The 57,368-nt window shown below is 39.8% G+C and carries 57 protein-coding genes and 2 pseudogenes (1 of these 59 only partly in view); 41 read left to right on the forward strand and 18 right to left on the reverse strand.

Annotation, left to right across the window (positions count from 1 at the left end):
* Positions 1-199 precede the first annotated feature (199 nt).
* From ACLIJJ_RS05790 to ACLIJJ_RS05805, 4 genes are all read left to right on the forward strand, one after another.
* Positions 200-940: an ABC transporter ATP-binding protein gene (locus tag ACLIJJ_RS05790; protein ID WP_237942239.1), complete on the forward strand. Its 741-nt coding sequence runs from the start codon at positions 200-202 to the stop codon at positions 938-940.
* Complete coding sequence (locus ACLIJJ_RS05795; RefSeq protein WP_237940780.1) at positions 933-2,150, forward strand: ABC transporter permease; 1,218 nt, start codon at positions 933-935, stop codon at positions 2,148-2,150. The genes ACLIJJ_RS05790 and ACLIJJ_RS05795 overlap by 8 nt, the downstream gene beginning before the upstream one ends.
* 107 nt (positions 2,151-2,257) lie before the next feature.
* On the forward strand, positions 2,258-2,977 hold the full coding sequence (locus ACLIJJ_RS05800; protein WP_233317298.1) for an EcsC family protein: 720 nt from the start codon (positions 2,258-2,260) through the stop codon (positions 2,975-2,977).
* 108 nt (positions 2,978-3,085) lie between these two features.
* Positions 3,086-3,742: a phosphatase PAP2 family protein gene (locus ACLIJJ_RS05805; protein ID WP_237940782.1), complete on the forward strand. Its 657-nt coding sequence runs from the start codon at positions 3,086-3,088 to the stop codon at positions 3,740-3,742.
* A 58-nt stretch (positions 3,743-3,800) separates the two neighbouring features.
* On the opposite strand, the pseudogene ACLIJJ_RS05810 reads toward ACLIJJ_RS05805, so the two are convergent.
* The 3 genes and pseudogenes from ACLIJJ_RS05810 to ACLIJJ_RS05820 form a co-directional block, all read right to left on the reverse strand.
* Positions 3,801-4,775: pseudogene (locus ACLIJJ_RS05810) on the reverse strand (hypothetical protein); the annotation flags it as partial.
* A gap of 9 nt (positions 4,776-4,784) precedes the next feature.
* The gene (locus ACLIJJ_RS05815; RefSeq protein ID WP_237940887.1) at positions 4,785-6,221 is read right to left on the reverse strand and encodes a recombinase family protein; all 1,437 of its coding nucleotides are present in this window, start codon (positions 6,219-6,221) and stop codon (positions 4,785-4,787) included.
* 157 nt (positions 6,222-6,378) lie between these two features.
* Positions 6,379-6,801 carry a helix-turn-helix domain-containing protein gene (locus ACLIJJ_RS05820; protein ID WP_411229479.1) on the reverse strand — a complete coding sequence of 141 codons (423 nt, stop codon included), beginning with the start codon at positions 6,799-6,801 and terminating at the stop codon, positions 6,379-6,381.
* A 442-nt stretch (positions 6,802-7,243) separates the two neighbouring features.
* On the opposite strand from ACLIJJ_RS05820, the gene ACLIJJ_RS05825 reads away from it, so the two are divergent.
* The 3 genes from ACLIJJ_RS05825 (at position 7,244) to ACLIJJ_RS05835 (ending at position 8,743) form a co-directional block, all read left to right on the forward strand.
* The gene (locus ACLIJJ_RS05825; protein ID WP_267913438.1) at positions 7,244-7,366 is read left to right on the forward strand and encodes a hypothetical protein; all 123 of its coding nucleotides are present in this window, start codon (positions 7,244-7,246) and stop codon (positions 7,364-7,366) included.
* A gap of 15 nt (positions 7,367-7,381) precedes the next feature.
* On the forward strand, positions 7,382-7,531 hold the full coding sequence (locus tag ACLIJJ_RS05830) for a hypothetical protein (protein ID WP_233316634.1): 150 nt from the start codon (positions 7,382-7,384) through the stop codon (positions 7,529-7,531).
* Between the two features lie 351 nt (positions 7,532-7,882).
* Entirely contained in the window at positions 7,883-8,743 is an 861-nt protein-coding gene (locus ACLIJJ_RS05835) for an STAS domain-containing protein (protein ID WP_411229481.1), read from the forward strand.
* 110 nt (positions 8,744-8,853) lie between these two features.
* On the opposite strand, the pseudogene ACLIJJ_RS05840 reads toward ACLIJJ_RS05835, so the two are convergent.
* Positions 8,854-9,306, reverse strand: a pseudogene (locus tag ACLIJJ_RS05840) (hypothetical protein); the annotation flags it as partial.
* Between the two features lie 282 nt (positions 9,307-9,588).
* Between ACLIJJ_RS05840 and liaF the strand changes: the two are divergent.
* Genes liaF through ACLIJJ_RS05855 form a run of 3 tightly spaced genes read left to right on the forward strand, consistent with a single transcriptional unit; the run spans position 9,589 to position 12,081 of the window.
* Complete coding sequence (gene liaF, locus ACLIJJ_RS05845) at positions 9,589-10,386, forward strand: cell wall-active antibiotics response protein LiaF (RefSeq protein ID WP_411229483.1); 798 nt, start codon at positions 9,589-9,591, stop codon at positions 10,384-10,386.
* A 13-nt stretch (positions 10,387-10,399) separates the two neighbouring features.
* Positions 10,400-11,446 carry a sensor histidine kinase gene (locus ACLIJJ_RS05850; protein WP_341075209.1) on the forward strand — a complete coding sequence of 349 codons (1,047 nt, stop codon included), beginning with the start codon at positions 10,400-10,402 and terminating at the stop codon, positions 11,444-11,446.
* Positions 11,443-12,081 (forward strand): response regulator, encoded by a 639-nt coding sequence (locus ACLIJJ_RS05855; RefSeq protein WP_411410655.1) that lies wholly within the window; start codon positions 11,443-11,445, stop codon positions 12,079-12,081. Before ACLIJJ_RS05850 ends, ACLIJJ_RS05855 begins: the two co-directional genes overlap by 4 nt.
* On the opposite strand, the gene ACLIJJ_RS05860 is transcribed toward ACLIJJ_RS05855, so the two are convergent.
* Complete coding sequence (locus ACLIJJ_RS05860; RefSeq protein WP_233316639.1) at positions 12,078-12,596, reverse strand: antibiotic biosynthesis monooxygenase family protein; 519 nt, start codon at positions 12,594-12,596, stop codon at positions 12,078-12,080. The two genes, ACLIJJ_RS05855 and ACLIJJ_RS05860, sit on opposite strands and share 4 nt — an antisense overlap.
* A gap of 130 nt (positions 12,597-12,726) precedes the next feature.
* Positions 12,727-13,350 (reverse strand): spore coat protein, encoded by a 624-nt coding sequence (locus tag ACLIJJ_RS05865; protein ID WP_233316640.1) that lies wholly within the window; start codon positions 13,348-13,350, stop codon positions 12,727-12,729.
* A gap of 390 nt (positions 13,351-13,740) precedes the next feature.
* Here ACLIJJ_RS05865 and hemE point away from each other — a divergent pair, with 390 nt between their 5' ends.
* The 6 genes from hemE (at position 13,741) to ACLIJJ_RS05895 (ending at position 21,397) form a co-directional block, all read left to right on the forward strand.
* Positions 13,741-14,784 (forward strand): uroporphyrinogen decarboxylase, encoded by a 1,044-nt coding sequence (gene hemE, locus ACLIJJ_RS05870; RefSeq protein WP_233316641.1) that lies wholly within the window; start codon positions 13,741-13,743, stop codon positions 14,782-14,784.
* A 34-nt stretch (positions 14,785-14,818) separates the two neighbouring features.
* Positions 14,819-15,760, forward strand: coding sequence for a ferrochelatase (gene hemH / locus ACLIJJ_RS05875; RefSeq protein ID WP_411410656.1), 942 nt, complete (start codon positions 14,819-14,821; stop codon positions 15,758-15,760).
* A gap of 174 nt (positions 15,761-15,934) precedes the next feature.
* A complete protein-coding gene (locus ACLIJJ_RS05880) occupies positions 15,935-16,510 on the forward strand; it encodes a TetR/AcrR family transcriptional regulator (protein ID WP_233316643.1) in 576 nt (191 codons plus the stop codon).
* Between the two features lie 66 nt (positions 16,511-16,576).
* On the forward strand, positions 16,577-18,784 hold the full coding sequence (locus ACLIJJ_RS05885) for a YhgE/Pip family protein (protein ID WP_411410657.1): 2,208 nt from the start codon (positions 16,577-16,579) through the stop codon (positions 18,782-18,784).
* Between the two features lie 206 nt (positions 18,785-18,990).
* Positions 18,991-19,980 (forward strand): lipoate--protein ligase, encoded by a 990-nt coding sequence (gene lplA, locus ACLIJJ_RS05890; protein WP_233316645.1) that lies wholly within the window; start codon positions 18,991-18,993, stop codon positions 19,978-19,980.
* A 139-nt stretch (positions 19,981-20,119) separates the two neighbouring features.
* Complete coding sequence (locus ACLIJJ_RS05895; RefSeq protein ID WP_237940897.1) at positions 20,120-21,397, forward strand: M48 family metallopeptidase; 1,278 nt, start codon at positions 20,120-20,122, stop codon at positions 21,395-21,397.
* Between the two features lie 121 nt (positions 21,398-21,518).
* Here ACLIJJ_RS05895 and ACLIJJ_RS05900 read toward each other — a convergent pair whose 3' ends face one another.
* Positions 21,519-21,755, reverse strand: a complete 237-nt coding sequence (locus ACLIJJ_RS05900; RefSeq protein ID WP_233316647.1) for an IDEAL domain-containing protein — start codon at positions 21,753-21,755, stop codon at positions 21,519-21,521.
* Positions 21,756-21,964: 209 nt separating this feature from the next.
* Here ACLIJJ_RS05900 and ACLIJJ_RS05905 point away from each other — a divergent pair, with 209 nt between their 5' ends.
* Positions 21,965-22,462 carry a competence protein ComK gene (locus tag ACLIJJ_RS05905; protein ID WP_411410658.1) on the forward strand — a complete coding sequence of 166 codons (498 nt, stop codon included), beginning with the start codon at positions 21,965-21,967 and terminating at the stop codon, positions 22,460-22,462.
* A gap of 38 nt (positions 22,463-22,500) precedes the next feature.
* Here ACLIJJ_RS05905 and ACLIJJ_RS05910 read toward each other — a convergent pair whose 3' ends face one another.
* Entirely contained in the window at positions 22,501-22,863 is a 363-nt protein-coding gene (locus ACLIJJ_RS05910) for a YhjD family protein (protein ID WP_233316649.1), read from the reverse strand.
* A 221-nt stretch (positions 22,864-23,084) separates the two neighbouring features.
* On the opposite strand from ACLIJJ_RS05910, the gene ACLIJJ_RS05915 reads away from it, so the two are divergent.
* From ACLIJJ_RS05915 to hlpB, 7 genes are all read left to right on the forward strand, one after another.
* Positions 23,085-25,070, forward strand: coding sequence for an alpha/beta hydrolase family protein (locus tag ACLIJJ_RS05915; protein ID WP_251645265.1), 1,986 nt, complete (start codon positions 23,085-23,087; stop codon positions 25,068-25,070).
* Positions 25,071-25,435: 365 nt separating this feature from the next.
* On the forward strand, positions 25,436-26,299 hold the full coding sequence (locus tag ACLIJJ_RS05920; protein ID WP_341075229.1) for an LCP family protein: 864 nt from the start codon (positions 25,436-25,438) through the stop codon (positions 26,297-26,299).
* Between the two features lie 141 nt (positions 26,300-26,440).
* A complete protein-coding gene (locus ACLIJJ_RS05925) occupies positions 26,441-27,067 on the forward strand; it encodes a TVP38/TMEM64 family protein (protein WP_233316652.1) in 627 nt (208 codons plus the stop codon).
* Positions 27,068-27,098: 31 nt separating this feature from the next.
* A complete protein-coding gene (gene lepB, locus ACLIJJ_RS05930; protein WP_233316653.1) occupies positions 27,099-27,653 on the forward strand; it encodes a signal peptidase I in 555 nt (184 codons plus the stop codon).
* A 138-nt stretch (positions 27,654-27,791) separates the two neighbouring features.
* Positions 27,792-31,289, forward strand: a complete 3,498-nt coding sequence (gene addB / locus ACLIJJ_RS05935) for a helicase-exonuclease AddAB subunit AddB (RefSeq protein ID WP_251645267.1) — start codon at positions 27,792-27,794, stop codon at positions 31,287-31,289.
* Entirely contained in the window at positions 31,276-35,001 is a 3,726-nt protein-coding gene (addA, locus tag ACLIJJ_RS05940; protein ID WP_411410659.1) for a helicase-exonuclease AddAB subunit AddA, read from the forward strand. The genes addB and addA overlap by 14 nt, the downstream gene beginning before the upstream one ends.
* Before the next feature lie 111 nt (positions 35,002-35,112).
* Positions 35,113-35,421, forward strand: coding sequence for an HNH nuclease-like protein HlpB (gene hlpB / locus ACLIJJ_RS05945; RefSeq protein ID WP_233316656.1), 309 nt, complete (start codon positions 35,113-35,115; stop codon positions 35,419-35,421).
* A gap of 19 nt (positions 35,422-35,440) precedes the next feature.
* On the opposite strand, the gene ACLIJJ_RS05950 is transcribed toward hlpB, so the two are convergent.
* Genes ACLIJJ_RS05950 through ACLIJJ_RS05975 form a run of 6 tightly spaced genes read right to left on the reverse strand, consistent with a single transcriptional unit; the run spans position 35,441 to position 37,487 of the window.
* Positions 35,441-35,659 (reverse strand): spore germination protein, encoded by a 219-nt coding sequence (locus ACLIJJ_RS05950; protein WP_233316657.1) that lies wholly within the window; start codon positions 35,657-35,659, stop codon positions 35,441-35,443.
* 45 nt (positions 35,660-35,704) lie between these two features.
* Positions 35,705-36,154 (reverse strand): spore germination protein GerPE, encoded by a 450-nt coding sequence (locus ACLIJJ_RS05955; protein ID WP_233316658.1) that lies wholly within the window; start codon positions 36,152-36,154, stop codon positions 35,705-35,707.
* A 2-nt stretch (positions 36,155-36,156) separates the two neighbouring features.
* The gene (locus ACLIJJ_RS05960) at positions 36,157-36,336 is read right to left on the reverse strand and encodes a lipocalin/fatty acid-binding family protein (RefSeq protein ID WP_233316659.1); all 180 of its coding nucleotides are present in this window, start codon (positions 36,334-36,336) and stop codon (positions 36,157-36,159) included.
* Positions 36,333-36,965: a spore germination protein GerPC gene (gerPC, locus tag ACLIJJ_RS05965; protein ID WP_411410660.1), complete on the reverse strand. Its 633-nt coding sequence runs from the start codon at positions 36,963-36,965 to the stop codon at positions 36,333-36,335. Before gerPC ends, ACLIJJ_RS05960 begins: the two co-directional genes overlap by 4 nt.
* Before the next feature lie 24 nt (positions 36,966-36,989).
* Complete coding sequence (locus ACLIJJ_RS05970; protein WP_233316803.1) at positions 36,990-37,232, reverse strand: spore germination protein GerPB; 243 nt, start codon at positions 37,230-37,232, stop codon at positions 36,990-36,992.
* Positions 37,233-37,265: 33 nt separating this feature from the next.
* Complete coding sequence (locus ACLIJJ_RS05975; RefSeq protein ID WP_144451981.1) at positions 37,266-37,487, reverse strand: spore germination protein; 222 nt, start codon at positions 37,485-37,487, stop codon at positions 37,266-37,268.
* 230 nt (positions 37,488-37,717) lie between these two features.
* Here ACLIJJ_RS05975 and ACLIJJ_RS05980 point away from each other — a divergent pair, with 230 nt between their 5' ends.
* The 12 genes from ACLIJJ_RS05980 to ACLIJJ_RS06035 all read left to right on the forward strand — a co-directional run bounded on the left by ACLIJJ_RS05980 (position 37,718) and on the right by ACLIJJ_RS06035 (position 47,389).
* Positions 37,718-38,614, forward strand: a complete 897-nt coding sequence (locus ACLIJJ_RS05980) for a fumarylacetoacetate hydrolase family protein (RefSeq protein WP_237940907.1) — start codon at positions 37,718-37,720, stop codon at positions 38,612-38,614.
* A 66-nt stretch (positions 38,615-38,680) separates the two neighbouring features.
* Positions 38,681-39,022: a YisL family protein gene (locus ACLIJJ_RS05985; protein ID WP_233316662.1), complete on the forward strand. Its 342-nt coding sequence runs from the start codon at positions 38,681-38,683 to the stop codon at positions 39,020-39,022.
* 118 nt (positions 39,023-39,140) lie between these two features.
* The gene (locus ACLIJJ_RS05990; protein ID WP_233316663.1) at positions 39,141-40,247 is read left to right on the forward strand and encodes a sensor histidine kinase; all 1,107 of its coding nucleotides are present in this window, start codon (positions 39,141-39,143) and stop codon (positions 40,245-40,247) included.
* Entirely contained in the window at positions 40,244-40,888 is a 645-nt protein-coding gene (locus tag ACLIJJ_RS05995) for a response regulator transcription factor (protein WP_233316664.1), read from the forward strand. Before ACLIJJ_RS05990 ends, ACLIJJ_RS05995 begins: the two co-directional genes overlap by 4 nt.
* A gap of 76 nt (positions 40,889-40,964) precedes the next feature.
* Positions 40,965-41,444: a DinB family protein gene (locus ACLIJJ_RS06000; protein ID WP_233316665.1), complete on the forward strand. Its 480-nt coding sequence runs from the start codon at positions 40,965-40,967 to the stop codon at positions 41,442-41,444.
* 152 nt (positions 41,445-41,596) lie between these two features.
* Positions 41,597-42,529: an ABC transporter ATP-binding protein gene (locus ACLIJJ_RS06005; RefSeq protein ID WP_233316666.1), complete on the forward strand. Its 933-nt coding sequence runs from the start codon at positions 41,597-41,599 to the stop codon at positions 42,527-42,529.
* 11 nt (positions 42,530-42,540) lie between these two features.
* Complete coding sequence (locus ACLIJJ_RS06010) at positions 42,541-43,806, forward strand: ABC transporter permease (protein ID WP_233316667.1); 1,266 nt, start codon at positions 42,541-42,543, stop codon at positions 43,804-43,806.
* Positions 43,803-44,891: an ABC transporter permease gene (locus ACLIJJ_RS06015; RefSeq protein WP_233316668.1), complete on the forward strand. Its 1,089-nt coding sequence runs from the start codon at positions 43,803-43,805 to the stop codon at positions 44,889-44,891. Before ACLIJJ_RS06010 ends, ACLIJJ_RS06015 begins: the two co-directional genes overlap by 4 nt.
* Positions 44,892-45,008: 117 nt before the next feature.
* Positions 45,009-45,599 (forward strand): DJ-1/PfpI family protein, encoded by a 591-nt coding sequence (locus ACLIJJ_RS06020; RefSeq protein ID WP_233316669.1) that lies wholly within the window; start codon positions 45,009-45,011, stop codon positions 45,597-45,599.
* A 15-nt stretch (positions 45,600-45,614) separates the two neighbouring features.
* The gene (locus ACLIJJ_RS06025) at positions 45,615-46,085 is read left to right on the forward strand and encodes a DinB family protein (protein WP_233316670.1); all 471 of its coding nucleotides are present in this window, start codon (positions 45,615-45,617) and stop codon (positions 46,083-46,085) included.
* Between the two features lie 46 nt (positions 46,086-46,131).
* Complete coding sequence (locus tag ACLIJJ_RS06030) at positions 46,132-46,983, forward strand: pentapeptide repeat-containing protein (RefSeq protein WP_411410661.1); 852 nt, start codon at positions 46,132-46,134, stop codon at positions 46,981-46,983.
* A gap of 100 nt (positions 46,984-47,083) precedes the next feature.
* Positions 47,084-47,389, forward strand: a complete 306-nt coding sequence (locus ACLIJJ_RS06035) for a DUF3243 domain-containing protein (protein ID WP_233316672.1) — start codon at positions 47,084-47,086, stop codon at positions 47,387-47,389.
* 33 nt (positions 47,390-47,422) lie between these two features.
* On the opposite strand, the gene ACLIJJ_RS06040 is transcribed toward ACLIJJ_RS06035, so the two are convergent.
* Positions 47,423-48,325 (reverse strand): ArsR/SmtB family transcription factor, encoded by a 903-nt coding sequence (locus tag ACLIJJ_RS06040; protein ID WP_411410662.1) that lies wholly within the window; start codon positions 48,323-48,325, stop codon positions 47,423-47,425.
* Between the two features lie 250 nt (positions 48,326-48,575).
* Here ACLIJJ_RS06040 and ACLIJJ_RS06045 point away from each other — a divergent pair, with 250 nt between their 5' ends.
* Together ACLIJJ_RS06045 and ACLIJJ_RS06050 are read left to right on the forward strand one after the other, a co-directional pair.
* Positions 48,576-49,064 carry an NUDIX hydrolase gene (locus tag ACLIJJ_RS06045; protein WP_411410807.1) on the forward strand — a complete coding sequence of 163 codons (489 nt, stop codon included), beginning with the start codon at positions 48,576-48,578 and terminating at the stop codon, positions 49,062-49,064.
* A complete protein-coding gene (locus tag ACLIJJ_RS06050; protein WP_233316674.1) occupies positions 49,061-49,558 on the forward strand; it encodes a GNAT family N-acetyltransferase in 498 nt (165 codons plus the stop codon). Before ACLIJJ_RS06045 ends, ACLIJJ_RS06050 begins: the two co-directional genes overlap by 4 nt.
* 42 nt (positions 49,559-49,600) lie before the next feature.
* Here ACLIJJ_RS06050 and ACLIJJ_RS06055 read toward each other — a convergent pair whose 3' ends face one another.
* Positions 49,601-50,164: a DUF2777 domain-containing protein gene (locus ACLIJJ_RS06055; RefSeq protein WP_233316675.1), complete on the reverse strand. Its 564-nt coding sequence runs from the start codon at positions 50,162-50,164 to the stop codon at positions 49,601-49,603.
* Between the two features lie 252 nt (positions 50,165-50,416).
* Here ACLIJJ_RS06055 and asnB point away from each other — a divergent pair, with 252 nt between their 5' ends.
* Positions 50,417-52,264 (forward strand): asparagine synthase (glutamine-hydrolyzing), encoded by a 1,848-nt coding sequence (gene asnB / locus ACLIJJ_RS06060; protein ID WP_411410663.1) that lies wholly within the window; start codon positions 50,417-50,419, stop codon positions 52,262-52,264.
* A 27-nt stretch (positions 52,265-52,291) separates the two neighbouring features.
* Here the strand turns inward: asnB and ACLIJJ_RS06065 are convergent, their stop codons facing one another.
* Positions 52,292-53,248 carry an AraC family transcriptional regulator gene (locus ACLIJJ_RS06065; protein WP_233316677.1) on the reverse strand — a complete coding sequence of 319 codons (957 nt, stop codon included), beginning with the start codon at positions 53,246-53,248 and terminating at the stop codon, positions 52,292-52,294.
* Positions 53,249-53,525: 277 nt separating this feature from the next.
* On the opposite strand from ACLIJJ_RS06065, the gene ACLIJJ_RS06070 reads away from it, so the two are divergent.
* Positions 53,526-55,520, forward strand: coding sequence for a glycoside hydrolase family 127 protein (locus ACLIJJ_RS06070; protein ID WP_411410664.1), 1,995 nt, complete (start codon positions 53,526-53,528; stop codon positions 55,518-55,520).
* Positions 55,521-55,590: 70 nt separating this feature from the next.
* Positions 55,591-56,676, forward strand: a complete 1,086-nt coding sequence (locus ACLIJJ_RS06075) for a DNA alkylation repair protein (protein ID WP_233316679.1) — start codon at positions 55,591-55,593, stop codon at positions 56,674-56,676.
* A 39-nt stretch (positions 56,677-56,715) separates the two neighbouring features.
* Here ACLIJJ_RS06075 and ACLIJJ_RS06080 read toward each other — a convergent pair whose 3' ends face one another.
* Positions 56,716-57,368, reverse strand: the 3' portion of a protein-coding gene (locus ACLIJJ_RS06080) for a DMT family transporter (RefSeq protein WP_411410665.1). Its footprint extends 250 nt past the window's final position; the window shows 653 of its 903 coding nt (coding positions 251-903); the start codon falls outside the window, past its right edge; it ends in the stop codon at positions 56,716-56,718.

Raw genomic sequence — 57,368 nt, forward strand, 5'->3', positions numbered from 1 at the left:
TCTAAATAATCTTTTGCAAACACCTCATTTTTATTATTGAATTGGTTCAACAATATTTTAGTGGTGCCCCTCTTCAATAATTAGAATGTCCGTTATGGAGATATATATACACAAAAAAATAAAAAGCCAAGGAAAAATTTCAAATTAACGCTGTTTGTTGATAAACTATAGGTAATACATAAGTGGAGGTACGTTATTGATGACGCTTTTGGAAGTGAAGAATTTAACGGGGGGTTATACCCGTAACCCGGTTTTAAAAGATATTTCCTTTTCGATTGCTTCAAATGAGATTGTTGGCCTGATTGGATTAAACGGGGCGGGAAAGAGCACGACAATACGCCATATAATCGGGTTAATGGAGCCGCATAAAGGAGAAATAAAAATAAATGGCAGCAGTTTTGAAAGTGACAAGGATGCTTACCGCAAGCAGTTTACATTTGTTCCAGAAACACCGATTTTATATGATGAGCTGACATTAGAGGAGCATTTAAGAATGACGGCGATGGCATATGGTATCTCGGAAGAGCAATATAAAGCAAGAATGCCAAAGCTTCTTAAAGAATTCCGAATGGAAAAAAGATTAAAATGGTTTCCAGCTCACTTTTCCAAAGGGATGAAACAGAAGGTGATGATTATGTGTGCCTTCCTAGTTCAGCCTTCTTTATATATCGTCGATGAGCCCTTCGTTGGACTTGATCCTCTTGGAATTCAATCGCTCCTTGACATGATGAAGCGAATGAAGGAAGAAGGAGCAGGCATCCTTATGTCGACACATATCCTTGCCACAGCGGAGCGATATTGCGACAGAATCATCATTCTTCATGAAGGCAAAATTAAATGTGCCGGGACAATGGAGGAGCTAAAGCAGGAATTCCAAATGCCAAATGCAACCCTGGATGATATATATATCCGGCTGACAAAGGAAGAGAGCCATGATTGAATTCAGTGAGAAGCAGCTGTGGAGAGACAGGTTAAGCTCTACAGTGAAGGAATATGTTCGCTATTTACGCTATATTTTAAATGGGCATCTAGTTCTAGTCCTTGTATTTTTATTAGGGGCGGGTTCTTATTATTATCAAGAGTGGCTTAAAGGGATTTCTAAAGGTTTTCCGGCTGCGATAATCATGAGCCTGTTGCTCGCATTACTCGTAACAAAAAGCCCAATTTATACGTTTTTAAAGGATGCTGACAGAATCTTTCTGATTCCTGTCGAGTCAAGAATGAGGAAATACTTTATCAACTGCATGCTGGTCAGCTTTATTTTCCAAGTTTATATCCTTTTAATGGGTCTTGGCATTTTAATGCCGCTGTATGCCAGTGTGAACGATGGGCAGTTTAATCGTTTTTGGTATTTCTTCCTTATTTTAAGTATTGTAAAAGGTGTAAACTTACTAATACGCTGGCAAGTTCAGCATTTTGTTAATGCGAGTCATCATACAACAGACACACTTATCCGTTTTTGCATAAATTTAGTTATCTTGTTTTTGCTTTTCTCTAATGCCTCGCCTCTGTTTGTGCTGGCTGTCCTTGTAATCCCTGTTCTACTGCTTGTCTATTATCAGAAGGCAACAAAACATATGGGTATTAAATGGGAATATTTAATCGCACAAGATGAAAAGCGTATGGCTGGTTTTTACCAGTTGGCAAATATGTTCACAGATGTGCCTCATCTGCGTAACCGAATTAAGAGAAGGAAGCTTTTAGATGTTTTCGTATCCAAAATAAGCTATAAGCAAGAGCTTGTATTCAGCCATCTGTATTGGCGGACCTTCTTCCGTTCAGGTGATTATTTAGGTCTGTCCGTCAGGCTAACAGTTATAGGCGGAATTGCGTTGTTTTTCCTTTCCTTTGGAATGGGACAAGTGTTGCTTGCGGTCTTGTTCTTATATTTGACAGGTCTTCAGCTTATGCCATTGTGGAACGCCTATCAAGATAAGTTATGGATCAGTCTTTATCCGCTGTCCATTGATATGCGTAAATCTTCCTTTAAAAAGACAATCAGCACTGTTCTTTACTTGCAAGGGATTATATTGTCAGCTGTTGTAGCATTAAAGGGAGATTTCACGGCAGGTCTTATGACGCTTATCGCAAGTGTTGTTTTCACCTTTGTCTTTGTCTCTCTCTATATGAATAAAAAACTTCAGGCATGATGTCTGCTTTAAAAACTCCAGCTAGGAGTTTTTTTTTTGCGAAGTTTACGGCATAGGGAACAATTAAATGAATAATACGTATGTATAGGTTAAAGGGAGTGAAACAGATGAAGGACTATGAAAGCAATGTCAGACAAGAAGTAAAGGACTGGAAAAGACGTATTCTAAAAAGACCTACCATGCTTAATCGAGTATCTAAAAAGGCACAGACCAAAATGAATGGTTATATTCCTCAAAAGGTTCATCAAGTCATAACGGAAGCAATTAAGCAGATGATAACAGGCACACTTGCCGGCACAAATAAAATAACGAAGAAACCATCGTCCTCTGAAAGAACATTAAAAGCATTGGATGAAGAGATGGACAAAAAAATCACTCAGTTTCAAAAAGCAGCAGCAGTAGAAGGAGCGGGAACTGGAGCAGGTGGTATTCTTGTCGGATTGGCTGATTTTCCGCTGCTGTTAGCAATAAAGATGAAATTCTTAATGGAGTCAGCATCATTGTATGGACATGATCCAGAGGAGTATGAAGAAAGAGTGTTTTCGCTGTATGTCTTTCAACTTGCCTTTTCTAGTGAAGACAGAAAACAGGAATTAATAGAAATTATTGAAAATTGGGATGCAAAGAAGGAAGAAGTGCTAAAGCTAAATTGGCAGGAGCTTCAGCAAGAATACAGAGATTATATCGATTTCGTGAAGATGCTGCAGTTAGTTCCAGTAATTGGTGCTGCTGTTGGAGCAGTGGCTAATTATAATCTTTTGGAACAGCTTGGGGAAACGGCAAAAAACTGCTACAGAATTAGGCATTTTAACAAAAATCACGAGTGATACCCTCATATTGGGAGGAAGCAAAATTACCTGTAAACCATATTTCCACGAAAAGAAAGATTTGATAAAATAGGCAATAAAAAGCAATCTTTACTTACGGAGGAAAAAATGACCATCAGGAAATCGAAAACAGCTTTGGCTTTAGTGGCATTATCATTGTTTATTTTTATTTATTTTGTTTCTGTAATAGCAAAAGGAAAAGACCTGTTTTTTGATGGAAGCATCCAAAAGACTATAATGGATTTATTCCCTGAAGGCACTCATTCTTTCTTTGAATTTATCTCAGCATTTGGTGATAAAATAGGCATTGGTGCAATCGCGATAATTGTTCTAGTATGGCTATGGATAAGAAAAAAGGATTATTTAGGAATGGCAGCCTTTGTGCTTAGCGTTGGTCTTGGCAATGAATTCAACAAAATCGTTAAAGACGCAATCGCCCGCCCGAGACCGCATTTTCATGATATTGCCGACGCAGACAGCATGAGCTTTCCAAGCGGCCATGCAATGGTTGGCTTTGTCTTATATATGTTTATCGCCTACCTAATCGCAAGGAAATTAAAAGGAAGCACACAAAAATGGCTAGTTACCGCTGCCGCCTTTCTGTTTATCCTGCTGATAGGAGTAAGCAGAGTAGTCCTCGGCGCCCACTTTCCATCCGATGTAATCGGCGGCTACGCATTAGGGCTAATTTGGCTGTATTTGTGGATTGCTCTTTATGAAGTGCTACAGGTAAAACTTACTAAGCGAGTAAAGATAAGAACATAATTTTTTAGCTTCTTACAAGCAGAAGCTCCATCTATCCTTCACATAGATGGAGCTTTTTTTATATCAGTATTATGGCCACAATCGTCGTAACGAATAAGCCGACAGCAACGGGGATAAGATTCCGTCTTGCAAGCTCGAACGGATCGACGTTACAGATGGCAGCAGCGGGGATTAGGGCCCAGGGAACTAGGGTACCTCCGCCAACCCAAATCGCTGCAATCTGCCCAAGCGCTGTCAAAGTGCTAATACCAGTGCCAATCGCGTGGGCAAATAAGCCGGCAATGGAACCTGCAAGGGAAATGCCTGAGAAGCCGGAGCCGTCCAGACCTGTGATGACACCTACTGCTGTTAAAGTAATGGCGCCTATTTCTTTTGTAAGTGGAACGGTTGAGGCTAATGCGACACCAAGGTCATTGACGAGTCCTAGTGAGGAATCGGGAAGATGGTCGCCGACGATTGAAGTGAACCCAGAGTCGCCGAGATAGAAAAATGCGGCGATTGGAATAACAGGACCAAACACTTTAAAGCCAAACTGGAACCCTTCAATTAAGTAGCTTGTTGTTTTTTCAAGTCCTTTGTTTTTATAGCTGACAAGGGTAATAAGAACAAGGATAAAAATAGACGTTCCACCTACCAAGGCTGTAGCATCACCGCCTTGGAGATTGAGTATATACATTGCAACAACATCAAGCACAAAGAGAATGGGGATTAGAATGGAGAAAAAACGTTTTTGTGTTTTGGACAGTAAATAGCTCTCTTTTTTTGGAAGGATTGTTGTCTCAGAGCTGGTAACGCCTGTTTTATGTGTAAGCTTGCCGCTTTTTATATCTCTTTTTATTAAGAAAAATGCAGTGAGTGTTGTCACAAGCCCCATGACTATGACAAGGGGAATGCTTGCTTGCATGACAGATTCGACAGAAATGCCTGCTGCGTCTGCTGTCAGCTTTGGTGCTGCTTGAATGACATAGTCACCGGATAAGGCAATGCCATGACCGAACAGGTTCATTGCCATTGCAACTGGTATAGCCATCAAAGAGTCCTTTTAGTTAAGCTTGAAGTGTTTAATAATGATAGAGGGAGTTTTGCCGGGAGCTCTGCGGTAGTTGGCAGGCACATCTATTGTTATCGTTTGGAACAGGTCATTTATAAAGCTTTTCTTTTCAAAATCACTCGCTGTCACCCACATTTGAGGGAGGTTACTAAATAGAGATAGAACAGAGTGATAATCTAATGGAGCATATTCCTCCACCATGCTGTTAAGTTCTTCAGAAAGTAATGCTTCTTTCTTCGTATCCTCTTGAGTCATTTCTAGATACTCTTCTTGCGAAATAACGTTATTGCCTAATGCCATCAACCAGTTTTTTTTGCGAGTCCTTATGGCAGCCAGGTCTTTTTTAAATGTATCTATCATTTGTGATTGGTCGTGTGGTTGTTCAATAGGGTAATTTTTTAAATCTTCTTGTGAAAATTGTAGATAACGTTCTGAATCATCTGCTGACAGGTTGTGGAATAACTCAGTTGTTAGTACTTTTTCTGTAATCATTGGGAGATTGCAATTGCCGCCGTTCTTTTTAGTAATACATATATAATGCTTGCTACCACGGGATTTTTTTGTGTATCCAGATAAGGAACTGCCACATCTTGCACATCGTAACACTCCAGAGAAATGAAAGGGAGAAGTAGCTTTTTTTCCTTCTTTTGCTCTTTGCTGCCTGTACCGTTGAGCAAGATTGAATGTAGTCTCATCAATAATGGCTGGATGCTTAACATCATCAGAAATAATCACATCTAAATCGGAATTATTTCCCCATCTAAGCTTACCCATGTACACAGGGTTATCTATCATTTTTCCTATAGTTCGTATGTCCTTTTTAATTCCTAAGTGCTGGAGATATAAGGAGATGTTACGCATGCCATTACCACTATTATAAAGTCTGAAAATATCCTTTACGAAGCAAGCTTCTTTCTCGTTAATAACAAGCTCTCCATTTTGATAGCTATATCCAAAAGGGGCTTTCCCGCCATTACGTTCGCCTAATAAAGCTTTTTTGGTCATATTAACAACTACACGTTCTGATATTGTTTCACGTTCCCACTGTGCGATGGCAGCCACTAATGTTATTAAGAAGCGGCCAATTGCTGTGGTTGTGTCGAACGGTTCTGTTACCGACCTAATCGCAATATTATTCTCATCAAAAAGTTGAAGAAGATCATCTAAATCTCTAACAGATCGGACAAGACGGTCAAGCTTGTAAAAGACGACCACATTAAATTTATGCTCCTTTGCATCTGAAATTAATCGCTGAATTTCCGGGCGGTTTAAGTTCTTTGCACTAACACCTTCTTCTACAAAAATATCGTATAATTCCCATCTTTGTGACTTGATAAAGTTAATACCATGATCCTTCTGTGATGCAATACTGTAGCCGTCTCGAAATTGCTCGTCTTTGGATACTCGAGTGTACAATGCTGCTTTCATTGGTGATTTCCTCCTTCTTTTCAGCGCATTTTTTCACTTGAAAAGATAAAAAACATGCTTATCATTAATTTAATATATGATGGCAGCTTATTTAGTATGGCTGGTGCTGTAAATGGTTTAGGGAATATCACCGTAAAATAAAAATAGCACCTGGAAGCTAAATCGTCCCAGGTGCGTTATTACTTTCTACTTTACGCTCTTTCGCAAGTTTTACAATCATTTTAAAGTGTTCTTCCACTATTTTTACATCTTGCGGAGATAGAATTTTCCATTGTTCTATGTCAAAAAGTCTCATTTGCTCAAAGCCATATTGTTTTATTAATTTGTTTATTTCATTTAAAGAATAATTATTTTCAGCTGTAAAACTTTTTGTATTATCGGATCTGCCATGAAGATAATCGGTAGATACTTCGTAAAAGTCAGCTAATTTAGTTAGTATTTCTGAGTCAGGTTCCCGATTACCTGATTCATATCCGGACAGAGTATTATTTTTCACGCCAATTTTTTCAGCAACAAACTTTTGTGATAAACCACTCTTTTCTCTTAGCAAACGCAATCTTTTTCCCATTATCTCACCCATGGCCAACCCTCCTTTAGTATCAATATTAGACTAATTTTTTAAAAACGTAGTGAAAATTCACAAAAAGAGAAATATAATATTTATATTCGCAAAGTGAGAAAAATATAGGGTGTATTAAGTTTGCATAACGCGAAGAGGAGGTATGGAAGACTATCACAAAAGAGCTAGAATAGTAAGAATGAACAATATATAAGTTATGAAAGCAGAGAAGTTTCGAATGGAAGAACCCAATGAAATTTACCATTATGGAAAAGGGAACGAAAATTCTATAATAATTTTGTATTGTCCCTGAGTATTTCAGTGGTAAAGTTCGCGAAATGAGAAAAGTCGATAATTATTAAAGCTCTATTATTTTGTCCAATAATACGAACTTTATTACTAAGATTGCTTCCTAACATAATAGACAGCCTGTTGCTCATAAAATGTAAGCGGAGGCGATCTTATGATAAAAGTTCCGGCAGAAAAATTAGCAGCCGCAGTAAATAAACATCTGCTGCCAGGCGTCATTCGAAGTCTTTCGAAAAAACAAAGTATGAAGAAGGATGATGGCCAAAAAGGTTCGTAAAATGGAGGCACATGCATGAGTAAAGATAGATTATGTTTAAACGAAGGATGTAAAAAGAAACCTGACCTTTATGGATACTTTTGCAGCATCGAGTGTGAAATAGAGTATACAGACCAGCTCAATAAACGAAATAGTGAAGAGCCGCCAAAAAAAGAGGTTACATAACCTCTTTTTTACAGTGCTAAGATATATTAATTGTAAGCAAACATAAATATAAAAGGTTAGGCATCCTTTTAAGGGTGCTTTTTGGTGTGAATTTTAATGTTTGATGGATTATTAGGTCTTTAGAAGGGTATGTGAATTATTAGTTTGTAATGGAGCAATAGGAAATAACGAGTTAATAAGTCTATCTAAAGAAAATCTGCAATTATATGTGAGAATAATTCTTTACTTTAAAAAACTTTACTCATCATGAAAGGATGATGTACTAGCCGTGAGTTATAATAAATGATTTAATATAAATCCCGTGGTAATTAAATAACTAATAAAAATATACTAAATATTAGGGAGCAGTAAATGGATATTTTTGAATATAATAATAATTTGAAAATTTTTAAGAATTTTGATGAGGCAGCTTCTACTATTCTTAAAATGATGAGTAAATTTATAGATATTAATACACTATTTATCGCAAAAAATGATAATCAATCAAACGAAATTGTGAAAGTTTTAAACAAAGATAATATTTTATTGGAAGAAGGGGAAACCACCCCTTTTAATGAAACTTTTTGCAAGTTAAGTGTAGATTATGGTCGTAAAATTCTTGTGATTAGAGATATTACGAAAAGTGATGTAACTAAATCATTAGCGGTTACAAAAAAATTAGGAAGCGGCTGTTTTATTGGTATTCCAATTTATACAGGAGATGGAGAAAATTACGGAACAATATGTGGGTTAGATACTAAAAACTTTAAATTTGAAAATGAACATATCGAGCTGTTTGAGACAATGGCATCGTTGTTATCCTATGTACTTGATTTGGATAATGCAAACAAGCAAATACAACAATTATCTGCACCATTTGTCCCTTTAACGAAAGGTGTAGCCATACTGCCGATTATTGGCTTAATACGGGAAGAAACAGCAGAAAATATCATTTTGTTAGCTTTAACGAAAAGTCAGCAGCTTTCGTTGGAATATTTAATAATAGATTTATCAGGTATTAGTCAAATTAATAATTTGGAAAGCAGCTATTTACTAAAAATTGTGGATCTTTTAGGGCTGATTGGTGTCAACCCAATACTAACTGGTTTGAGTCCTGATATAGCTTTAAAAGCAACGAAAACAAATATCAACTTCCAAAATATACCGATTGAAGCTAATCTTGAGCGAGCATTAAAGAAAATAGGCTTCACATTAAAAAAAATGGAAGGTTAGCTATATATATAAACTTAAACACTAGACAGCCTTTAAGTTGTTAGACGTCAAATCTAATGATTTAGGGGTGTTTTTTTATATAAAATCCGCTGCTTTAAGCACCTTTTGTTGGCCATCGCAACTGCAATCGCAGGAAGACCTACTCTGACAGCAACAGGAAGAAGAACAGCCCCAATCAGTGCGACTGCAGGTGACGGCCAGAAGAAAAAGGAAATAATCATCATAAGTAAGCCGATGACCCAGTAGGCTAAACTGGGGGTTCGTATCCATTTTGCAAACGGTGAAATCATCACATCATTTATTCCGGTTTTGGTGAGGATTTTACTCATAGCGACAATGATGGAGATGACGGCTATGGTTGGTAGCAATTCTGTTATGGCATAAATGAAACTATTAAATATCGTGCTGATAGAGCCGCTTAAAGAACCTGTAGCAGTAAGTGCCAATAAAAAAATTCCAACAATGCACACGATTGTAGTGTCTCTTCTCATTATCATGAAGCCTATAATGAATAGAATAAATAAAACGTAAATCCAATGAAGTGCTGTTAATTCTATACCCATTGACGAAGACTCCCTTCTAATCCGACATGAAGCTTAGGCAAATGACTAAGACCGGATTTAATTACAGATTATGAAGGAGGATAGGATTGGGTGATTAGAGAATCATTTTCTTTTATAGGAAGGAAATGGTATCTCTAAAATCTCCTACTCTAGTTGGAGAAAAAAACGCCGCAGGATTGAACAATTAAAGAGAGATTAGTAGTACAATAATGCTATTGACTGGAAAAATTTCTTAAAAACTAGCAGTCATTTGCTAGTTTCAATATAGAAGGTAGGGTACATATGGGGAAATCTTTAGCACAAATCATGTTTTCATTCTGCTTGCTTGTTGTCGGCATAGTCCTTCTTCTTGTTAACCTTGGTGTCATTTCCTTGGAAATAAAACGGCTTTTTGTCGTATTATACCCATTTCTGCTGCTTGTTTACGGAGTTGTATTGTTAATCAGCGGTATAAGAAAAAGAGCGACTAATACTTTTCTGGCCATTTTCATCCTTGTTTTTGCCGGGTTATTATGCCTTGACCGGCTGCACTTATTTACATTTGCTTTTATGGACTTTTGGAAGCTGTGGCCGCTTATAATGATCATTGCTGCTTTAAGTATGATGTTTAAGAAGTCAAAATTTCTTGTTGTCACTAATGTAAATTGGGCGAAAGAGGATAAGGTTTTCGGAAAACCATCAATCCATATCAAGCAAAAGCCGGAAGGAAAGAAAAAAAGAGCTTTTTCTCTAGTAGGAGACGTCAAAATCAATACAGAAAATTGGCCTGCTGAGCCGATGACAATGCATAATACAATCGGTAATTACTTTATTGATTTCAGCAAGGCATATATACCAGATAAAGAAACACATATAGAAATCAGCGGATGGATAGGCGATGTTAAGATTATTATTCCTGATAATCTGCCAGTGCGGATTGAAGGGGAAGTGAAAATCGGTGACTTACAAATCTTTGAGCAAAGCAAGGATGGCTTAGGAAATAAACTAGTCTACAAGTCTCCTGATTATGATGAGGCTGTTAGAAAACTCAGCTTGCATATTTATTTAAATATCGGCGATGTAACAGTAAAGAAAGTGTAGAGGTGCTAATCTGATGTGGAGAGAAAGAAAAGGTTTTCTGTACGGGCAGTTTTACAGCTATTTTATGACTAGTGTTATTAGTTCTTTGCTGCTGTTTATTGGTATGCAGCTCTATTTATTTTTAAACCCGCAAGCTCCGTTTTCTACGACCGTTATACTGCTTATATTCGCGTGCAGTTTCACCTTTACTACTGCAGTCGGCATTTATTTCTCTATTAAAGCAAACAGCATCATTAATAAAGAGTGTGCAAATATCCTACTGTTTGTGTCAGCATTAAGCAGAGGAAAGTATACGGAAAGGATAGCGGCTGAAGAAAACGGTATGCCAGAAGATATAAGGGGTGAACTTAACCGATTGGCAGTTCATATGAGTGAACAAGCAAATTCTCTGCAACGCCTTGCTGATGAAAAAATAAACTTGGCACAGACTGCTCATAACGCTGCCGTCATGGAGGAAAGACAGCGGTTAGCAAGGGATCTTCATGATGTAGTCAGCCAGCAGTTGTTTGCACTAAACATGATGTCATCAGCTGCCTTCAAAGTTTTTGATTCTAATCCGGCGCTTGCTAAGAAACAGCTGGAGGAAATCATCGGAATTGCGGGCAAGGCACAAGGGGAGATGCGGGCATTATTGCTGCACTTACGGCCGATTGAACTTAGCAATGACAGCTTATGTGACGGTATTATAAAGCTGATACAAGAGCTGAAGGGAAAAACGAGCTTACAGTTTGCAGCAAGCATTGATGAAATAGATGATTTGTCGACTGCCGGGCAGGAGCATCTCTTTCGCATAGTGCAGGAGGCGCTGTCAAATGTGCTGCGCCATTCCCATGCAAGCAAGGTGCAAATTATCTTGGAAGACAAAAGCAACTACGCTTACTTACATATTAGTGATAATGGACATGGATTTGATCTTTCTGTAGAAAAAATCACTTCCTATGGTTTGAAAACTATGCGTGAAAGATGTGAAGAAATCGGCGGTGTCATGGAAATACGATCTAAAGTTGGGAGCGGGACATATATTGACATTCGTGTTCCTTTAAAAGGGGGGAAAGCATGATTAAGGTAGCTGTAGTAGATGATCATGATATAGTAAGAAAAGGTTTGATTTCGTATTTGCAGACAGAAAAGGATATAGAGCTTGTCTTTGAAGCGACTGGCGGACAGGAAGCAGTCAAGCTTGCAGTGATGAAAAAGCCGGATGTCGTTTTGATGGATTTATTAATGGAAAAAGGAAATGGAATTGAAGCGACAAAAGGGATACTGAAGGAATATCCTGGCTGCAAAATAATCATTATTACAAGCTATTATGATGAGGCACAAGTTATTCCAGCCATTGAAGCAGGGGCGTTCAGTTATCTTTTAAAAACAGCAAGTGCTCATGAGATTGTCCAGGCAATTCGTAAAGCAGTTGCCGGAGAAACAGTTATTGAACCGAAAGTAGCAAGTGTTATGCTGAAAAAGCTGCGGCCGAGTGAAAAGAAACAGCATGATGATTTAACAGAGCGGGAGCTTGAGGTGCTGATGTGTCTTGGAGAAGGAATGACAAACCAAGAAATCAGTGAGGAGCTTTACATTGGGGTTAAAACCGTGAAAACACATGTAAGCAATATTCTTGCAAAACTAAATGTATCCGACAGAACACAGGCAGCTGTTTATGCTAACAGGAATGGAGTTATCAAAAAAAGGAGCTAAACTGCTCCTTTTTCGGCAATCGTAAGCTCGAGCAAATAGGCCTTGCCGTTGAACATAGTATGCTGGAGGATTCCGCCGTTTGTCGGATCGCCTGTGATAGGTGAATCAGGATTCTGGTGTTTCTGCTTCCAGACGATAAAGTCACGTCTTTCTGCCCAAAGTGACAGGATGATATAGGTATCTCCTTTTACAGGGCGCAGCAACCGGTATGCACTTATTTGCTGTCCCATTTGTTCTAATGACCGCTTCATATTCTGCTCAAATAATGGCTTATGCTCATCTGTGACAGGAATATGATTCATAACGGCAAATCTTTTCCCGGAAAAATCTCCGTTGCTTCCTGCTGTCTCATATTTTCTCGGGGCAGCAAAGATAGACGATGACAAAGTTTCATGCACTAATAAAGCGCTGTCACTGCCTAGTACCTGCATCGCAATCAGAGATTGTTGATCAATTTTGGCAGCGTATTTCTTTACTAAAAAATCATACGTCCCGCTTGCTAAATAAATATTCATGGCAGCCTCCTTCGTGAGTTTCCTTTTGAAAAGTGCGTTTTCATGCTTCAAGGATACTATACTTCGCATGTTAAAGAAACAAAAAAGCAAGGGCTGTTTGCTTGTAGTTGCAAACAGCCTTGTCTTCGTATTATTGGTACAGTTGGTTGCTTTGGCCTGCAGTTGGATTTTGGTTCATCATATACCCGTTCATTTGCTGGTCTGTTTCTGGGACAAGCAAGTACATTGATCCCATTTTTTGAACAGCCATTTCATCTGCTGGTTCTAATACATAATAGCCCTTTTTAACCATATACTGCCACATGTCATAGGCATGGGAGCAGCTCATCATGAAAGCTGTCTGGCAAAAAGAGCGTATTTCTGGATTTGCCATTTCCATTGCATTCCAAGCATATTCTCTGCCGGCACGCTTTAAAGTAAGCAGGTAGGCAGTGGCCATTTCTCTGTCATTCATATTCTCTACAAGCGTTCTCGGCTGAACAGGAGGAGCTTGCGGGGCAATCATTTCTGTAAATTGATTCATCTTCGCTTCTTCCTTTAATAAAGGAAGCTCCTTCGTTGCACCTTCTCTTTTATTGAGGAATTCAACCTTCATATTATAATCGCGAATATGAAGCGGGAAATGCCTTTGCAGGATGGATTTAAACTCTGGATCTTGGACATGCTGCAGCATATATCCCATATTTGTAATGCTGTTGACACAGCTCAATGTTAATTCATTCAATGCATTTGCTTCATGTGCGGCTATTCTCATTTGTAAGCTCCCTTGGAATTTAATTGTATTGGTGTAATACTTTTTTATAATGGCTGACTAAAAAAGAAATATACGCAAAATTTACTTGGTGGCGTTTGGGTTAAAAGCGAAATGGGAATAAGATAGAAGATGTAAATTAGTCTATTTTGTGACAATTTATCAAGTTTTGTATACAACGATAGTGAAAAAGTTATATATTTAATTTATACATCCAAAAGTACTGTAGATTAAAAGGAAATAGTGAGTGTCTGTAAAAAGACATTCTTTTTTATTGCTTTTTTATTTATAAATATTATAATCTAATAATGATTACATTTAAATTATTTTTGAATTTATGATTTATATATTACAATGGAAAACATAAGCAATGGAAAGGTGGACATATTAAGAATGAGCAAGGAATTGAAAGATACATTCATTAAGGCGGCAAAAGGGGAAAAAACGGACTTCGTACCTGTCTGGTATATGCGTCAAGCTGGGCGTTCCCAACCAGAATACAGAGCGATTAAAGAAAAGTATTCTCTTTTTGAAATAACCCATCAGCCAGAACTTTGTGCATATGTTACAAAGCTGCCTGTCGATCAGTACAATGTCGATGCGGCGGTACTATACAAGGATATTATGACACCTCTTCCTGCAATCGGCGTTGATGTGGAGATTAAATCAGGTATTGGCCCTGTTATTGATAATCCTATTATATCAATGGAAGACGTAGCAAAGCTCGGTGTGTTAAACCCTGAGCAAGATATTAAATATGTGCTGGACACAATTAAATTATTGACAGAAGAGCAGCTGGATGTACCGTTAATCGGCTTTTCAGGAGCGCCATTTACACTTGCCAGCTATATGATTGAAGGCGGACCTTCAAAAAACTATCATAAAACAAAAGCTTTTATGTACTCACAGCCAGAGGCTTGGGCTTTATTGATGGAAAAGCTGGGAAGCATGGTCGTTACATATGCAAAATCCCAGATAAATGCAGGAGCAAGTGCTATTCAAATTTTTGATTCATGGGTAGGTGCACTGAATGTAGCGGATTACCGTACTTTCATTAAGCCAGTCATGGAAAAGATATTTACTGATTTAAGAAGCGAAAACACACCGCTTATTATGCACGGTGTTGGTGCTAGCCATCTTGCCCTTGAATGGAACAGCCTCCCGTTAGATGTTGTAGGGCTTGATTGGCGACTGCCTATTAAAGAAGCGCGGGACTTAGGAGTGACGAAAGCAGTTCAAGGCAATCTTGACCCAGCGGTACTACTGGCACCTTGGAATGTCATTGAAGAGAGAGTGAAGGAAATACTGGATCAAGGCATGCAGCAGGACGGATTTATCTTTAATCTCGGTCATGGTGTATTCCCGGAAGTAGACCCGGCTGTCTTGAAAAAACTGACAAGCTTTGTGCATGAGTATTCAGCTGCAAAAAAAGCCTAATAGACAATCAAACTATAGAAATGAGTGATAATAAATGAGCAGAAAAAAAATGGGGCTGTTAGTAATGGCCTACGGAACTCCATATAAAGAAGAAGATATCGAAAGATACTATACACATATTAGACATGGCAGAAGACCAACTGATGAGATGTTGGAAGACTTGAGAAGCCGCTATGAAGCAATAGGTGGAATTTCTCCGCTGGCAAAAATTACGCAGGAGCAGGCTGAACGACTCGAAGCCCATCTTAATTCCATTCAAGAAGATATTGAATTTAAGATGTACATCGGTTTGAAGCATATTGAACCATTTGTCGAAGATGCTGTTAAAAGCATGCATGCTGACGGAATCACGGAAGCGGTAAGTATTGTATTAGCACCACATTTCTCCACATTCAGCATTAAGTCATATAACGGCAGAGCGAAACAAGCAGCCGAAGAGCTTGGCGGGTTAACTATTCACAGTGTTGAAAGCTGGTATGATGAGCCGAAGTTCATCGAGTATTGGTCTAAAAAGGTTCAGGAGACTTTCAGCAAAATGTCAGAAGAAGAAAGAAGCAAAGCTGCTTTAATTGTTTCAGCGCACAGCTTGCCTGAAAAGATTCTTCAATACGGTGATCCTTATCCAGATCAATTGAAAGAAACAGCTGATTTGATTGCAAAATCTGCTGGTGTTTCTAATTATTATATCGGCTGGCAAAGTGCTGGTAACACACCAGACCCTTGGCTTGGCCCAGATGTTCAAGATTTAACAAGAGATCTTTATGAAAAACATGGATATAAAGCATTTGTTTATACGCCAGTCGGTTTTGTGGCAGACCACCTTGAAGTGCTTTATGATAATGACTATGAGTGCCTTGTTGTTACAAAAGATATCGGTGCGTCTTACTACAGACCAGAAATGCCGAATGCACAGCCTGAATTTATTGATGCGCTGGCAACGGTTGTTTTAAACAGCTTGTCTGTTCACTCTAAATAAGTAATTTTTTAGCGGCTGATATTTTTCTTAGAAAAATTCAGCCGCTTCTTGTTGCACTAGTTTTTTTGATATGTTATATTCATAACTGTACTAAATGACCAAATTTCTCATTTGGTCATTTTTAGTTTTTAATAGAAATACAGACTTATTTTTCATGACTTGAGGTGAAGCATTTTGGCTATGGATCGGAAGAAGATGATACTGGAAGCTGCTGCGAAGTCCTTTTCTATGTTTGGCTATAAAGCAACAACGATGGACCAAGTGGCGAAAATAGCAAATGTCGGCAAAGGAACTATTTATACGTTTTTCAAAAATAAGGAACAGCTTTTTGATGAGATTATCACAGGGCTTATTTTGGAAATGAAGGCAGAGGCAGACGCCTCCTTTGATCCAGGTTCTAGCTTTATGGACAATGTTCATCGGACACTAATTCGGATGCTTGAATACAGAAAAGAGCATCAGCTTACGATAAAGTTGTTTGAAGAGCAAAAGGAAATGGGAACATTAGAAGTGAAGGAAGTACTTAACCGCCTGGAAAACGCTATTCTTAGCTATATGAAGGGACATGTACAAGAAGCTATCAGCAAAGGAGAAATACAGCCTTGTGACCCTGAGCTGACTTCATTTATTATCTTTAAAATGTATATCTCCTTAATTTTTGATTGGGAAAAAAACCATCCCCCCCTTCAGTCAGAGGAGATCGCCTTAACTGTTGAAAGGTCCTTATTAAAGGGATTGTCTACTAGATAGTCCTCTTTTTTTAGAAATAAAAATGACCAAATGAACAAAACGGTCAGTAAAATGGAGTGGTTTTCAATGAAACAAAATTTATTAAAAGCAGAGCTGACCTCAATATTCAAAAATCGGATGAAGCTTATTTCCATCTTGGCCATTATATTTATTCCGATATTATATGCAGGAATTTATCTATGGGCGTTTTGGGATCCATATGGACATTTAGAGAAGCTCCCAGTTGCTGTCGTTAATGAGGACAGCGGTGCAGAAATGAATGATGAAAAACTGGAGGTCGGCAAAGATTTAGTCGACAACCTGAAGGACAGCAAGGATTTCGACTTTCAGTTTGTAGATAAAGAGGAAGGTTACAAAGGGTTAGAAAATCAGAAATATTATATGCTGATTGAAATACCAAAGGATTTCTCTGAAAATGCAACGACATTGCTTGATGATAATCCGAAAAAATTGGATTTAAAATATGTCTCTAATCCAGGTTTTAATTTTATCTCCTCCCAAATCGGCAATTCAGCTGTTGAAAAGATAAAGGAGGGTGTCGGCAAGGAAGTAACAGAGACATATGCTGAATCTGTTTTTGAAAATATAAGCAAAATGGCATCAGGGCTTGAAGATGCGAGCACTGGAGCAAAGGACCTTAGTGACGGAACAGATAAGGTCAATAAAGGTACACAGGAAGTTTATAAGAATTTGCAAACACTTGCCGAGAAATCGGTTGAATTTACAGATGGAATCAATACAGCCAATTCTGGAGCAAAGGAGCTTCTGACTGGAGCAGAAAGCCTTTCAGATGGATTAGGTCAGCTGCAAGACAGCCATAAAGAGCTCGCTGATGCAGCAGCTAAGCTGCAAGGCGGAGACCAATCGATTTTAAATGGTATCACTTCAACAAAAGAAGGAGCGGAAAAGCTACAAAGCAGCATCCCTTCGTTAATAGCAGGAACAGATGAGTTGAAAACAGGCGCAAACTCTCTTACTTCAGGACTGCAGGAGTGGAGCAGCAACTCTGAAAAGTTAGCTGACGGAGCCTTGCAAGTAAATGAAGGAGCAAAACAAGTGCAGGAAACAGTAAATTCCATCCTGCCAATGCTTGACGGGTTGCCTGAGGATAAGAAGCAAGAAGTTCAGGCAGCACTTCAAAGTCTTGTAGACGGCAGTGGCCAAATTGCGACAAACACGCAAGCTCTTCAGCAAGGAGCAGATAAATTGGCTCAAGGAGGACAAAGCTTATCTGCCGGCTTGAATCAGTTAAGTGACGGAGAACAGCAGCTTCAAGCTGGAGCTCAGCAGCTTGCAGATGGAACTGCACAGCTGGAGGATGGCTCTAAACAGCAGGTTGCAGGCCAGGAGCAGTTTATTGCAGGCATGAACCAATACTCTACAGAGTTTTCTAAAGCTGCAAGTGGTTCTAATGAACTTGTGACAGGAGTTAATTCATTGCTGACAGGTATGAATCAATTGTCTTCAGGTTCTAGTGCTTTATCTGAAGGGACTAGTAAGCTAGAATCCGGATCGAAGGATCTTGCAGATGGAACTGCTTCCTTATCAACAGGCAGCAAGGAGCTGTCAGATAAGCTGGCAGATGGTGCTGATGATGCAAGCTCTATCCACTCTGATGATAAGACGTATGATATGATGGCAGAACCAGTTACTGTGTCAGATGAAAAAGTTTCAGATGTTCCTAACTACGGAACAGGATTGGCTCCTTATTTCATCTCATTAGGATTATTTGTTGGTGCATTAATGCTTTCTATCGTGTTCTCATTCAATGAGCCGGAAGGAGTTCCTAAAAACGGACTGCGCTGGTTCTTAAGTAAAGCGGTCATTCTTGCTGGGGTGGGAATTCTGCAGGCACTTGTAGCTTCATTTGTGCTGCTTAAGGTGCTTGGAATGGAAGTGCAGAGCATCCCATTATTTATTCTGTTTACGGTTATTGCGAGTCTCGTATTCTTTTCTATCATTCAGTTCTTTGTGACAATTTTGGGGAATCCAGGACGTTTCATCGTTGTCCTTCTTTTGATTTTCCAATTGACAACAAGCGGCGGAACATTCCCTTTAGAGCTTATACCTGATTTTATGCAGCATATCCATGCATTGCTGCCAATGTCTTATTCAGTATCAGGCTTAAGGGCGGTCATTTCGACAGGAGACTTCGACTTTATGTGGCATAATGCGAGGATTTTGGCAATGTACCCAATCTTCTTTATTGCTGGTACGCTTCTATACTTCATAGTTGCTCATAAACGCCAGTTTGCAGAGACTGCAGCAGAATAAACCTGTGAGTTAAGGCCGGGCAAGGAGCCCGGCCTTTTCTTTGAGTTAGATAGTAGGTTTTAGATTCCTGACTTTACCACAAGAAAAAAGGATACAAATAAAGTGCTAATTCGACGAATTTTAGTTATAGTATAAAGGGGCTAGTTTATTCTTTTAATAGAAGATATGCTATATTTAATCAGAATAACGGAAAAGAGGGTGTACATATGCTGTTTATTGATAATAAGGGCATTACAGATCCGCGCATTAACTTGGCGATTGAAGAATATGCGCTGAAAAATCTCGATATTAATGAAACATACCTATTATTTTATATAAATGAACCATCTATCATCATCGGCAAAAACCAGAACACAATTGAAGAAATTAACACAGAATATGTCGAGTCAAACGGAATTCACGTAGTCAGAAGGCTTTCTGGCGGCGGGGCTGTTTACCATGATAAAGGTAATTTGAACTTCAGCTTTATCACAAAGGATGACGGTGACAGTTTTCATAATTTCCGCAAATTTACAGAGCCTGTTGTCAAGGCACTGCAAAGCATGGGTGTTGATGCTGAGTTAAGCGGCCGCAATGATTTGCTGGCAGAAGGCAGAAAGATTTCTGGGAATGCCCAATTCTCCACAAAAGGGAGAATGTTCAGTCATGGCACCCTGTTGTTCGATTCAGAAATGGATCATATTGTTTCTGCATTAAAAGTTAGAAAAGATAAAATCGAATCAAAAGGGATTAAATCTGTCAGAAGCCGTGTTGCTAATATTACAGAATTCCTGAGAGAGAAAATGGAAATTGAAGAATTTAAACGCCTTATCTTGGCTTACCTGTTTGAAGGGGAAGAAAATATCCAGGAATACGTTCTAACAGAAAAAGATTGGGAAAACATCCATGCTCTTTCAAAGGAACGTTACCAAAACTGGGATTGGAATTATGGAAAATCACCAAAGTTCAATTTGCAGCATTCCCATCGTTTCCCTGTTGGACAAGTTGATGTCCGCTTTGATGTCGCAAAAGGAATCATTAAAAACTGTAAAATATATGGTGATTTCTTTGGAGTCGGCGATGTTTCTGACATTGAGAACAAGCTGATTGGTTTGCGCTATGACCGCAGTGAACTAGAAAAGGCTCTTGAGGAAACATCAATCAAGCATTATTTCGGCAATATCACGAAGGAAGACTTCCTTCATTTAATATATTAATCCGCTGTACTGGGTTTATTAGCCCAGTGCTTTTTTTGTTTAGCGGTGTTGTTTAGTCCATTTAAAACTTCTTGTTCTAAATGTCGTCTTTTAGTCTTATTAATAGTAACAAGGGTTGTACAAGGCAAGGAGGGGAATAATGGCAAGAAAAATAGGTTTTTACTCAGTATTATTATTCATCATGTACGGCTTATTTTTTTATTGGTATTTGTTTTATTTCGCAGATTCAAAGCTCCCTTTTGAATACCAAGGATCCGCCGCAGATCCATCCACCTTTCTGAATAGCAGAGAGCTGGGATTAAGTGAGGAATATTCTAAACTAAAGAACTTTTTATTCTTTATTTCCACTCCCTTTGAATGGCTGATCTATCTGTTTATTCTGCTGTTTGGCTTCTCAAAAGCCTTCCGCAAATGGGGAGAGGAGTCAGGAAAATATAAAATCATCCAAAAAGCGATTTATTTGTTTTGGCTCCATTTAATGGCTTATGCAGTTTCCTTTCCTTTAAGCTATTTGGGCTATAAGCTTTCACGAGATTATCATATTTCCACACAAAGCTTTCCTTCGTGGATGAAAGACGAGCTGATAGATTTTTGGGTCAATTATGCAACTGTTTTTGTTATTTTTACCGTCCTGTATTGGCTGATGAGCAAAAGCAAAAAGCGCTGGTGGCTTTATGCGTGGCTGCTGTCTGTCCCATTCACATTGTTTATGACATTTATCCAGCCAGTCATCATTGACCCGCTGTATAACAACTTTACTGCCTTAAGTGATGAGAAGCTGGAGGAGAAAATCCTCGCATTGGCTAAAGAGTCCAACATCCCTGCAGAGCATGTGTTTGAGGTGAATATGTCAGACAAAACCAATGCCTTAAATGCCTATGTAACGGGAATTGGCAGTAATTCGAGAATCGTACTTTGGGATACTACACTTCAGGAACTAAAAGACAATGAGATTCTGTTTGTCATGGCCCATGAAATGGCACATTATGTTGAAAAGCATATTTACTTTGGAATCGGTTTGTCTCTTGTGCTGTCATTTTTCGGCCTTTATCTCATTTACAGGCTGATGAACCTAATTATTAATAGGTGCGGTCCTGCTCTAAAAGTTTCTAAGGTTGAGGATATTCAATCCTTCCCTTTAGTCCTACTGCTTATTTCGATGCTGCTGTTTATTGCAAATCCGTTTGCTAATGTTGTTTCGAGATATGAGGAGAAGAGGGCAGACAATTATGCAGTTGCTTTAACGGAAGATCCTGAAGCAGGAATAACAACCTTTCAAAAGCTTGCAAAAACCGGCCTCAGCGAAGTTAATCCGCCATTGCTTGTTAAAGTATTTCGCTACAGCCATCCAACGATGCTTGAAAGAATATCTGCCTTGGAAGAGAAGAGTATTTTAATCAAGAACAATACTGACTAGGCAAAAAAAAACGCTTATCTCTAATGAAGGGATAGCGTTTTTTTTATATGAGTAAAATCACAAAAAAAGGCATCTATCAGGAATGCTTAACAAGTCCTAAATAGATGCCCTACTGCGGAATTTAATTATCGAAGCGCTTACATAAATCCGTATATTGTTTGCTCAGCCGAATAAATTCAGCTTCATTTCGTTCGTCTATGGCGTGATCAATTTGAGTCATTAAACTGGCTTTCTCTAAATTCCATTGAATTTCAGTAAGAAGCATGTCGATGTAAAGTTCTTTCACATAAGTCTCTTTCGCTTTGTGTCTATTCATAGCACTTAACTTAGTTAACTCTGTGTACGACTTTTCATTCATTGGACTCACCCCTGATGCCTTTTTAATATTATATGGCAAAAATAAGAAAATATCAATAAAATAATTTAAAAATTTTGAAAACAAAGCGGATTTTTGAACTATTTAAGACGATTCGCTAACCGCTTACATTTCTAGGAATTGACATGCTATAATGCAACCGATGTAAGTTAATACAGCAGTGCTCTAATTACCAGAAAGGAGAAACAATAATGGCTGAAAAACGGAAAAATATCGACCTGTATGAAGTGAATTATCACACGCTTGCAATCCTGCCTGAATTACAGAAGAATGGCGAAGTTTATTCTAAAATATATGAAGGAGCCAGTATTTATATGTGCAAACTAGCGCCAGGTAAAATAATTAAGCGAAGCTGTGAGTATTTCGGATGCACATATGAGGGGAAACGAAAGGGTACGAGGGCATTGATGAATTATCAGCATAAATTGCCGATATCCATTGATTCGAAAAGCACTATTTATGCATTTCCCACTCATTCTCCTTCAAACCATGCATGCATGTGGTTTTTTCTTCATCATATTTCAGACAGAGTAGTAGAGGGAGAAGGTAAAACGACTGTTATATTCCGCAATGACCGAAGACTGTCTATCGATGTATCTTTCCATACCTTCAATAACCAAATATTAAGAACAAATTTGCTGCAAACAAAAATCCGCCACAATCAGGAAGACAGTGAAAATCCGTTGTAAAGTATGTAAACCCTGTAATAAGACAAGTTAAACTGCTCTCATCCGGTATGCCGCTTGTACAGATAATATTCCAATAGCTCTTGGACACGATTGCGAAGCCTTGGGTTGAAATAGTTATGATATTCTTCGTAACCATTGTATAGGAATAAATACATCGTGAAGGCTTCATCCCTTTTTACCTCTTCCACCTTCATCTTATGCTTTTGCATATATTCCTTTGTTTCCCGAAGTTCTGTATGAATTGTCTTCATCGTAATTTCCACAAGGTCAATATAAGGCTGCTTTAGTTTAAAACTGCTCTGCTTGATTGTCAGGAGGTCGCGGTTTAGAACGGTTAACAGCATGGGAAGATAAATGGCTTGCTCCATAATATATCTATCCTTCTCCGGTATGCGCGTCATAGTCAATCTTCTCCTTGAAATCTTTATAAGAACAAATGTTCTATTTAGATAGTACAATATTTGCCTGATCCTTTCAAGCTGTGTAAAATAAAAAATCCTGCAGCTCTTTTTTTGGCCTTCGCTTATTTTCTTTCAAAAAAGAAATTAAATGCAATGCTCCTGAAGGAAATTTATTTCTAATGTCGAAATAAGATATAGCTAATAAAGGGAGGAATTGTGACATGGGAGAATCGAGAAAAGTAACGTCTGAGGATTTATACAAATTAAAATCAATTGTTGATCCGCAAGCAAGCCCGGATGGGAAGGGATTTCTATATGTAGTGACAGGCATTTCGGAAGACAAGGATGCTTATTACTCCAATATCTATTATCAGAGCTTAGAGGACAGCAGCAAAAGCTATCAGTGGACGTTTGGAGAGCATCGCAACACATCGCCAAGATGGTCGCCAAACGGCGAGGAAATCGCATTTGTTTCGAATCGAAGCGGAAAAAACCAAATTTACGTGCTGAACAAAAACGGCGGAGAAGCAAAGCAGCTTACATTTGTGCGCAATGGTGCTTCTAACCCTGTTTGGTCTGCTGACGGCAGTGAGATTGCGTTCCAAACGAGCATTGGTAAAAAGGAAAGCCTTCAGGATAAGGAAATTACCGAAAAGACGGAAGAGAAACCACAAGCATTAGAAGTGGATATGATGAAATATAAATCAGACAGTGCAGGCTTTTGGAATGGCAGTTACAGCCATATCGCAATCGTAAATAAAGAAACAGCAGAACTGAAGGAAGTCACTTCAGGAGAAAATGACTATTACTTAGAAAGCTGGTCTCCAGATGGAAAGTATCTTGCTATTACAGCAGATGAAAGTGAGGATAAAGACTTCAGTTTCGAATCGGATGTATATCTGTACGCCTTAGAAACGAAAGAATGGAAGAAAATCACAGAAAGCAATGGCCAATTTGGAAGAGTAACTTGGTCGCCTAACAGCCAAAAAATCGGCATTATTGGCAGCGGTAGAGAATACGAAAATGCTACCTTGTATAAAATCTGGGTTTATGATTTGAACAGGGAAGAGCTCCGCTGCTTAACAGAAGATTGGGATGTGAATGTCGGCGATTTTGCGATTGGAGATTTTCAGCAAGGAGCAGTTACACCAGGAATTCTATGGGGCGAGGATAATAATAGCTTTGTTTTTCTTGCGACAGACCATGGTAATACTATTGTTTATTTTGGCAATGAGGAGGGAGCAATCTATCCAAGTCTGATTGACAATCAGCATGTGTACGGGCTGTCTACTGGCGGAAGCTTAAAGCAGGCGATTGTTGCAATCAGCAAACCGACAGAACCAGGTGATTTATACAGCCTGAACTTAGAAACAGGCGAAACAGTTAAACTGACAGATGTGAATAAGGAATTTACAGAAACACATAGCTTTGCACCAGCAGAACCAATCGAGCTGACATCAAGAGACGGCTGGCAATTACATGGCTGGGTGATGAAGCCTGCTGATTATAAGGAAGGAGAAAAATATCCTCTTGTTCTTGAAATTCATGGCGGTCCGCACGCAATGTATGCTAATTCCTATTTTCATGAGTTTCAAACACTTGCAGCAAATGGTTATGCCGTGCTGTTCATTAATCCGCGCGGAAGCCACGGATATGGTCAGCATTTTGTCGATGCGGTTAGAGGCGATTATGGCGGCAAGGACTATGAGGATGTAATGGATGCTGTTGACTACGCATGTGCAAACTTTGATTTCATAGATGAAACCCGCCTTGGAGTAACAGGAGGAAGCTATGGCGGATTTATGACAAACTGGATTGTCGGCCATACAAATCGCTTTAAGGCTGCAGTTACACAGCGTTCGATTTCCAACTGGATCAGCTTCTATGGTGTTAGTGATATCGGCTATTATTTCTCTGATTGGCAAATTAAAGCAGACTTGAATGATATCGAAACATTATGGAAGCATTCACCGTTAGCATACGCCAATAATATTGAAACTCCGCTGTTAATTTTGCACGGTGAAAAGGACTTCCGTTGTCCAATTGAGCAGGCAGAGCAGTTGTTTATTGCACTTAAAAAGCAGAAAAAGACAACGAAATTTGTCCGCTTCCCAGAATCCAATCATGAATTATCAAGAAGCGGCAAACCAACATTGCGCATTTCCCGTTTGAATTATATTAATAATTGGTTTATTGATTATTTGTAATATAAAGAATCGCTTGCCCTAATAGGCAGGCGATTTTTTTATGCGAAATAAGCTTTGATGAGAAAAGAGTCTTTTAATATTAAAATCATCTTAAGTTCCTTAAATGTAATTAAAAATATGGAAATTAAATGTTTGCATATCTATTTATCTGATATGATAATAGATAATACGTATCCTTTATACGTAAGAGTATTTTATTCTTTTAAGGGTAACAATGGAAAAGAAACTTATGTTTATCATAAAACGTTAGAATAGATAAAAGCTAAGAAAGGAAACAATGGAGGATGGAGCGATCAGAGTATAGACAAACCAGAAAGAAAAAAGGAAAGCTGAGAAAAGGCAGAGTCTTTTTCTTGTTTCTTGTTTTGTTGATAATATTTGCGGCTGTATACATATTTGTTCAATATAATGCCGGGAAAAAAAAGGCACTGGAAAATGGTGCAATAGAAAAGGTTGAATATGAATTTAATGGGGAAAAAGACCAGTATGGCGGGACTAATGTCCTTTTATTAGGTAGTGATGCTAGAGAAGGAGATACAAAATACCGCACAGACACGATTATGGTAGCCCAGTTTCATCCGGACAAGGGCACATATAAACTAATTTCCTTAATGCGTGATATGTATGTTGATATACCTGGAAACGGTCAGGGCAGAATTAACACAGCTTTCACAATTGGCGGACCAGAGCTGTTGCGGCAAACAATCAAGGAGAACTTTGATATAGACCTTCAATATTACGCAATTGTCAATTTCCAAGGATTTGAGGCGCTTATTGATGAGACATTCCCAGATGGGGTGGAGATAGACGTCGAAAAGAGGATGTCAGAGAATATTGGGGTAACATTGGAGCCTGGCCTGCAAAAGCTGAACGGAAAGCAGCTGCTTGGTTATGTGCGCTTTAGACATGATGCTATCTCTGATTTCGGTAGGGTAGAAAGACAGCAAAAAACCCTTGAAGCACTTGCTTCACAAATTTCAGGGGTGCAGACAGTTGCTAAACTCCCTAAATTGGCTGGTGTTATGATGCCGTATATTAATACGAGCATGAGTACAAAAGACATCTTGTATATTGGGTCTGATTTAATTCGCAATAAAGACCAAGAAGTAGAGACATTGAGAGTTCCTGTTGATGGGACTTATCAAGATCTTCGAGTCAATGGTTCTGCTGTGCTTGATGTAGATATAGACACAAATAAAGAAGAAATACATGAGTTTTTATCTAAATAAAGGGAGACTAAAGCAAATATACTGTATTTAGGGACGATAAGCGGATTTTTGTTAAGTAACCTTAGCGCTAACTAGCGTTTCGTATTGGTCTGCTGAGAAACATAAACCTGCTTGAAATGATATGCCAAGGAGTTTTCGTTTATGGATATAGCTACAATAAAAGAATGGTTTACACTAGATAATATCATGCAATTAATAGAGAGCTACCGGGCGTTCGGTCCGTTGCCAGGCATTTTGCTGCCTTTACTAGAATCGTTTGTCCCTTTTCTGCCGCTATTTTTGTTCATTTTGGCAAATGTGAATGCCTTTGGGTTTTGGCTCGGCTTCCTGTTTTCATGGATAGGAACTTGCGGAGGGGCGCTGCTCGTATTTTTGCTTGTTAGAAAATATGGACAAAAGAGGCTTTTGCGCTTTATTCGTAACCATAAAAAAGTGCAAAAGCTCATGGTTTGGATAGAGAGACATGGGTTTGGACCGCTGTTTATCTTGCTGTGTTTTCCTTTCACCCCGTCGGCTTTAGTAAATATTGTGGCAGGTCTCTCCCGTATCCGTGTAAAACAATATTTTCTTGCTGTTGTGGCAGGCAAGCTAGTCATGATCAGCACCATAAGCTTTATTGGTTATGACTTGAAGTCGATGATTACACATCCGATACGGACAATTCCAGTTGCAATCGCGATTTTTATCCTATGGTATGTAGGAAAAAGAGTCGAGGCAAGAATGAATGTTACGGCAGAAAAAGAAAGAGAAAGAGAACATGGAAATTAATGTTCCAAACAATGCATGGAGGAGATAGCATTTGAAAGAAGCAATAAAAAGAGAAAGCATAGAATGGATTAAAGCATTTGCTATCGGAATCATCATCTTTGTTATCATTCGCGCATTCTTTTTCTCCAATTATGTGGTTGAGGGCGAATCGATGATGCCTACATTGCAGGATGGAGATAAATTAGTCGTTAATAAGATTGGCTATAAAGTCAGTGATTTTCATCATTTTGATGTGATTGTTTTCCACGCGAATGATAAAGAAGACTATGTAAAAAGGGTGATAGGTGTTCCAGGGGATAAGATTGAGTATAAGGATGATCACCTGTATATTAACGGAAAAAAATATGAAGAGAATTTTTTGGATGCTTACCGTAGTCAAGTAAGTGCTGGAAAGCTGACAGGGGATTTTACCCTTGAGGAAATTACTGGAGAACAAGCAGTGCCGAAAGGAAAGCTGTTTGTGCTCGGTGATAATCGGCTGGGCAGCTGGGACAGCAGACATTTTGGTTTTATAAATATCGATCAGGTAGTCGGCAAAGTTTCTTTACGTTACTGGCCGCTCCGTGATACTCAATTTTCCTTTTAAGAATGGGCTCTTTTAGAGCCTTTTTTTTTATGGAATAACCGTGAAAATATTGGCAAGTGGAATCCAAGTACTCTTTCATACGGAAACGTTTGTTTCTATGATATTATAAAGAGAGAAATTAAGTTCGAGGAGGCAATTATGTCTGTTAGATTATTATCCGGACGATCAGGCAGCGGAAAGACTGCCTTTTGTATAGATTCGATTCGGGAGAAGCTGTTCGCAGATCCTGAAGGCAATCCAATTATTTACTTAGTGCCAGATCAAATGACATTTCTGTCAGACCAAAGCTTGGCTGCGAGCGAAGGGCTTGGCGGCATGTTCCGTGCCCAAGTTTACAGCTTTACAAGACTTGCGTGGAGGGTTTTGCAGGAGACTGGAGGCATCTCGAGACAGCATATTAACAGCGTCGGAATCAGCATGCTCATCCGCAGCATTATCGAAGAAAAGAAAGAAGAGTTGTTCCTGTTTAAGAAGGTGGCAGACAAGAACGGCTTTATTGGACAAGTCGAACAGCTTGTAACAGAATTCAGAAGATATTGCGTTACACCAGAGGAGCTTGACAGCAGGCAGCAAGACATAGAGGGAGCTGGAGATGGCGACAAGGCTCTTTTGGACAAACTGCATGATTTGGAAATTATTTATCAAAGCTTCGAGGAAAATATGCTGGGCAAGTATATTGATGGAGAAGATTATTTCCGCCTCCTTGCAGAGAAAATCAACAGCTCTGAATATTTAAAGAAAGCAGAAGTTTACATTGACGGTTTCTACAGCTTTACACCGCAGGAATATTTAATTATTCAGGAGCTTATCCAGGTTTGTGAGAATGTAACGATTACTTTTACTATGGACAAGCCTGACCGAAACAGTTTTGCAGATGAATTAGACCTTTTCCGGATGTCAAAGGAAACTTACGCAACTGTTTATGAAATGGCAAGACAAATCGGTGTGGAAGTAGAGGAGGAAAATTTTGCTGAAGTGCATAAAAATATGCACCACTCCCTTCAACATATCGAGGCACATTTTGACAGCAGGCCAGCTCTCCCGTTTTTTGGAGAAAGTGCTGTGTTGTTTGCAGAAAGCGTTAATCCGAGGGCAGAAATAGAGGGCATTGCTCGGGAAATTAAAAAGCTTATTAGAAAAAACGGCTACCGCTATCGTGATATTAGTCTCTTATCCCGGAATACGGTAGAATACCAAAATATAATAGAAACTATCTTTGCCGATTATGAAATTCCTTTTTTTATTGACCAGAAAAGAACGATGCATTTCCATCCGCTTGTCGAGCTGATTCGCTCTACCTTGGAAATAATAGAAACAAACTGGCGGTACGAGCCTGTTTTCAGGGCAATTAAGACAGAGCTGCTGTTTCCAATGCATATGCAAAAGCGCAACATCAGAGAAAATGTGGACAAGCTAGAAAACTACTGCTTAGCATATGGAATAAAGGGAGAAAAATGGACGAGCAAGGAACGCTGGAAATATAGAAGATTTCAAGGGCTAGAATGGGATCAAGGGGTACAGACAGACAGTGAAAGACAAATGGAGCAGGAGCTGAATGAGCTTCGCCTTTCATTGGCTGCACCGATTACACGGCTGGCCACCAGGCTGAAGAGAGCAAAATCAGGAAGAGCAAAATGTGAGGCTCTATATCTCTACTTGGAAGAACTAGAGGTTCCAGAAAAAATGGAATTATGGAAAGTGGAGCTTGAAGAGCAGGGGGAGCTTGTTAAAGCAGGTGAACACGACCAAGCGTGGAACAGCATCATAGACCTTCTCGATCAATTTGTTGAGATTTTAGGAGACGAGGAGATAGCAAGAAAACAATTTGCGACCATATTGGATGCTGGGCTTGATACCCTTAAGTTTTCTTTAGTTCCGCCAGCAATAGATCAGGTGCTTATTGCTGATCTTGAGAACTCCAGGCTTGGCACCATAAAGGCTGCCTTTGTTATCGGGATGAATGAAGGGGTTTTTCCTGCCAAGTTTACAGATGAAGGGATTTTTGCAGACAGTGACAGGGAAAGTCTTGTAGAAGCTGGAATGAAGCTAGCACCTACAAGCAAAACTAGATTGCTTGATGAAGAGTTTCTTGCATACAAAGCATTTACAACACCGTCTGACAGATTGTATTTAACATACCCGCTGGCAAATGATGAAGGCAAATCTCTGCTGCCATCTGTGTATGTAAAACGGATGCGCGATTTTGTGCCAGAAGCAAAAACGCTCTACTTTATGGCTGATCCTAAGGATCTTTCCAGTCTCGGACAGCTCGATTATGCAGTTGATATGAGAACAAGCTTGTCTTACTTAAATGGCCAGCTGCAGCTGAAGAAAAGAAATTACCAAATTTATGATTTTTGGTGGGATGTTTATAACACCTATATAGAAGACCCTAAATTCCAGCCAATCGCGAAAAAAGTGTTCTCAAGCTTAACCTATCAAAACAGGACGAGTGAGCTCACAGAAGAAACGAGCAGCGATTTATATGGGGAAAGCATAACAGCGAGTGTTTCACGGATGGAATTGTTCCAGTCATGTCCGTTTTCTCATTTTGCCACACATGGCTTAAAGCTTAGAGAGAGACAAGTGTACAGACTTGAGGCGCCTGCTATTGGAGACTTATTTCATGCTGCCTTGAAATATATTGCTGAAACAGTGCTTCATGAAAATATGATGTGGTCGGATTTGACGAGACAGCAATGTGAGGTTCTAGCAAAAGATGCTGTCGAAATGCTTGCTCCTAAATTGCAAAATGAGATATTGCTGAGCACAAACAGACATCACTATATTAAGAGAAAGCTGGAGCAGATTATTAGCAGAGCTTCTTTCATCCTGAGCGAGCATGCCAAATACAGCGGCTTTGCACCGATTGATTTGGAGCTGGAATTTGGGCCGAAAGGCAAGCTTCCGCCAATGGCCTTTTCGTTAAAGAATGGCACGAAAATGGAGCTTGTCGGCAGGATTGACCGTGTTGACAAAGCTGAGCTTGATAATGAAGTATATTTGCGTGTAATCGATTATAAATCAAGTGCACATGAACTCAATATGAATGAAGTATATTACGGCCTGTCTTTGCAAATGCTGACATATTTAGATTTGATTATTTCCAACAGCAGCATTCTTGTTGATAAAGAAGCAAATCCTGCAGGAGTGCTATACTTCCATGTCCATAATCCAATCTTGAGCAGCAAGAAAATCTTGACGCTTGATGAAATCGAAGAGGAATTGTTTAAAAAGTTTAAGATGAATGGATTAATGCTTGGAAAAGAGGAAGTTATTAAGCTGATGGACGGCAGTCTTGAAAAAGGCGATTCACCTATTGTTCCAGCAGGTGTGAAAACAGACGGAACATTAACGAAACGTTCTAAAGTTGCAAGCAGGGAGGACTTTTATTCCCTTCAGAAATTTGTTCGCCATAAATATGTGGAAACAGGCAATAAAATAATTGGCGGCAATGTTGATATTTCTCCGTATCAATTAAAAGAAAAATCACCATGTACATTTTGTTCATTCAAGTCTGTCTGTCAGTTCGATGAAGGTCTTGAATCAAACCAATATCGAAAGCTGCAAACCTTCTCGAAGGAAGAAGCACTTGATTTGATCAGAAAGGAGGCAAACACACATGAAGAGTATTGATATACCGCCGAAACCGCTTGATGCGACCTGGACAGATGATCAATGGAAAGCAATCAGCTTGAGCGGAAATGATATTTTAGTGGCAGCTGCGGCAGGATCAGGAAAAACAGCCGTTCTTGTAGAAAGAATGATACGCAAGATTGTTTCTGATAATCCAATAAATGTTGATGAGCTGCTTGTTGTTACATTTACTAATGCATCAGCGGCAGAAATGAAGCATCGTATTGGAGATGTGCTTGAAAAGGAGATAAATGCTAATCCAAAATCACAGCACTTGAAAAAACAATTAGTTCTATTGAATAAGGCCCATATATCAACTATTCATTCTTTTTGCTTAGAAGTAATCCGCAAATATTATTATATGATTGACCTGGACCCTGGCTTTCGCATTGCTGATGAGACAGAAGCACAATTGATGCGGGATGAATGTGTGGAAGATTTATTTGAGGAAGAATATGGACAAAGTGAAAATTCGGCATTTTTTGATTTAGTTGATGCCTTCACAAATGATAGAAGTGATGATGCACTTCAGAAAATCATACAGGAAGTGTATGATTTTTCACGGGCAAATCCTTCTCCGTCGGCGTATTTGGAGTCTTTAGCAAATATGTATGACATCGAGGAAACGGCGGCAATTGAAGACCTTCCATTTGCAAAAGAGCTGCTTGCAGATATAGGGCTTCAATTGGACGGAGTTCGGCAGCTTTTGGAATATGGATTAGAATTGACGAAGCGTCCTTTCGGTCCTGCGCCAAGAGCGGGCAATTTTGTTGATGATTTACATCTTTTGGACATTATTCAAAAGGCGAAAGACGACTCATGGAAAACGATGTATGACGCGATGCAAACATTGAAATTCTCAAGAGCTAAGGCATGCAAAGGGGATGAGTATGATCCTGCTTTAATTGAAGAAGCCCAAAAGGTCAGAGATAGAGCGAAAAAAATATTGCAGGAGCTGCAGAGTGAATTATTCGGCAGGCTGCCTGAAGGTTTTATAAAAGACATGCGAGAAATGAAAGTCCATGTGGAAACATTGACGAGACTTGTAGCTTCCTTCTCCGATCGTTTCCAAAGAATGAAATCGGAAAAAGGCTTAGTCGATTTTGCTGACTTAGAGCATTACTGTTTGGAGATTTTACGTGAGCCTGAAGCAAAAGAGCTTGTGCCGTCTGTGGCAGCAGTGCAATACCGCAAGCAGTTTAAGGAAGTGCTGATAGATGAGTATCAGGATGTCAACATGGTGCAGGAGTCCATATTGCAGCTTGTTACGGCAGACAGTGAAACAGCGGGAAATCTGTTTATGGTTGGCGATGTAAAACAATCTATCTATCGATTCCGGCTTGCAGAACCAAACCTGTTTTTATCTAAATATAATCGTTATCAAGCAGATGAGAATACAGGCTATAAGATTGACCTTGCCAGAAATTTCCGAAGCAGAAAAGAGGTTTTGGACGGTACAAACTATCTGTTCAAGCAGATAATGGGGGTCAAAGTCGGCGAAATTGAATATGACAAAGATGCTGAGTTGGCAAAGGGAGCTGCTTATCCAGAGGATGCTGCTTTTCCAATTGAATTGGCTCTTGTTAACCAAAATTCTGCAGCCACGACTGAAGAAGGTGACGGAGAGACTGGTGAATTCGATGCACAGGAAATGGAGCAGTCTCAGCTTGAAGCACGGGTGATTGCCCAAAAAATAAGAGAGCTGTTCGATCACAAGCAGGAAGTATATGATGCAAAAACGAAATCGTACCGTCCAGCTATGTATAAGGATATGGTGATTCTGCTTCGTTCGATGACATGGGCGCCAGCCATCATGGAAGAATTAAAGCAATTTAATATTCCGACATATGCTAATTTGACGACAGGCTATTTCGAATCAACGGAAGTCAACATCATGATGTCATTGCTTAAAGTAATAGACAATCCATATCAAGATATTCCGTTGGCTGCTGTGCTCCGTTCCCCTATAGTCGGGTTAACAGAAGAAGACTTGAGCAGAATTAGAATTGAAAAGAAGCAAGGAGCATTCTATGATGCTGTTAAAGCATATATGAGTGTTAACAAAAATGACGCCTTGCAGGAGATGCTTGCACCATTCTTTGAATTATTGAATGAATGGAGAACAGAGGCAAGGCGTGGAGCTTTGTCAGATTTGATTTGGAGGCTCTATAGAGATACGCATTTTTATGATTTTGTCGGCGGATTGCCTGGAGGCAATCAGCGCCAGGCTAACTTGCGGGCATTGTTTGACCGGGCCCGTCAATACGAGGCAACCTCTTTCCGCGGGCTTTTCCGCTTTTTACGGTTTATTGAACGGATGAGAGACAGAGGGAATGACCTGGGGGCAGCCAGGGCCTTAACAGAGCAGGAAGATGTTGTCCGAATCATGACAATCCACAGCAGCAAGGGACTGGAATTTCCGTTTGTTTTCCTTGCTGGCATTGGTAGAGAATTCAACACAATGGATTTGCGCAAGCCGTTCCTGCTTGATAAAGATCTCGGGTTTGCGACAAAGTATATTCATGCTCAAAAACGAATCTCTTACCCGTCTCTTGCACAAATAGCATTTACGAAGAAGAAGCGAATGGAGCTTTTAGCAGAGGAAATGCGGGTGCTATACGTAGCGCTGACAAGAGCGAAGGAAAAATTAGTGCTGATCGGCTCTGTTAAGGATATCGAGAAGTCTAAACAAAAATGGGCACAAGCTGCTGGACATTCCAATTGGCTGTTAAATGAGTTCGACAGAGCATCTGCCCGCTCTTATTTAGATTGGATTGGGCCAGCCCTTGTAAGACATAAGGATGCATCTGGCATACATCTGGAAACATGGATGGAAAAAGGAGAAGTGTCTGTCCATCCTTCAGCATGGGAAATCCGAATTCTTCAAAAAGAAGATATTCTTAAACTTACTGTAGACGATTTGGAAGAACAAGAGAGCTGGCTGGAAAAGGTGACAAGCGGAAAAGTGATGGACATTTCCTCTGAATATAAAGAGCAAATCCAAAAAACTCTCGCCTGGAAGTATTTGTACCCGCATGGCACATTATATCGTTCCAAACAGTCCGTGTCCGAGTTGAAAAGGCAAAGTGAACGGTTGGATGAACAAAGCGGCACAGAAATTCAGCCACGTCGCAAAACGATTTGGAACAGACCGAAGTTTATGCAGGAGAAAAAGCTGAGTCCTGCAGAAAAAGGAACAGCCATGCATATGGTGATGCAGCATATCCGATTGGATGAAGCTATAACAGAAGACAGTATCAGGCAGCTTGTTGATGAAATGCAGACAAAGGAGCTTCTGACACCAGAACAAGCAGAGGCAATTGAAGCAGGGCAGATTGTCTCCTTCTTCCAGTCAGAACTTGGAGAGCGCATGCGTAATGCAAAAAAGCTTGTTCGTGAGATTCCATTCAACATTGCCTATCCGTCAAGCTCTGTGTATAAGGATTGGCAAGGAGAGAACGAGCCAGTTTTAGTCCAAGGTATCATCGACGTCTATTTTGAGGATGAAAAAGGCACAGTGCTGCTTGATTATAAGACAGATTCTATTCTAGACCGGTTTAAAGGCGGATATATGGAGGCCAAGCCAGTATTAGAAGCGCGCTATCGTGTTCAAATTGACTTGTATGCTGATTCACTGGAGAAAATTCTTAAGAAAAAAATCGATGAAAAATATTTATTCTTCTTTGATGGAGCGAATATCTTACCGATGTAAGACAAAAAGGCTGTCCGAATTATATCGGGCAGCCTTTATTATTAGTTTTTTTATGAATTGCTAATTTATTGGGGTAAGAAATCACATGCTAATAGGCAGGAGGGAAGAAAAATGGCAAAAGCGAATAAAAAAATTGGAACATGTGAGTTATGTTTAAGAGAAGATGTAGAGACGACAGCCCATCATTTAACACCTCGGGAAATGGGCGGGGCATTCTTAGGCACAGCTGATTTATGCATTCCTTGCCATAAACAAATCCATGCACTGTATACAAATGAAGAGCTGGCAGTAAGATTGAACAAGGTTGAATTGCTGCAAGATGATCCTAAGATAGCGAAGTATTTGGCTTGGATAAAAAAACAGCCTTCTACAAAATTGCAGAAGGTGAAAAAATCAAAGGACAGAAGAGGGAGAAAATGAGGCTTCTTCCCTTTGTCTGTCAGTTATTGGCTGTTGTCGGCTGGTCAAGCAGACTTGTGTCTACATAATTCGTTGCGCTTAATCCATTGTTGGTAATAATAAATGCTCCAGTGTTTGATGCCCCGGAACCTAAAGAGACTTTCGAATTTCCCTTTGGGGAAATAAACAAGGAATCACCGAATTGAACAATCCCTTCTCCGACGTTAACAATTTGAACAGGTCCTACAATAGCAGGCAAAAGAACCTCCTCCTTTATTTATATAGTAGCCTGGCACCAAAAAAATCATCTGCCGTTAACAATAGCGGTTCCAGGTGATGAATGTATTTCCTCAAGGGGGATGATAGTTTGATTATTTAACTCCTCAGAGTGATTCTCTAGCTGTCTTATATGCTTTATCCTCGTTTCTGCATAAATATGACGGGTGCTTCCGACTTGAAGCAGGGATGAGGCTGAGACGGCAGTAATATCAAGGTTTTTCACTTTAATAACCGGCTTTATTTGATGGTACATTATATTGATGCTCTCAGTGATAGGAGGAATGGGAATTGGTTCGGAAAAAATCGGATATTGGTCAAAGGAACCTTCTCCGCCGAAGAAAATCTTCTTCTCTCGTTGTACAGCAAGTGCCCTCGAAAACGCTTGATAAAAAGAGATATCACCAAATTCTAGTGTAGATGAAAATGATGCTATATTTAGACGTATATGATTAACAACAGAAGTCCTTGTAAGCATATTTATCCTTTAGGGAACAAAGGGACAAATGGTCCGATAATCAGTGATTCTGCAGGTGTGTCAAAAGTGGACGCAAGCTGAATTGTCTGAACGTCGCCGACAATGCAGACAGATGAACTTGATACACCGATGATTTTAATATCACCAACTGCCAGCTCTCTATTATAAACCTGAAAGTTCATTCCTTGTTCCTTCCCTTCATATTGTCTGGAATATTGCTTAAGAATATTTTGACACCATTTTCAATTTCCTGCTTTAATGCTTCTATAATCGTTTCATTTTGCTGTTGTGTATCCTCTGCTTTTTCACCGCTGGTTCTTTGCTGTAAATAATATTGGATTCTTGTAGGCAGCTGCTTTGTAACATCTTCCTGAATGAAGGAAATATAAGCTTCATCCTCCTCCAAGCCTAGTTCGGCTTGTTTTTGGACAATTATCTCAGGAAGCTCAAGCTGGATATAGGAGAGGAGTGTTTCTTCCAGTTCCATCGATCTTGTCATCATTTGTTTAGGGTCTATTGGATATAAAGGACCGCCAGGCTGAACAGAATTACCTGGATTAATTGCCAGTTCTTCGATTTTTTGCAAATCTGCTGGATTTAAACCGATGTTCAGCGTCCCATCCAATGTTTCCACTTTTAGCTGATCAAAGCTGTATTCAATGCGATCGACTCGAACGGAAGGCCTGTTTTTCAGTTCGGTTATTTCTTTGGTCATTTCGGTGACAGCTTGCTCCAATGATACGATTCTTTTTTCCAGGTATTGCAGATAGGATTGCATCTGATCGCCATAATGGTAGAATTGTTGGGACATCCTTCGTACCTCCTTCATCTGTCTTTAAGGTGCTGTCAATGGAACAGAAGGTGACATGACGACACTGTCGTCTGCCACATTAACACCAGTAAACGGCTCTGATTCTTCAACGGGACTTGGAGCAGCCTCGGTGAAGCCTCCGGTATTATATAGATAAGAATTAGGCTTTATGATACCAGAGCTGCCAATCTGAAAAACGGAAGAGTTTGTAATACCGCCGATTTTTATGGTGTTTATTGTTATAGATTGTTGAATGAAAAAATTCATCATTATCACCTTTTTCAAAGTCAGAAAATCAATTTAAGCATTCAGGAAATTTCCTTGATCAATGCCATCATTGTCTGTTGTGTTCGTGGCACTTCGGTAGTTAGTTATATTCAACCCATCACCAGTGTTGAAGGAACCGGAACCAGAGAATGTTTTGGCATTAGAAATCGGCATGATTTTATAGACATCGCCAATATTAAAGATGGAGCTGCTTCCTATGGAAATAACCTGTGCGACTCCTACAATAGCTGGCATAATCAACATCCTTTACATAAGATTCTTAACATTCTATGTGGGGGTTCTGTGGAGTGTGATACATTAGCCCAGCAGTTGTTAGCCTTCTCTCTTTTTAGCCTATTCAACAGCAAGGTTGGCCTATGCCTGTTGCTCCACTTTAATGTGATAGATTTGAATAGTATTATCTGAAAGTTTATAATTAACATAAATATTAAACTATAAATCTTTTGCAAAGGGATGGAGATAGTATGAAGTTTGCGACAGTATTACTGCAAGGCAGACAAGTTGTTGCGGTTTTAAATGAGAAGAATAAAACGATAATTCCGCTTAATGATGCAGAAGAACAGAGAACAGGCAGCCGTCCTTTTCCAGATGACTTGATTCAATGTATAGAGATGGGAAATGACTTTATTGATAAAGCAAGAGAGGCGACTAATTGGGCCAATGAGAACAGCAGCAATTTAGTTGAATTGGATGAAGTGAAGCTCCTTGCACCAATACCAACACCAAGGAAAAATATATTTTGTGTAGGGAAGAATTATGAGGAGCATGCAATTGAGATGGGGAGTAAGGATGATATACCTGAGCATGTGATGGTGTTTACGAAAGCCCCGACTACTGTAATCGGACCAGATGAAACAGTTCCTGATCATTCAGATGTATCAGAGCAACTGGACTATGAAGGAGAGCTTTGCGTAGTCATCGGTAAAAAGGGTAAGGCGATTCCACAGGATAAGGCGTTGGAGTACGTGTTTGGCTATACGATTCTTAATGATATTACCGCAAGGGATTTGCAGGCAAGGCATAAGCAGTTTTTCATCGGAAAAAGCTTGGATGGCAGTGGACCGCTTGGACCAGTAATTGTGGAGAAATCAGCTATTTCAAATCCAAACAAATTGAATATCTCGACTAAAATCAATGGAGAAGTCAGACAAAATTCCAATACAGCTCACTTTATCTTTCCTATAGAAGAAGTGATTAGTGTTTTATCAAAAGGCATGACGCTTGAGCCAGGAGATTTGATTGCAACTGGAACACCAGCTGGAGTCGGCAAAGGCTTCAAACCGCCGCGATTTTTGAAAGCTGGCGATACGATAGAAATAGAAGTAGAAGGAATCGGTGTGCTGCGCAACACGGTTGGATAAGATTTGACGGAAACCATTTTATAAACAGCAAGAAACGTGCATCCTATGAAAGAAGGAGGTGGGCATATGTTTGGCCAAATCCACTTTATTTCATGGATGCTCACATTAGTTCTTTTTGTTGCAGTCTTGTTTTTAAGAAAAACAGACCAAAAAAGAACGAGAAAAATCGTACATATGATTGCAAGGCTTTTGTATATCTTTATCATTGTTTCCGGTGCTATTATGCTGTTTCGTGTAGAAACTTTTACTGCCCTGTACATGCTGAAGGCACTTGTCGGGTTTTGGGTCATCAGCATGATGGAGATGATATTGGTCCGGCTTGAACAGGAGAGAAAGGTCAGAATCCTGTGGGGGCAGTTTGCAGTCGCTCTTGTGCTTGTATTGTATATTGGGTATGCTGCGTTATAATGTTTAAGGAAGGCTCTGCTTAACAAAAAAAGCAGAGCCTTCTTTTTGTTCCAGTATTGACCATGAAAAGAATTATCTGGTAAGTTATCAGTAGATTACGTGAATGGGAGAGAGTTTATTGCAATCATTTTATGTAAAGCTTGCGCTATTAATTTCTATGTGGGCAGGGGCGCTATTTGCATCGTATGAAAACAAAAATGTATTTTACATCTATTTATTTTCCTGCAGCATCCTGCTTGCTCTTTATTTTCTTCTACCCCTTCTTCGCAGAAAGGTTTTTATCTATTTGGCTCTTCTCGTTTGGATACAAGGGTTAATCTTTTTTGGAGAGGGCCAAAATCCTCTTTACCTTTATGCACTATCTTTCTTTTACATACTGGAAATGAATCAGGAGATGGCGGGAAGAATTAGCGGTGTGGCGCTCCTTGTGATTTCCTGCTTGAACTGCTTGTCAGGATATGCTTTGTATAATTATCCACTCTTGCTTGTGCTTGCTGTAAATGGATTTGCAGGGCTCGTGCTTTACTATTTTGGCGAAACGAACAGAGAGTATAGGCATATTAGAGAAGCATATGCCTCCTTATTAAATGACTTCAGGGTGCATAAGCGGAGAGCTTTTCAGAATGAAAGGACTGCGAGAGCGGAAGAGAGAACAATGATAGCAAGGGAAATGCACGATGCTGTTGGCCATAAGCTGACAGCGCTTGTTATGCAGGTTGAAGTAATGCGCCGAGAACTTCCTGGCAGTTCTTATTCCATCATTAAGGAAATAGCCTCTGAATGTCTGGAGGAAACGAGAAGAGCTGTCCGCCTCATGCAGGCAGAGGAACTTCAGGGGATTTCCGCACTTGTTCATTTAATCAAAAAGCTGGAAAGTGAGAATGCTGTCCATGTTCATTTTACAGCTAAACAAGGAGCGCTTCACGCACAGCTTAGCAATATGAAAAATGCAGTTCTTTATCGGACGATCCAGGAAGGGCTGACAAATGCAATGAAGTATGGAAGCACGAGAGATGTTTTTATTTCAATTGGAGTGTCGCCAATCGGCCACCTTACATTTGAAATAAAAAATGCTTTTAACCATAAGCATCCCATACACAAAGGGTTCGGTCTTGACAACATGTCAAGAAGGCTGGAGGAAGCGGGAGGAAAGCTTGCCATCCAGCAGCTGAATCAACAGTTTATCTTGGCAGGAAGTCTGCCGACAGAGGAGATAAAAAAATGATTAACGTAATGATTGCAGAAGACCAGGCAATTGTCAGGAATGGACTGAAAATGATAATTGAACAGGATGCTGATATTTTGGTGGCAGCTGAAGCGGAGAATGGCAAGGAGGCGCTCTGTTTGCTTGAAACTGTTCCTGCCATAGATCTTATCTTAATGGATGTCCGCATGCCTGTTATGGATGGACTTGAAGCAACAAAGCAAATAAGGGGGCGCTATCCGCATATTAAGATACTAATCTTAACTACTTTCAATGATGAGGAGTATGCAATTAAGGCTTTCCGAGAAGGAGCAAATGGGTTTTTGCTGAAAAACGCTGATAGTGCTGCCCTTATTAACAGCATTAAAAGCTGTCTTGCTGGGGGCATGAGCATACATGCCGACGTTGCAGCAAAGGTCATGCCTAAGCTGCTGAAGGAAACGAGACCCTATATGCAGACAGACCTAATTGATACCCTTACAGAAAGAGAAATAGAAGTCGTTAAGCATGTCGGACTTGGGAAAACCAATAAAGAAATAGCAGGAAATATGTTTTTGTCTGTCGGTACGGTAAAGAATCATCTTACACAAATCCTGCAGAAGCTTGAACTAAGGGATAGAACACAATTGGCTATCTTTGCTGTGAAAAATGACCTTATATAGCCATAGTTTTGGTTTAACAGAACTAAAAATGTTATGATGATTTAGTGTGTTACATAAATGTTGAAGAGGTGTTTATATGTACAGAAAAACAGAAGATTTTATTGCAGACTGGACTGCTTCTGCTCACGGAACAGTACAAGTATTAGAGTCACTTACAGATGAGAAGCTAGGTCAGGCAATAGTTGAGGGTCACAGCACACTTGGCTGGCTTGGCTGGCATTTAGCTACAAGTCCTGCTTTTTTTGCAGGAGTTGCCGGTATTAAGGTAAGACCTGCTACAGATAAAAAAGCAGAAAATATCACTGCAGCTGAAATAGTACAAGCTTACAAAACGATTGCAGCTGATATCGCTGAAGCTGCAAAGTCTTTAACAGATGAAACACTTAGCGAAACAGTCGACCAGTTTGGAAAACCGATGACAAAAGGTTCTGTTCTTGGATTGCTGATTCAACATCAAGTTCATCACAGAGGACAAATGACGGTTCTGCTTCGTCAAGCTGGCCTGCCTGTTCCAGGTGTACTTGGACCAACAAAGGAAATGCAGGCAAAAGGCTAAATCAGCCTAAAAAACGTCTCTATATAATAGGGACGTTTTTTTATGGAGAAAAAAATGACTTAAGTCACTTAGTAAGCAGCACATAAAATGACCTTTAGGTATAGGAAAAAACTTGTAAAAACATTATGCTGTCATTAGAAAGGATGATGACAATGCTTGAAGTGATTGATTTATCCAAACAGTTTAAACATAACAAAGTGGTCAATTCTGTTAATTTGTATTTGGAAAAGGGAGAGACAGTCGGTCTTCTTGGTCCGAATGGTGCTGGGAAATCAACGACAATTTCGATGATTTCTTCCCTCCTTGCGCCAAGCGGCGGTGATGTTCGGCTGCATAATGTAAGCATATTAAAGACACCGGAAAAGCTGCGCAAAATACTTGGCGTTGTCCCGCAAGAAATCGCCTTGTATATGGAGCTGACGGCAAGAGAAAACCTGATCTTTTTTGGCAAGATGCACAAAATTCCTAAAAGTGTGCTGCAGTCAAGGGTGGACGAAGTGCTGGATATTATTGGATTGAAGGACAGACAGAAGGACCTTGTGAAGACATTTTCCGGAGGAATGAAAAGACGGCTAAATATCGGGGTAGCCCTTATTCATGAGCCGGAAATTATCATAATGGATGAACCGACAGTCGGCATTGACCCTCAATCGAGAAATCACATATTAGAGACAGTAAAGCGATTGAACAATGAAAAGAATATTACGGTCCTTTATACGAGCCATTACATGGAGGAAGTAGAATACCTATGCAATCGGTTGTACATTATGGATCATGGCAAGATTATCGCTTCAGGCTTAAAGGAGGAAATCAAAAATATCCTGTCTGCAGAAACAGCGATTAATATTCATGTCGAAATGATTAAGCATCCCTTTGTGGAGGTGTTAAGGAATCTGCCTAATGTTCAGCAGCTCTCTATTAATCAATCAACTATTACTATAATTGTGCCGAAGGAAATCCAGCTATTGAAAGATATCTTCCGTCTGGCAGAGGAGCACGAGGTGAATGTGCTTGCAGTCAATATTGAAACACCAAGCCTGGAGGATGTGTTTTTGCATTTGACAGGGAGAAAGCTTCGGGATTAGGAGGAGAGTACATGTTCTGGCATATGGTAAAAAAGGAAATTCTGATGATATGGAGAAGACCTAGGGAACTGGTGGTTCTCCTCTTAATGCCTTTTATATTAATTACAATATTAGGAAGTGCACTGGGCACAATCATGGATGGAGGAGAAGAGTCTGGCAGCTTACATGCAAAGCTGTTGGTCGTCCTAAAAGACGATACTGTAAACGCTCAAAAGGAGACAGTATCTGAAATAGAGGCTTCCACTGTAAGTCCGGAAGAGAAAAAGATGCAAATGGATACTGTTTATGCAGTAGATCCTGTTTCAACTTTTATGCATGAGATAAAAGAAAATAAAGAACTAAAGAAACTGGTAACCATGACCGTAGTTGAGGAAGAAAACAGTACTTCAGCAGAGGAAAGTGAGTATACAGGGATTTTGACAATTCCATCGGGCTTTACAGAACAGTTTTATCAGAAATTACTTTATGGCAAAGAAATTTCTGCAGAGTGGAGCTTTAAAGAGACAGACAGCACATCTCTGGCAGCGACTGTGTTAAAAGATATACTGGTGAGCTATCAGAAAGAGCTCTCTTATATGAATATATCTGCCGAATTGAACAGTGAGTATACACCGACAAATAGCTCTGCTGTCGGAAAGCTAGAAAATGTCACGAAGAAAAAAGTAGTGGATTCCTTTTCTTATTATGCGATAGGAATGTGTGTCATGTTTGTCTTTTTTGTAGCTTCTACTGTAGCAGGCTTTGCTTACCAGCAGAAAGAGTCGTATATGTACCAGCGCATCCTTCTGGCAAATGTGTCGCCATATACCTTTTTCTTTGGCATATTTGTATCAACATTTTCCCTTTCCTTTATACAGCTGCATTTATTATTTGGATTATCTGCATTAGTATATGATGTTGTGTTTGCCAGCTTTATTCATTATTTTGTTGTGACATTCTTGTTGAACATACTGGCAGCAAGCTTCGCTGTGTTTACGGCAGCTTTATCATTCCGAGCAAATTCCAACAATGTGCCTACATTGTTTACTAATATGCTGATTCCTATCCTTGCCTTTGCTGGCGGAAGTTATTTTGATTTGAGTGCTAGTGGGGGATTCATGGAGACACTTGGTGAGTTTTCTCCATTAGGGGCTGCAATTACAGCCTATTTAAAAGTATATCAAGGCTACAGCCTGATGGATATAGCTGGGCAAATGGAAGCGATTCTCCTCTTTAGCGGTATCTTACTGCTTGTTTCAGTTGTGTTATTGATGAGGAAAAGAGGTGCTTTAGCATGAAGGGGATACTTTGGGGGAAATTCAGAAAATTTCTGCGCAGACCTGGGTCGTTTCTCATTACCGCAATTATTTGTGCTGTCTTTGCTTATTTACTCGGCTCCAGCTCATTCACAAAGGTAGAGATACCTGTGTTTGCTAAGGATACTGTAAAAGCAGAGGAAATAGTAGAAGAATTAAATGAAAGTGACAGCTTTCAGTTTAAATTATTATCTGAAAAAGCAACATTGGAACAAATTGAAGAGGGAAAGGCAGATCTTGGGGCAGCGCTGGAGGACGATTCATATACCATTTATCAGGCTGCAGAAACGGAAACTTCAATGGCAGTGCACCGCTATTTAGAAGAATATTATCAAAATCATTCTAAACAAGCACAAATCTTCAGCAGCGCCCAGGATAAAAAGGAAGCGGAGAGAAAAATAGCAGAAATATCGGAAAATCCGCTGCTGCCAATAAAATTTGCCAAATCACAGGAAGAGAGCAGCTATGATCAATCTCTTCAAGCATTATTTGGATTTACCTTATTCTTTAGTATATACACCGTAGCAAATACGGTTGTAGAAATATTGCGTGATAAACAGAACGGCATATGGGACCGATTTATCTTGTCCTCCACAAGCAAAACACAGCTTTATCTCGGCCATCTTCTTTTCAGCTTTCTGTTAGGATATTTACAAATAATGCTTATTTTTCATATATTTAAATTCGGTACAGGTGTTGACTTCAATGGTAATTTTGCCGTAGTGTTCGGTGCTGTTATTCCGTATTTATATGCGATTGTTGCATTAGCCATTCTGCTGACAGGGCTAGTCAAAACAGTAAGTCAGTTTAATGCCTTTATTCCCTTGATTGCAGTGAGCTTTGCGATGCTGGGCGGAGCATACTGGCCACTGGAAATCGTTACATCTGACTTTTTGCTGTTGCTGTCCAAATTTGTGCCTGTCACATATGGGATGGAGCTGTTGAAGAAAGGTGTAATTGACGGTGCAGGACCAATGGAGTTGCTGTATCCTGTCGGCATTCTTTTACTGATGGGAACATTAATGCTGGGAATAGGTATACGGCTTATTGAACGAAGACATATTTAAGCACAATCCCCTCCTTAAAGGAAGGGTTTTTTTAAGGAGAAAAATAGCTCTAAAAAAGAAGGAAATAGTTGTCAAATGTTGAAGTATTAAAGACTTAGGAAGGGAGAAATCTTTCCCATGAAGAAGCGAACTGTAGGTATTCTTTTATTTAATGAAGTGGAAGTCCTTGATTTTGCCGGACCATATGAAGTCTTTTCCTTATATGCCCCACCAGAAGAGCATGATAATCATTACTTTCATGTAGTGACCATTTCAGAGACAGGAGAGCTTATTAACGCTCGAAATGGTTTGAAAGTAAAGCCTGATTACAGCTTTTCAAACCATCCCCAGGTTGATATTGTCATTGTGCCAGGTGGAAAAGGTGCTGAAGTCCATGAAATACATAATCAAAATGTCATTGCATGGATAAAGCAGCAATCCATTCAGGCAGAAGTGATGGCCTCTGTATGCACAGGTGCACTGCTGCTGGCTAAAGCAGGCTTACTGGATGGCAGAAGCGCAACAACTCATTGGATGGACATAGACAGGCTGGAGGGAGAGTTTCCACTTGTAAAGGTTAAGCGCGGTGTCAAGTTTGTCGATGAAGGCGACGTCATTACATCAGGAGGGATAGCAGCCGGTATTAATATGTCCTTTCATCTTATTAGCCGGCTTTATGGAAAGGAAGCAGCGATAAATACAGCCAAAAATATGGAGTATGAGTTGTAGCAGAGGTGCAAAGGCATGAATAAATATTGTGGAGCAGCCTTAAATCAAATCCGGATTGCGGTCGATTCAATAAAGGAACTGATGATGTCTTTACGTGAGGAAGACCTTACTTTTAGGCCTACGTTAACGAAGTTCTCCATTGGCGAATTATTAGAGCATCTTTCATTGATATGTGAGGCAGATTTATTGATTGCCTCTGGCATGTCAAAAGAGGAGATGGAGAGTTTTTATGTTGAACATAAACTTAGCAGTCTCTCAAAAATGGAGGCAGCTATTGATCATTCATTCTTATTGCTCAAGAGCACATATGAAGGCTTTTCTGATGAGCAATTATTCGAGCAAATCAAGTCGTATTGGGGCACGGTTTATACGCGGTATGAGTGGCTGTTGGAAATACTGGCTCATATTTATCATCATCGTGGCCAATTACATGCCATGCTTGTTCATATGTATAGAAAGGAACCACCAATAGCACTTTTTGAATAAAAGTGCATTAGGGCTAATAGAAAGTAGATTATTAGGAAGTGGAAAAATGAAAAGTGGGATTCAGGAAAAAATAGATTACTATAGTTCATATAAGCCAGATTGTGAAAACTGTTTTGGTTTATGCTGTGTAGCTTTGCCGTTTGGTAAATCGGCGGAGTTTGCAGAAGACAAGGAAGGAGGGAAGCCTTGCAAAAATCTCGGGGAAGATTACCTGTGCGGCATTCACCAGCATCTCCGCCCGAAAGGTTATAAAGGCTGTACAGTATTCGAGTGCTTTGGTGCCGGTCAGAAGGTTTCGCAGTTCACCTTCAAGGGAGTGACTTGGCGGGATTCCCCCGCTGTTGCAAAGGATATGTTCAAGGTTTTCCCAATCATGCAGCAGCTGCATGAAATGCTTTGCTATTTAGATGAAGCACTTCAGCTAAAATCTGCAATAGGATTAAAAGCAGAGCTTACAAATGCCTTTAAGGAGACGAAAAGGCTGTCGGAATTAGAGCCAGCAGAGATTATGGAGCTATATATTCCTGCACATCGGGCTGTGGTTAATGAGCTTCTAAAACAAGTGAGTGAGCTTATGAGACAAAAGGTGACTGAAAAAACCAAGCTTCAAAAAGGACGGAAAAAGAAAAAAGGGAGCGACCTGATCGGAGCGAATCTGCGCAATCAAAATTTGCGGGGAGAGAGCTTCAGAGGTGCATGGTTAATCGCAGCAGACTTACAAAATGCTGATTTAAGAAATGTTGATTTTATTGGTGCTGACTTACGCGATGCTGATATTAGGGGAGCTGATTTAACTGGCAGTATTTTTCTGACTCAAATTCAGCTCAATGCCGCAAAAGGAGATAGTCATACTAAGATTCCTCGCACACTATCTAAACCGGCTCATTGGTCTTGCTAAATTTCTAGTAGATAGTAATATATTCCAATAAAATAATAATAGTTTTAACAGGCTTACATTGGGAATATAGAAACTAACACTAGAAAAGGAGTGAGTCATAATGGAAAACAAAGTAGAAACAAAAGTAAATGATAAGCTTCAGAATATGAGTAGTGAAAAAAAGGATGAAATTTTATCAAGCTTTGAAGGATTTAAGGAATACCTTTCCGACAAGGTGGAAAAAGCAGATAAGCTAGGCTTAAATGAAGAACAGATTGCAAAAGCTGCCCAGAAGGTAGGAGACTTTTTAGCTGCAAAAGAGGAGCCGCGCAACAGAGAGGAAAAACTTCTTCAAGAGCTTTGGAAAGCAGGAAATGAAGAGGAACAGCATAAACTGGCTCATATGCTTGTAAAGCTTGTGAGCTGATGAAAAAAAAACCGCCAAAAAAGGCGGTTTTTTTCATAGATAATACAATTTAAAGTTAATATCTTGGTCATGGTTGCCGAATTTTTTCCCGAATACAGTCGCGCCCCCGACATGCTCGGCATCTTCCTTCACTTCTATGCGGAAGGTCCATCTGTCTGTGCTTGTATCTAAATCATCGACTGTGATGCCTGACATAGGGTCTCCATCGATATATGTGCCATGGTTGGTGATGCGGATAGTTTTGAGCAGCCCGTACTGGTTGATATTATGAGGCCACCAATCAGGAGTGAACTTTCCTCTTGTATCAGCAAAATCTCCAGGACTTCTCCATGTTCCTAATTCAATTCCATTCAATGAAAAGGTAATATCTGACGGCCATACATCATTGGCGAATGGGAATTCAGAACAAATTTCCAAGCTAATTTCAAATTGCTGCAGCTTTTCATCTTTTTTCAAGAAATTGGCAATATTATATTGCACAAACCCTTGAGTGAACCAAATAATTTCTGCATCCATTCTCTTTGGATCCATAAAGTAGCGGGGCTCATCGACACGGCCGATAAATTCTTTTTCCGTGGCTAGTCCACATGTCGGCTTTAAATCATAATCGGTATAATGTCCAATTGGCACAGCAGTTTCATAGGATGCAAACGAGTGAAATATCTTTTTGGGAAAATTTATTTCAATATGATCGACCTTTAAAATCGAAATCTTTTGCAGTCCAGATTTTCCTGGCACTCTTTCTGTCTTAATTAAACCAGCATCTTCTAATTTTTTTATATGCTTTGTCACAATAGCACTGCTGATTTCTAATTCCTCGGCAATTTCTTTAATGTTCATTTTATTTTTGCTGAGGAGTTGAATAATCTTGATGCGAACTTCGCTGGCTAGTGCTTCATAAACAACTAATGAGGAATTGTCGATCCCTAGTTGCATGGAAATCCCTTCTTTCGAAACGAATGGTTAATTAAATCTATATTATCTTTATAAAAATAACATAAAGATTAATTACTGTAAATATATTGAGATTTATAATTTAATAATAAACTGTTTTGTTAATTTAATAATATTTGAACAATGTTAAATTTACTATTTCATTTATTTTAGTTAATAGAAGAAAGGGAATGTCAAAAAAGAGGGGAAAAAAGGGGAAACCCAGAATAAAAATAGAATTGGGGGGAGTATGATGGAAGAAAACGCCAAGTTTCATAGAGCTTTTGGTGTATATGGTATATTCCTTGATAGTGAATACTTGCTTGTTATCCACAAGAGTCAAGGACCGTATCGCAACCGCTTCGATTTGCCTGGGGGAAGTTTGGAGGAAGGGGAAAGTTTAGCAGAGGCAATAGACAGAGAGTTTCTAGTGGAAACAGGTCTTGAGATTTGTCACAAAGAAAATATTGGAATCACGGATTTCATGTTTCCCTGGAGATGGAGAGAATTCACACATGTTCATCATATAGCTGTATTTTATGAAGTGAGGAACTTTAGTGGGGTTATCACTGCCCCAGAGCAGTTTGTTGGACAAGATTCCCTTGAAGCTGTATGGATGGACCTGAACGAGTTAACGATGGATAATTCCTCTCCGCTGGTTATGCAGGCAGTAAACTGGACAAAAACGCGGAGTTTCCCTTTAAAGGTGAACAAGCTACAGGTTTGGGAGGTAAAGAAATGAAGTTGCGTAAAGCAGTTACAGCTGATGCGAAAGGCATTGCGAAGGTTCATGTTGACAGCTGGAGAACAACTTATAAGAACATGATTCCTGACGCCTTTTTAGAGCAATTATCTTATAAAGAGCGGGAGCAAATGTGGATATCAGCTATTCCAGGCGGCCATGTTTATGTTGCGGAAACCGGGGCAGGCAAGATTGTCGGTTTTGCGTGCGGCGGCAAGGAAAGGAGCGGCAAGTTTGAAGGGTATGATGGCGAATTATATGCTGTTTATTTGCTTGCAGAATACCAAGGGAAAGGAATTGGCAAAAAGCTCGCAGATGCTGTAAAACAGCATCTACAGGGTATGGGCTTAACTAGCATGATTGTGCTTGTACTAGAAGGCAATGGAGCATGCCGGTTTTATGAAGCCATAGGAGGAAAGCAAATCGGCAGGATGGAGGACAAAATTGGCGGCAAAACAGTTTATGAGCTCGTTTATGGCTGGGAAAAAATATGACGCAAAAAAACTTCAGCAGATATTCTGCTGAAGTTTTTTTTCTTAAGAGGACAGCTTTTCGATAATCATCCGTTTGCCAGTATTCAAGGTAAACTCAAATCTGTCGGTAATTTTCTCATTATAATAGAAATGATGATTGACACTGCACAGGCCTTCCTGATTATCAAAAATCATCATATTCACACCATTTTTTCGTTTGTCATCTCTTAAGAAGGTTAATTGGTTATAACAGTATATACAGTCATAAATAGAGAACTTCATGGAATTCAGGGTGGTGATGAACTGATAAAAGCTGTCATCGCTGATCTCGTCAAGAAGGCGTTCTAACGAGAATACAAGATGTTTGCGAATCCTGATTTTATCTTCTGTGCACATCCCATAAATCGAGCCAGAGCTGTTGATTCTTCCTTCATCCAAAAGGATTCCTTTTCTCCATTTGTTAAAGCAGAATAATTCCACTTCTTGATGAATATATTCATCTAGCATGGTTGCTTCTTCTGTTTCATCGTCGAAAAATATCCATTGGTCATTGATGTATTCGACTGTTCCTTGTGTAAAAGCACGGGTTTGGTACTCTATAAGCTTTAGTCTCTGCTGATTGTTCATTTCTTTGTAAACCTCCCAATTACTTCCCATAAATTCTTTTTAGACATTAAAGTTCAAATTTATAACTGAATGCCATTATTATTTTTGTTTTAGTTTTTAGGTGAAACTGCCATGCAAAGATCTAAAATGATGCAGCAGGAATGATTTATTAGATTCATTTATCAGGACAAATAACCATTTTTCTAATCATGCATACAATACTCCATACTGATTGGTATCTAATCACAATTCCACGAAGAAAGGATGATCATCATGTGTGGAATCACAGGTTGGGTTGATTACAGAAAAGATCTGAGAAAAGAAGAGGATACTTTGTCTGTTATGGCAGAAACGCTGGAAAAAAGAGGTCCAGATGATACAAATGTATGGAGTGCCCTTCATGCAGGCTTTGGCCACAAACGTTTGATTGTGGTAGATCCCCTTTGTGGAATCCAGCCGATGACAAAAGTAAAACAAGATTTTGATTATACGATTTGTTATAACGGTGAATTGTACAATACGGAAGACATACGCAAAGAATTACTAATAAAAGGATATTCATTTAATGGCCATTCTGATACAGAAGTTTTATTGGCTTCTTACATGGAATGGGGCGAGGATTGCTTACAATACTTAAATGGAATTTTTGCTTTTGCGGTTTGGGATGAAAAAAGAAATTCACTGTTTATCGCCAGAGACCGCCTTGGTGTTAAGCCGCTGTTCTATGCAGAGGTTGGATCAAGCTTACTATTTGCTTCGGAAATCAAGGCTATACTTGCCAATCCTCAAGTGAAGGCAGAATTAGACAGAGAAGGGTTGGCGGAAGTATTTGCACTTGGACCGTCCCATACACCTGGATCAGGGGTTTTCAGAGGCATTAAAGAATTAAGACCTGGGCATGCCTTGAAATTTTCGCAGGATGGCTTGAGGATATGGCGTTATTGGAATGTGAAAAGCGAGCAGCATGAGGATACGTTTGAAGAAACAGTTGAAAAGGTGCGCTTTCTGTTCAAAGATGCTGTAACGAGACAGCTAGTATCAGATGTGCCGTTAAGCACTTTCCTTTCTGGCGGGGTCGATTCCAGTGCGATTACAGCTATTGCTGCAATGGAATATGAAAAATCAGGCAAAGGACCGCTGCACACATACTCCATTGATTATGAAGGCAATGACCAGTTCTTTAAAGCAAATGAATTTCAGCCTAATTCTGATGGTGTTTATATTAAGAAAATGACGGACACTTTCGGTACGATTCATCATAACTGCATTATCACACAGGAAACGCTTGCCCAATTTCTCCATGAGGCTGTTACTGTCCGTGATCTGCCGGGAATGGCTGATGTTGATTCTTCCTTGCTGTGGTTTTGCCGTGAAATTAAAAAAGACTTTGTCGTGAGCTTGTCAGGTGAATGTGCGGATGAAATTTTCGGCGGGTATCCATGGTTCCGGAGAGAAGCAGATCTTGCAAGAGGAGGATTTCCATGGATGCGTTCAATCAAGGAGCGACAAGGGTTGCTAAAACAAGAGTGGAGCAGCAAGCTGCAGCTTGAGGATTATATGTATGATAAATACAATCAAACTATTGCTGAAACACCAAAATTGGAAGGCGAAAGTGCAGAGGATGCAAAAAGAAGAGAGCTGTTCTATTTGAATCAACTGTGGTTCATGACAACTCTATTAGAAAGAAAAGACCGGATGAGCATGGGTGCGAGTCTTGAAGTCAGGGTGCCATTCGCAGACCATCGATTAGTAGAATATGTATGGAACGTACCTTGGGAAATGAAAAACTACAAAAACAGAGAGAAGGGGCTTCTCCGCAAAGCACTTGAGGGGATTCTTCCAGATGAAGTACTCTATCGCAAGAAAAGTCCTTATCCAAAGACACATAACCCTGTTTACACGAAAACGGTCACAGATATGCTGACAGGAATTTTGGCAGAAAAGGATTCGGCTTTATACGAATTCTTTGATTATAACCAGCTCAAGGAGATTATCAATACTGGTGGCTCAGCCTTCAAAGAGCCTTGGTTCGGTCAGCTTATGACAGGTCCGCAGCTTCTTGCGCACTTGGCACAACTTCATTATTGGTTTAAAGACTATAATATTAATATTGTAGATTAATATTAAGCGGGAGCAGGTGCTCCCGCTTTATTTTATGATTATTGCTGTTCTCAAGTGTGGCGGCATAGGAATGTCAGGATCGACAGACACTGTGTTCGTATACGTCTTAGTGTAGGCATCACGAAATTTACTTGGGGTAATTCCTTCATAGCTTTTAAATAATTTCATGAAGTATTTCTCATCATCGAAACGCAGCTCAAAGGCAATTTCTTTGATTGTTTTATTCGTTGTACAAAGGAGTTCTTTTGCTTTATTAAGCTTTAATGTATGGATATAACGAATTGTGCTCATACCGATATTCTTTTTAAACAGCCTTGTCAGATGATCAGGGTTCATGGAAAAAGTGTTAGCAACTTCTCTTACATTAAGGGGTTCGTGAATATTGACTCTAATCCATTCAAGTATTTGGGTGAACTTTTGCGTCTTTTCACTTATCGTATTTTGATGGAGCAGCTGTTTGCTGTATTGTTCAGTAAGCTCAATTAACAACTCTGTCAGCAAGTAGTCGACAGAGAAGGTGCTGTAGTAGGAAGCATTTGCTATATCTAAAATTTGCTTCATTAAGATAAACGGTTTATCACTGTATGAAAGACTAAAATAATCAGGCAAAAAAACGGCATTATTAATTGCATGCCTATGTGCTTCTATATCACTTGCCAACAAATGGCTAATAAATTTCTCAACTGGATACATATCTGTCTCACAGAAAGGAATAAAGTGCATCCAAAAAAAGCTTGCTCCTTTTTGAGAAGGAGCATATCCATAGTAGTCAATTTCTGGTGGTATAAGCAGAACATTCCCCTGCTTGACTTCATACTGATGGTGGCCCACTTGGATGTAAACAGATTTGTTTAAACCAATAATAACCTCAAAATCCTTCTTCAGCCGCATTTGTTTATGCTGCCAGTCGTCACTGCTGACAAAACGGCCGCATTTGTAATAAGCAAGCGGTCTTTCAATGTTGAATTTCCAAAGCTGGTCCATCTACATCTCGCTCCTTGCATATTGTTTTTTCTACCAAATGTCGTTTTTGTTCACCTTATTGTATTTTTAAATAAAAGAGTAAGCGTTAACAATAATGTTAGCATAAATGCCAGTAGATAACGACAGACAATCTACGAAAATATCTTGTGAATGTTATTTCTTAGAAGTCGGATTTCACCACTAAATCTACTGTTTTAGCAGTTTTTACTCACCCTTAAAGCGATTACAATAGGGGAGGATGTACGTAAAAAAGCCGTAAAAAGCAGGAGGAATAAGAATGTCAAACAATGTGCAAGCAGACAAGTCGATACATGTGAATAAGGTAATAATTAACGACCAATTTTGGAAGCGATATGCCGACATTGTGAAAACAGAAATGATTCCATATCAATGGGAAGTGCTCAATGACAGGGCTGATATAACAATCGAAAAGGAGCGGAATGACCAAAACATTCCTTCTGAAAAAAGTCATGCCATCGAGAACTTCAAGATTGCTGCAGGGCTGAAGGAGGGCCGGCATTACGGCTGGGTATTTCAGGACAGTGATGTATATAAATGGCTTGAAGCAGTGGCTTATTCTATTGAGCAGGAGCATGATCCACAGCTGATTGAATTGGCTGATGGTGTTATTGATTTATTGGCACTTGCCCAAGAGAAGGATGGCTATTTAAACACATATTTTACAATTGAGGCTCCCGAACGGCGGTTTAAAAGGCTCGCCGAAAGCCATGAGCTGTATTGTGCCGGTCACTATATGGAAGCAGCTGTAGCTTATTATAATGCAACAAAAAATGAAAAAGCCCTCACCATTGCCTGCAAATTGGCGGACTGTATTGATGCAAGCTTTGGTAATGAGGCAGGAAAAATAAAAGGCTATGACGGACACGAGGAAATCGAACTTGCCCTTGCTAAGCTGTATGAACTTACAAAGGAAAAGCGGTACTTAAATCTTTGCCAATTCTTTTTATACGAGCGAGGACAGGATACTAGTTTTTTTGTAAGACAATGGCAAGAGGAAGCTGGCGAGAATGCGGTGATTGGGGGAATGAACCATTTGCCGCTAAGCTATTATCAGGCACATAAGCCAATCCTTGAGCAAGAAAGTGCGGAGGGGCATGCAGTTAGGCTTGTGTATTTATGTGCAGGCATGGCGGATGCTGCTTTTTTAAGCAAAGATGAAGAAATGCTGCAAGCCTGCAAAAAATTGTGGAAGAGCATTACAGCTAAAAGGATGTACATTACAGGCGGAATTGGCTCAACCGTTCATGGAGAAGCATTTACTAGTGACTATGATTTACCGAATGATACGATGTATTGCGAAACTTGTGCTTCCATCGGTCTGATTTTCTTTGCGCAAAACATGCTGAAAAACGAAGCTGACAGTACGTACAGTGATACATTAGAAAGAGCACTCTATAATGGTGTGATCAGCGGAATGGCTTTAGATGGGAAGCATTTCTTCTATGTTAATCCCCTTGAGTCTAATCCTGAGAACAGCTTGAAGGACCCGGGAAAAAGCCATGTGAAGCCGACAAGGCCAGCTTGGTTCGGATGTGCTTGCTGTCCGCCTAATCTGGCCCGCCTGCTTGCATCCATTCATAAGTATTTGTACTCACAAAAAGGCGATTGTCTTTATGCAAATTTATATATTGCCAATAAGGCAGAAATCGATTGGAATGGTAAGCAGATAGAGATTACGCAAGAATCAAACTATCCATGGGAGGGAGAGGCTAAGTTTCAGTTTCAGCTGGAAGAGCCAGCTGAATTCGGCTTTTGCCTGCGCATACCAGCATGGTCGAAAACGTATAAAGTTACTGTTAATGGCATCGAAATAAGTGACAGCTTGATGAATGGTTATATGGTGATACGAAGGACTTGGGAAACTGGAGATGAAATCTGTGTCACCTTGGATATGAGCATCCAGGAATGGTCAGCAAATCCTCATGTTAAAGCAGATTTAAATAAGATTGCCATCCAGCGCGGCCCAATCGTCTATTGTATGGAGGAAGCAGACAATGGGAAGTGCCTTCATCTTTTCCGCCTGCCAAAGAACAAACAATATCATTATCGGTACGATTCAGAACTGTTTGGTGGAGCGGGACTCATTGATGTTACAGCAGAAAAAAGAGTTGTGGAGCAGGAATGGGAAAGTCAGTTGTACAGCCAAGGGATGGCGGAGCTTTATGAAGCAGCATCTCTTACACTGATTCCTTATTATGCTTGGGCAAACCGCTCGGTTGGGGAAATGCAGGTTTGGCTTGCTAAAGAATGAAGGAAGCTTGAGAATTTGATATTTAGGCCGCTTACTTATATGATTAGAAAAAAGAGTTTAAGAGGTCTTTATGGAGCCATTAAAAAATATTTATAATTTGCAGTTTATCACTAAACTAGAGGATGTTATTACATTAAATTACCCTGCATTCGAAAGGGAAGCGTTCCGCACCAAGTTGTTTGAGGCTGATTGGGAGGAGCTAGCACTTAAGGAAAGGATGCGCCAGATTACCTTGTCGCTTGCTCCGTTTTTGCCCCAGGATTACAAGCAAGCAATCGAAATCTTGCGCAAATGCGCTCCGTCCTTTACTGGATTAGGCGGGATTATTTTCCCCGATTTTGTGGAGCAATACGGGCTGGAGGAATGGGAGCTTTCTGTTGAAACCCTTGCCTTCTTTACAGAATTCTCTACGTCAGAGTTTGCAGTAAGGCCTTTTCTTATCAAGAACCAGACGAGAATGCTTGCACAGATGGAAGAATGGGCTGAAAGCGAGAATGAGCATATTCGCAGGCTTGCAAGTGAGGGCTGCCGTCCGAGACTGCCATGGGGACTGTCAGTGCCTGCTCTAAAAAAAGATCCTACTCCTGTTTTGGTTATTTTGGAGAAGTTAAAAGAAGATGAAGCATTATATGTCAGAAAGAGCGTAGCCAATAATTTAAATGATATTTCGCGAATTAATCCTGATTTGGCAGTAACTATTGCACAGAGCTGGTATGGCAACAGTCAAAAAACGGATTGGATTGTGAAACATGCAAGCAGGTCGCTGCTCAAGAAGGGTGATCCTCGTGTATTGCAAATCTTTGGATATGAGAGCAGTGACAGCTTAAGCTTGGCGGACTTTACGATAACACCTGAAAAGCTTGCATGGGGTGAGAATATTGCTTTTTCATTCACTTTAATATCGAGGATCGAAACACCACATAAAGTAAGAGTAGAATATGCCATAGATTATGTGAAAGCAAACGGCACTCGCAGCAGGAAGGTTTTTCATCTTTCTGAGCTGGAGTGGAGGGGCAGCATGAAGAAAACCTTCGCAAAGAACCATTCCTTTAAAGACTTGACGACAAGAAGACATTATCCTGGTGTTCACCGTATTGCCATTATTGTCAATGGAACAGAGAAGGCTGCCCTTGAGTTTGAACTTATACAAACGTAAAAAAACTGGAGAGCCTCCAGTTTTTTTAATTTCAATCTGCTATATTGTTTTTTCATGCTGAACTGGCTTCGGTTTCTGCTGTTGCAGAAGGAAGTAAAAAACACCTGCCAGCACTAATAGTCCGCCGGCAATTTGTGAACCGGAAAGTCTTTCATTTAAAAGAATTACAGCAAGAATGGTTGCTCCGACAGGTTCTCCTAAAATACTCATCGAAATAGTTGTCGCATTTACATAGTTTAACAGCCAATTGTTAATTACATGACTAAGTGATGGGACGATTGCAAGCAGCAAGAAGATGCCCCATTCCTTTGGCTGATAGCCTGTAAATGCTTCTCCAGAAGATAGATTAAAAATAGTCAGCAGCATGGCAGCAAATAAAAATACAGTGGAAGTGTAAACCCAATGGGACACCTTTTTCACAATAGACTGGCCAATTAACAAATAGCCGACAACTGCTATCACGCTTAAGAAGGAAAGTAAATCGCCAAGCAAGCTTGCCTTGCTTAAGCCAATATCGCCCCAGCCAATCATCATGGCGCCGATTATAGCAATTCCCATTGTCATAATGGCGCTTGACGTTGTCCTTTCACGGTAAAGGAGAAATCCTCCCGCCAATGACACGAGCGGTTGAAGAGCAAGAATGATAGTAGAGCTAGCTACTGTTGTCAGCTTCAAAGAACCGAACCACAGTG

Origin of the sequence: Niallia laureatilytica (genome assembly GCF_046613985.1) — a bacterium.
In the GTDB taxonomy this organism is placed as follows: Bacteria; Bacillota; Bacilli; order Bacillales; family Cytobacillaceae; genus Niallia.

Coding starts and splice junctions, on each gene's coding strand:
- ACLIJJ_RS05790 (WP_237942239.1), top strand. CDS start 200: ATGACGCTTTTGGAAGTGAAGAATTTAACGGGGGGTTATACCCGTAAC.
- ACLIJJ_RS05795 (WP_237940780.1), top strand. CDS start 933: ATGATTGAATTCAGTGAGAAGCAGCTGTGGAGAGACAGGTTAAGCTCT.
- ACLIJJ_RS05800 (WP_233317298.1), top strand. CDS start 2,258: ATGAAGGACTATGAAAGCAATGTCAGACAAGAAGTAAAGGACTGGAAA.
- ACLIJJ_RS05805 (WP_237940782.1), top strand. CDS start 3,086: ATGACCATCAGGAAATCGAAAACAGCTTTGGCTTTAGTGGCATTATCA.
- ACLIJJ_RS05815 (WP_237940887.1), bottom strand. CDS start 6,221: ATGAAAGCAGCATTGTACACTCGAGTATCCAAAGACGAGCAATTTCGA.
- ACLIJJ_RS05820 (WP_411229479.1), bottom strand. CDS start 6,801: ATGGGTGAGATAATGGGAAAAAGATTGCGTTTGCTAAGAGAAAAGAGT.
- ACLIJJ_RS05825 (WP_267913438.1), top strand. CDS start 7,244: ATGATAAAAGTTCCGGCAGAAAAATTAGCAGCCGCAGTAAATAAACAT.
- ACLIJJ_RS05830 (WP_233316634.1), top strand. CDS start 7,382: ATGAGTAAAGATAGATTATGTTTAAACGAAGGATGTAAAAAGAAACCT.
- ACLIJJ_RS05835 (WP_411229481.1), top strand. CDS start 7,883: ATGGATATTTTTGAATATAATAATAATTTGAAAATTTTTAAGAATTTT.
- liaF (WP_411229483.1), top strand. CDS start 9,589: ATGGGGAAATCTTTAGCACAAATCATGTTTTCATTCTGCTTGCTTGTT.
- ACLIJJ_RS05850 (WP_341075209.1), top strand. CDS start 10,400: ATGTGGAGAGAAAGAAAAGGTTTTCTGTACGGGCAGTTTTACAGCTAT.
- ACLIJJ_RS05855 (WP_411410655.1), top strand. CDS start 11,443: ATGATTAAGGTAGCTGTAGTAGATGATCATGATATAGTAAGAAAAGGT.
- ACLIJJ_RS05860 (WP_233316639.1), bottom strand. CDS start 12,596: ATGAATATTTATTTAGCAAGCGGGACGTATGATTTTTTAGTAAAGAAA.
- ACLIJJ_RS05865 (WP_233316640.1), bottom strand. CDS start 13,350: ATGAGAATAGCCGCACATGAAGCAAATGCATTGAATGAATTAACATTG.
- hemE (WP_233316641.1), top strand. CDS start 13,741: ATGAGCAAGGAATTGAAAGATACATTCATTAAGGCGGCAAAAGGGGAA.
- hemH (WP_411410656.1), top strand. CDS start 14,819: ATGAGCAGAAAAAAAATGGGGCTGTTAGTAATGGCCTACGGAACTCCA.
- ACLIJJ_RS05885 (WP_411410657.1), top strand. CDS start 16,577: ATGAAACAAAATTTATTAAAAGCAGAGCTGACCTCAATATTCAAAAAT.
- lplA (WP_233316645.1), top strand. CDS start 18,991: ATGCTGTTTATTGATAATAAGGGCATTACAGATCCGCGCATTAACTTG.
- ACLIJJ_RS05895 (WP_237940897.1), top strand. CDS start 20,120: ATGGCAAGAAAAATAGGTTTTTACTCAGTATTATTATTCATCATGTAC.
- ACLIJJ_RS05900 (WP_233316647.1), bottom strand. CDS start 21,755: ATGAATGAAAAGTCGTACACAGAGTTAACTAAGTTAAGTGCTATGAAT.
- ACLIJJ_RS05905 (WP_411410658.1), top strand. CDS start 21,965: ATGGCTGAAAAACGGAAAAATATCGACCTGTATGAAGTGAATTATCAC.
- ACLIJJ_RS05910 (WP_233316649.1), bottom strand. CDS start 22,863: ATGACGCGCATACCGGAGAAGGATAGATATATTATGGAGCAAGCCATT.
- ACLIJJ_RS05915 (WP_251645265.1), top strand. CDS start 23,085: ATGGGAGAATCGAGAAAAGTAACGTCTGAGGATTTATACAAATTAAAA.
- ACLIJJ_RS05925 (WP_233316652.1), top strand. CDS start 26,441: ATGGATATAGCTACAATAAAAGAATGGTTTACACTAGATAATATCATG.
- addB (WP_251645267.1), top strand. CDS start 27,792: ATGTCTGTTAGATTATTATCCGGACGATCAGGCAGCGGAAAGACTGCC.
- addA (WP_411410659.1), top strand. CDS start 31,276: ATGAAGAGTATTGATATACCGCCGAAACCGCTTGATGCGACCTGGACA.
- hlpB (WP_233316656.1), top strand. CDS start 35,113: ATGGCAAAAGCGAATAAAAAAATTGGAACATGTGAGTTATGTTTAAGA.
- ACLIJJ_RS05955 (WP_233316658.1), bottom strand. CDS start 36,154: ATGCTTACAAGGACTTCTGTTGTTAATCATATACGTCTAAATATAGCA.
- ACLIJJ_RS05960 (WP_233316659.1), bottom strand. CDS start 36,336: ATGAACTTTCAGGTTTATAATAGAGAGCTGGCAGTTGGTGATATTAAA.
- gerPC (WP_411410660.1), bottom strand. CDS start 36,965: ATGTCCCAACAATTCTACCATTATGGCGATCAGATGCAATCCTATCTG.
- ACLIJJ_RS05970 (WP_233316803.1), bottom strand. CDS start 37,232: ATGAATTTTTTCATTCAACAATCTATAACAATAAACACCATAAAAATC.
- ACLIJJ_RS05975 (WP_144451981.1), bottom strand. CDS start 37,487: ATGCCAGCTATTGTAGGAGTCGCACAGGTTATTTCCATAGGAAGCAGC.
- ACLIJJ_RS05980 (WP_237940907.1), top strand. CDS start 37,718: ATGAAGTTTGCGACAGTATTACTGCAAGGCAGACAAGTTGTTGCGGTT.
- ACLIJJ_RS05985 (WP_233316662.1), top strand. CDS start 38,681: ATGTTTGGCCAAATCCACTTTATTTCATGGATGCTCACATTAGTTCTT.
- ACLIJJ_RS05995 (WP_233316664.1), top strand. CDS start 40,244: ATGATTAACGTAATGATTGCAGAAGACCAGGCAATTGTCAGGAATGGA.
- ACLIJJ_RS06000 (WP_233316665.1), top strand. CDS start 40,965: ATGTACAGAAAAACAGAAGATTTTATTGCAGACTGGACTGCTTCTGCT.
- ACLIJJ_RS06005 (WP_233316666.1), top strand. CDS start 41,597: ATGCTTGAAGTGATTGATTTATCCAAACAGTTTAAACATAACAAAGTG.
- ACLIJJ_RS06010 (WP_233316667.1), top strand. CDS start 42,541: ATGTTCTGGCATATGGTAAAAAAGGAAATTCTGATGATATGGAGAAGA.
- ACLIJJ_RS06015 (WP_233316668.1), top strand. CDS start 43,803: ATGAAGGGGATACTTTGGGGGAAATTCAGAAAATTTCTGCGCAGACCT.
- ACLIJJ_RS06020 (WP_233316669.1), top strand. CDS start 45,009: ATGAAGAAGCGAACTGTAGGTATTCTTTTATTTAATGAAGTGGAAGTC.
- ACLIJJ_RS06025 (WP_233316670.1), top strand. CDS start 45,615: ATGAATAAATATTGTGGAGCAGCCTTAAATCAAATCCGGATTGCGGTC.
- ACLIJJ_RS06030 (WP_411410661.1), top strand. CDS start 46,132: ATGAAAAGTGGGATTCAGGAAAAAATAGATTACTATAGTTCATATAAG.
- ACLIJJ_RS06035 (WP_233316672.1), top strand. CDS start 47,084: ATGGAAAACAAAGTAGAAACAAAAGTAAATGATAAGCTTCAGAATATG.
- ACLIJJ_RS06040 (WP_411410662.1), bottom strand. CDS start 48,325: ATGCAACTAGGGATCGACAATTCCTCATTAGTTGTTTATGAAGCACTA.
- ACLIJJ_RS06045 (WP_411410807.1), top strand. CDS start 48,576: ATGGAAGAAAACGCCAAGTTTCATAGAGCTTTTGGTGTATATGGTATA.
- ACLIJJ_RS06050 (WP_233316674.1), top strand. CDS start 49,061: ATGAAGTTGCGTAAAGCAGTTACAGCTGATGCGAAAGGCATTGCGAAG.
- ACLIJJ_RS06055 (WP_233316675.1), bottom strand. CDS start 50,164: ATGAACAATCAGCAGAGACTAAAGCTTATAGAGTACCAAACCCGTGCT.
- asnB (WP_411410663.1), top strand. CDS start 50,417: ATGTGTGGAATCACAGGTTGGGTTGATTACAGAAAAGATCTGAGAAAA.
- ACLIJJ_RS06065 (WP_233316677.1), bottom strand. CDS start 53,248: ATGGACCAGCTTTGGAAATTCAACATTGAAAGACCGCTTGCTTATTAC.
- ACLIJJ_RS06070 (WP_411410664.1), top strand. CDS start 53,526: ATGTCAAACAATGTGCAAGCAGACAAGTCGATACATGTGAATAAGGTA.
- ACLIJJ_RS06075 (WP_233316679.1), top strand. CDS start 55,591: ATGGAGCCATTAAAAAATATTTATAATTTGCAGTTTATCACTAAACTA.